This window comes from Streptomyces blattellae (genome assembly GCF_009709555.1).
In the GTDB taxonomy this organism is placed as follows: Bacteria; Actinomycetota; Actinomycetes; order Streptomycetales; family Streptomycetaceae; genus Streptomyces; species Streptomyces blattellae.
Genome location: NZ_WJBG01000161.1, coordinates 170232 through 225380, shown reverse-complemented (window position 1 = coordinate 225380; position 55149 = coordinate 170232). Strand labels below are relative to the sequence as shown.

The 55149-nt window shown below is 71.1% G+C and carries 43 protein-coding genes, 1 tRNA gene and 1 pseudogene (1 of these 45 cut by a window edge); 24 read left to right on the top strand and 21 right to left on the bottom strand.

Annotated features, from left to right (window positions below; all coding sequences use genetic code 11):
- Positions 1–71: 71 nt before the first annotated feature.
- The 7 genes from GFH49_RS20420 to GFH49_RS20390 form a co-directional block, all read right to left on the bottom strand.
- On the bottom strand, positions 72–1283 hold the full coding sequence (locus tag GFH49_RS20420) for an MDR family MFS transporter (RefSeq protein ID WP_155057525.1): 1212 nt from the start codon (positions 1281–1283) through the stop codon (positions 72–74).
- The gene (locus GFH49_RS20415; protein WP_155057524.1) at positions 1280–3031 is read right to left on the bottom strand and encodes an ABC transporter permease subunit; all 1752 of its coding nucleotides are present in this window, start codon (positions 3029–3031) and stop codon (positions 1280–1282) included. Before GFH49_RS20415 ends, GFH49_RS20420 begins: the two co-directional genes overlap by 4 nt.
- A gap of 3 nt (positions 3032–3034) precedes the next feature.
- Positions 3035–4522, bottom strand: a complete 1488-nt coding sequence (locus GFH49_RS20410; protein WP_155057523.1) for an ABC transporter substrate-binding protein — start codon at positions 4520–4522, stop codon at positions 3035–3037.
- Positions 4519–5052: a GNAT family N-acetyltransferase gene (locus GFH49_RS20405; protein ID WP_196218060.1), complete on the bottom strand. Its 534-nt coding sequence runs from the start codon at positions 5050–5052 to the stop codon at positions 4519–4521. Before GFH49_RS20405 ends, GFH49_RS20410 begins: the two co-directional genes overlap by 4 nt.
- A 33-nt stretch (positions 5053–5085) precedes the next feature.
- On the bottom strand, positions 5086–5934 hold the full coding sequence (locus GFH49_RS20400) for an alpha/beta fold hydrolase (RefSeq protein ID WP_155057521.1): 849 nt from the start codon (positions 5932–5934) through the stop codon (positions 5086–5088).
- Between the two features lie 256 nt (positions 5935–6190).
- Positions 6191–6397, bottom strand: a complete 207-nt coding sequence (locus GFH49_RS20395) for a DUF397 domain-containing protein (protein WP_155057520.1) — start codon at positions 6395–6397, stop codon at positions 6191–6193.
- Positions 6394–7062: a helix-turn-helix domain-containing protein gene (locus GFH49_RS20390; RefSeq protein WP_155057519.1), complete on the bottom strand. Its 669-nt coding sequence runs from the start codon at positions 7060–7062 to the stop codon at positions 6394–6396. The genes GFH49_RS20395 and GFH49_RS20390 overlap by 4 nt, the downstream gene beginning before the upstream one ends.
- A gap of 117 nt (positions 7063–7179) precedes the next feature.
- On the opposite strand from GFH49_RS20390, the gene GFH49_RS20385 reads away from it, so the two are divergent.
- Both GFH49_RS20385 and GFH49_RS20380 read left to right on the top strand, forming a co-directional pair.
- A complete protein-coding gene (locus tag GFH49_RS20385; RefSeq protein ID WP_155057518.1) occupies positions 7180–7695 on the top strand; it encodes an ATP-binding protein in 516 nt (171 codons plus the stop codon).
- Between the two features lie 34 nt (positions 7696–7729).
- Positions 7730–8089, top strand: coding sequence for a type II toxin-antitoxin system Phd/YefM family antitoxin (locus GFH49_RS20380; protein ID WP_328288285.1), 360 nt, complete (start codon positions 7730–7732; stop codon positions 8087–8089).
- Here GFH49_RS20380 and GFH49_RS20375 read toward each other — a convergent pair.
- The 7 genes from GFH49_RS20375 to GFH49_RS40235 all read right to left on the bottom strand — a co-directional run bounded on the left by GFH49_RS20375 (position 8006) and on the right by GFH49_RS40235 (position 17553).
- Complete coding sequence (locus tag GFH49_RS20375; protein WP_196218059.1) at positions 8006–9817, bottom strand: thiamine pyrophosphate-dependent enzyme; 1812 nt, start codon at positions 9815–9817, stop codon at positions 8006–8008. The genes GFH49_RS20380 and GFH49_RS20375 overlap by 84 nt on opposite strands.
- Positions 9808–11085, bottom strand: a complete 1278-nt coding sequence (locus GFH49_RS20370; RefSeq protein WP_155057516.1) for a cation:proton antiporter — start codon at positions 11083–11085, stop codon at positions 9808–9810. The genes GFH49_RS20375 and GFH49_RS20370 overlap by 10 nt, the downstream gene beginning before the upstream one ends.
- A 13-nt stretch (positions 11086–11098) precedes the next feature.
- The gene (locus GFH49_RS20365; protein ID WP_155057515.1) at positions 11099–12487 is read right to left on the bottom strand and encodes a cytochrome P450; all 1389 of its coding nucleotides are present in this window, start codon (positions 12485–12487) and stop codon (positions 11099–11101) included.
- Entirely contained in the window at positions 12484–13617 is a 1134-nt protein-coding gene (locus GFH49_RS20360; RefSeq protein WP_155057514.1) for an alpha-hydroxy acid oxidase, read from the bottom strand. The genes GFH49_RS20365 and GFH49_RS20360 overlap by 4 nt, the downstream gene beginning before the upstream one ends.
- Before the next feature lie 5 nt (positions 13618–13622).
- The gene (locus tag GFH49_RS20355; protein WP_155057513.1) at positions 13623–15212 is read right to left on the bottom strand and encodes an NAD(P)-binding domain-containing protein; all 1590 of its coding nucleotides are present in this window, start codon (positions 15210–15212) and stop codon (positions 13623–13625) included.
- Positions 15213–15912: 700 nt separating this feature from the next.
- Positions 15913–16110 (bottom strand): hypothetical protein, encoded by a 198-nt coding sequence (locus GFH49_RS20350; protein ID WP_155057512.1) that lies wholly within the window; start codon positions 16108–16110, stop codon positions 15913–15915.
- A gap of 927 nt (positions 16111–17037) precedes the next feature.
- A complete protein-coding gene (locus GFH49_RS40235) occupies positions 17038–17553 on the bottom strand; it encodes a hypothetical protein (RefSeq protein WP_230396391.1) in 516 nt (171 codons plus the stop codon).
- Positions 17554–17716: 163 nt separating this feature from the next.
- Between GFH49_RS40235 and GFH49_RS20335 the strand changes: the two genes are divergently transcribed.
- The 8 genes and pseudogenes from GFH49_RS20335 (at position 17717) to GFH49_RS20300 (ending at position 30227) form a co-directional block, all read left to right on the top strand.
- Positions 17717–20365, top strand: coding sequence for a hypothetical protein (locus GFH49_RS20335; RefSeq protein WP_155057510.1), 2649 nt, complete (start codon positions 17717–17719; stop codon positions 20363–20365).
- A 105-nt stretch (positions 20366–20470) separates the two neighbouring features.
- Positions 20471–20785, top strand: a pseudogene (locus GFH49_RS20330) (ATP-binding cassette domain-containing protein); the annotation flags it as partial.
- A gap of 503 nt (positions 20786–21288) precedes the next feature.
- Positions 21289–21990: a TetR/AcrR family transcriptional regulator gene (locus GFH49_RS20325; RefSeq protein WP_155057509.1), complete on the top strand. Its 702-nt coding sequence runs from the start codon at positions 21289–21291 to the stop codon at positions 21988–21990.
- A gap of 362 nt (positions 21991–22352) precedes the next feature.
- Positions 22353–23186, top strand: coding sequence for a hypothetical protein (locus GFH49_RS20320; protein WP_155057508.1), 834 nt, complete (start codon positions 22353–22355; stop codon positions 23184–23186).
- A gap of 5 nt (positions 23187–23191) precedes the next feature.
- Positions 23192–23887 (top strand): DedA family protein, encoded by a 696-nt coding sequence (locus tag GFH49_RS20315; RefSeq protein ID WP_155057507.1) that lies wholly within the window; start codon positions 23192–23194, stop codon positions 23885–23887.
- 3 nt (positions 23888–23890) lie between these two features.
- Entirely contained in the window at positions 23891–26002 is a 2112-nt protein-coding gene (locus GFH49_RS20310; protein ID WP_155057506.1) for a PEP/pyruvate-binding domain-containing protein, read from the top strand.
- The gene (locus tag GFH49_RS20305; RefSeq protein WP_230396390.1) at positions 25999–26913 is read left to right on the top strand and encodes a hypothetical protein; all 915 of its coding nucleotides are present in this window, start codon (positions 25999–26001) and stop codon (positions 26911–26913) included. Before GFH49_RS20310 ends, GFH49_RS20305 begins: the two co-directional genes overlap by 4 nt.
- A gap of 371 nt (positions 26914–27284) precedes the next feature.
- Positions 27285–30227 carry a 3-keto-alpha-glucoside-1,2-lyase-like domain-containing protein gene (locus GFH49_RS20300; RefSeq protein ID WP_230396389.1) on the top strand — a complete coding sequence of 981 codons (2943 nt, stop codon included), beginning with the start codon at positions 27285–27287 and terminating at the stop codon, positions 30225–30227.
- 243 nt (positions 30228–30470) lie between these two features.
- Here GFH49_RS20300 and GFH49_RS20295 read toward each other — a convergent pair whose 3' ends face one another.
- Together GFH49_RS20295 and GFH49_RS20290 are read right to left on the bottom strand one after the other, a co-directional pair.
- A complete protein-coding gene (locus GFH49_RS20295) occupies positions 30471–31613 on the bottom strand; it encodes a 4-hydroxy-3-methylbut-2-enyl diphosphate reductase (RefSeq protein ID WP_155057504.1) in 1143 nt (380 codons plus the stop codon).
- 131 nt (positions 31614–31744) lie between these two features.
- Positions 31745–33136, bottom strand: coding sequence for an NsdA family TPR-like regulatory protein (locus tag GFH49_RS20290; protein ID WP_230396388.1), 1392 nt, complete (start codon positions 33134–33136; stop codon positions 31745–31747).
- Positions 33137–33387: 251 nt separating this feature from the next.
- Here GFH49_RS20290 and GFH49_RS20285 point away from each other — a divergent pair, with 251 nt between their 5' ends.
- The 9 genes from GFH49_RS20285 (at position 33388) to GFH49_RS20245 (ending at position 42272) form a co-directional block, all read left to right on the top strand.
- Complete coding sequence (locus GFH49_RS20285; protein ID WP_230396387.1) at positions 33388–34380, top strand: acyltransferase domain-containing protein; 993 nt, start codon at positions 33388–33390, stop codon at positions 34378–34380.
- A gap of 30 nt (positions 34381–34410) precedes the next feature.
- Positions 34411–36264 (top strand): acyl-CoA dehydrogenase family protein, encoded by a 1854-nt coding sequence (locus GFH49_RS20280; protein WP_155057502.1) that lies wholly within the window; start codon positions 34411–34413, stop codon positions 36262–36264.
- Positions 36261–37331 (top strand): 3-oxoacyl-ACP synthase III family protein, encoded by a 1071-nt coding sequence (locus tag GFH49_RS20275; protein ID WP_155057501.1) that lies wholly within the window; start codon positions 36261–36263, stop codon positions 37329–37331. The genes GFH49_RS20280 and GFH49_RS20275 overlap by 4 nt, the downstream gene beginning before the upstream one ends.
- Positions 37328–38170 carry an SDR family NAD(P)-dependent oxidoreductase gene (locus tag GFH49_RS20270; protein ID WP_155057500.1) on the top strand — a complete coding sequence of 281 codons (843 nt, stop codon included), beginning with the start codon at positions 37328–37330 and terminating at the stop codon, positions 38168–38170. The genes GFH49_RS20275 and GFH49_RS20270 overlap by 4 nt, the downstream gene beginning before the upstream one ends.
- A gap of 32 nt (positions 38171–38202) precedes the next feature.
- Positions 38203–39312 carry a beta-ketoacyl-ACP synthase III gene (locus GFH49_RS20265; RefSeq protein ID WP_155057499.1) on the top strand — a complete coding sequence of 370 codons (1110 nt, stop codon included), beginning with the start codon at positions 38203–38205 and terminating at the stop codon, positions 39310–39312.
- Positions 39285–39551, top strand: coding sequence for an acyl carrier protein (locus GFH49_RS20260; RefSeq protein WP_155057498.1), 267 nt, complete (start codon positions 39285–39287; stop codon positions 39549–39551). The genes GFH49_RS20265 and GFH49_RS20260 overlap by 28 nt, the downstream gene beginning before the upstream one ends.
- Positions 39548–40762 carry a beta-ketoacyl-[acyl-carrier-protein] synthase family protein gene (locus GFH49_RS20255; RefSeq protein WP_155057497.1) on the top strand — a complete coding sequence of 405 codons (1215 nt, stop codon included), beginning with the start codon at positions 39548–39550 and terminating at the stop codon, positions 40760–40762. The genes GFH49_RS20260 and GFH49_RS20255 overlap by 4 nt, the downstream gene beginning before the upstream one ends.
- A gap of 22 nt (positions 40763–40784) precedes the next feature.
- Positions 40785–40976 carry a hypothetical protein gene (locus GFH49_RS20250; RefSeq protein WP_155057496.1) on the top strand — a complete coding sequence of 64 codons (192 nt, stop codon included), beginning with the start codon at positions 40785–40787 and terminating at the stop codon, positions 40974–40976.
- A 270-nt stretch (positions 40977–41246) separates the two neighbouring features.
- Entirely contained in the window at positions 41247–42272 is a 1026-nt protein-coding gene (locus GFH49_RS20245) for a 6-phosphofructokinase (protein ID WP_155057495.1), read from the top strand.
- A 92-nt stretch (positions 42273–42364) separates the two neighbouring features.
- Here the strand turns inward: GFH49_RS20245 and GFH49_RS20240 are convergent, their stop codons facing one another.
- The 5 genes from GFH49_RS20240 to sucC all read right to left on the bottom strand — a co-directional run bounded on the left by GFH49_RS20240 (position 42365) and on the right by sucC (position 47619).
- The gene (locus tag GFH49_RS20240; protein WP_155057494.1) at positions 42365–43255 is read right to left on the bottom strand and encodes a universal stress protein; all 891 of its coding nucleotides are present in this window, start codon (positions 43253–43255) and stop codon (positions 42365–42367) included.
- 275 nt (positions 43256–43530) lie between these two features.
- A tRNA-Leu gene (locus tag GFH49_RS20235) sits at positions 43531–43615 on the bottom strand.
- A 157-nt stretch (positions 43616–43772) separates the two neighbouring features.
- Positions 43773–45314: an aldehyde dehydrogenase family protein gene (locus tag GFH49_RS20230; RefSeq protein ID WP_155057493.1), complete on the bottom strand. Its 1542-nt coding sequence runs from the start codon at positions 45312–45314 to the stop codon at positions 43773–43775.
- A 236-nt stretch (positions 45315–45550) separates the two neighbouring features.
- Complete coding sequence (gene sucD / locus GFH49_RS20225; RefSeq protein WP_155057492.1) at positions 45551–46468, bottom strand: succinate--CoA ligase subunit alpha; 918 nt, start codon at positions 46466–46468, stop codon at positions 45551–45553.
- Positions 46469–46479: 11 nt separating this feature from the next.
- The gene (gene sucC, locus GFH49_RS20220; protein WP_155057491.1) at positions 46480–47619 is read right to left on the bottom strand and encodes an ADP-forming succinate--CoA ligase subunit beta; all 1140 of its coding nucleotides are present in this window, start codon (positions 47617–47619) and stop codon (positions 46480–46482) included.
- A gap of 261 nt (positions 47620–47880) precedes the next feature.
- Here sucC and GFH49_RS20215 point away from each other — a divergent pair, with 261 nt between their 5' ends.
- From GFH49_RS20215 to GFH49_RS20195, 5 genes are all read left to right on the top strand, one after another.
- The gene (locus GFH49_RS20215; protein ID WP_155057490.1) at positions 47881–49578 is read left to right on the top strand and encodes a thiamine pyrophosphate-binding protein; all 1698 of its coding nucleotides are present in this window, start codon (positions 47881–47883) and stop codon (positions 49576–49578) included.
- 12 nt (positions 49579–49590) lie between these two features.
- Complete coding sequence (gene frc / locus GFH49_RS20210) at positions 49591–50820, top strand: formyl-CoA transferase (RefSeq protein WP_155057489.1); 1230 nt, start codon at positions 49591–49593, stop codon at positions 50818–50820.
- A gap of 4 nt (positions 50821–50824) precedes the next feature.
- A complete protein-coding gene (locus GFH49_RS20205; RefSeq protein ID WP_155057488.1) occupies positions 50825–52957 on the top strand; it encodes an acetate--CoA ligase family protein in 2133 nt (710 codons plus the stop codon).
- Between the two features lie 226 nt (positions 52958–53183).
- A complete protein-coding gene (locus tag GFH49_RS20200; protein ID WP_155057487.1) occupies positions 53184–54575 on the top strand; it encodes an OFA family MFS transporter in 1392 nt (463 codons plus the stop codon).
- A 1-nt stretch (position 54576) separates the two neighbouring features.
- Positions 54577–55149 carry the 5' portion of an OFA family MFS transporter gene (locus GFH49_RS20195; protein ID WP_155057486.1) on the top strand. It continues 816 nt past the right edge of the window, so 573 of the gene's 1389 nt are visible here — the first part of the coding sequence; it begins with the start codon at positions 54577–54579; its stop codon lies off the right edge, out of view.

The window sequence follows — 55149 nt, the reverse complement described above, 5'->3', positions numbered from 1 at the left end:
AGCAGGCCGATCACCCCGCCAAGAGGCCGCTGTGGAGGCCCGGGAACCCGAGTTCGCCGCCCGGCGATTAGTCAGGTGCGGCGCGGCAGCAGGCCGATCGCGGCGACCGGTACGGCGGCCAGCGCCAGCCAGGGCACGGACGGATGCAGTCCGGTGTCGAGAAGGGAGCCGGTGGCCGAGCTGCCGGCCAGCACGATCAGGCCGGACACCGACGAGAGCGCCCCGGTGTAGAGGCCGAGCCGTCCCTCCTCCGCGAGGTCGGGGACCCAGGCCCGGGCGACGGGCGCGACGAGCATCTGGCCGAAGGTGAGCAGCACCACGAAGCCCGCCGCGGGCAGCAGTCCCGCGACGCCGGTCCAGCCGGCGGGCCGGGCGGCGGCCACGACCGCGAACCCGGCGGCGATCAGCAGCAGTCCGGCCACCATCGAGCGGCGCATCTCCAGCCGCTCCCCCACCCAGCGGGTGACCGGCAGCTGGGCGGTCACCACCAGCAGCGACGACAGCGCGAACAGCCAGGCCAGCGGCGCCTGCGAACCGGCCGCGCGCTCCACCTCCGCGGGCAGCGCCAGGTAGAGCTGGTTGTAGGCGAGCAGATAGGCGCCGTTCCCGCAAGCCAGCGCGAGAAAGCGGCGGTTGCGGAGCAGCAGCTTCATGCCGCCCCGGACTTCGACCCGGGTTCGCCCCGGAATGTGCTGCGGCAGCAGCCACGCGTGCCCGGCGAGGACGAGGACGAAGATGCCCGCTCCGGCCAGGCAGACCGTGCGGAAGTCCACCGACAGCAGCAGCCCGCCCAGCAGCGGCCCGACGAACGCGCCCGCCTGTCCGGCCACGGTGAACAGCGCCAGCACGCGGGTGCGCGAGCCGCCACCCGACGCCTCCCACACCACTGCCTGCCGGGCGACCTCGGACTCCACGGCCGGCGAGAACAGCGCGGCGGCGAACCCGATGAGCAGGACGGCGCCGATGACGGACCAGGTTTCCCGCGCGTACCCGAGCCATGCGAACCCGGCGATCCGCAGCGCACACCCCGCGAGCACCACGGGCCGGATGCCGTACCGGTCGGCCAGCGCCCCGCCCACCACGAACAGCCCCTGCTGGCTGAAGGTCCGCAGGCCCAGCACGAAGCCGACCAGCCAGCCCGCCAGGCCGATGGCCTGTCCCAGGTGGTCGGAGAGGAAGGGCAGGACGGCGAAAAAGCCGATGTTGAAGGCGAGTTGGGTGAGGATCAGCAAGTGCAGCAGTGGAGACAGCCGGGCACGCGGGCCGAGCGTCCGCGTGGTCATCGGGTCTCCGTTCCGGAGATGGCCGACTGACCTTTCCTCAAGGGCGGTTGGACCGCATTGACACGGGCCGCCGTCACCGCGAGTGCCCCGAGCAGGGCGAGTACGGCGGCGGGGGCGAGGACCGCCCAGGGGGCGCGTTCGGCGTAGGGCTGGTTCTCGGCGAGCAGCAGGCCCCACTCCGGGGACGGCGGCTGGGCACCGAGGCCGAGGAAGGCGAGCGAAGCGAGGGCCAGGGCGGTGCCGGGCAGGCGCAGCAGGGCGTGCCGGGTGACGGGTGGGAGGACGGCGGGGAGCAGGTCGTGGCGGAGCACGTACCAGCGGTCCGCGCCGAGGGCGCGGGTGGCGGTGATGTGCAGGGCGGCGCGTTCCTGCCGCAGCAGCGCGGAGGTGTGGGCCGCCAGCGGCGCCCAGGCGACGGCGGTCACGGCGAGCGCGGGCGTGGCGGCTGCGCTGCCCGTGACGGCGGTGACGAGGAGCGCGAGGAGGACCGGCGGTACGGCGTTGACGGTGTCGACGAGCGGCCCGGACAGCCGGGGCACCAGCCCGAGCAGTACGCCCGTCAACAGCGCGGCGGCACCGATCGCGAGGGCGAGCAGCAGGGTGTCGAGGGCGCCGTGACCGACCCGGGCCAGTACGTCCCGGCCGAGCGCGTCCGTGCCGAACGGGTGTGACGGGGAGGGGGGTTGGAGTCGTTCGCCGGTGTCGAGGGCGAGCGGGTCGCGGGGCAGGCCGAGCGCCACGACGCCGACGAGCAGGCCGCCGTGGACAACGGGCAGGATGCCGCGGGCGGGCGGGGCCGGCCGGTGCAGGGAGGTCAGGGCGCTGTCGCGCAGGGCGGGGCCGGTCAGCCGGCGGGTGAGGAGGCTCGCGGCGCCCGCGGCCACGGCGGCGAGCAGGACGAGAGCGAGCGTGCCGGCCTGGAGGACGGGGAGGTCCTGGGCGAGGGCGGCCTGGAGGGTGGTGCGGCCGAGGCCTGGGATGTCGAAGATCTGCTCCACCGCGACGGATCCGCCGGTCATGCCGACGACGAACAGGCCGGTGTTCGGCAGCAGTCCGGGCAGACAGCGGCGCAGCGCGTGCCGGGCGATCCCCGCCCGGGGAATTCCGCGCGCGTCGGCAGCGAGCGCCCAGGGTTCGGCGAACGCGCCGGGCAGCAGGTCGTCGAGGAGCCGCCCGAGCACCGCCCCGGCGGGCAGGCCGAGGGCGAGCGCGGGCAGCAGCGTGTACTGGGGGCCGTACCAGCCGAGTGCGGGCAGCCAGCCCAGCTGGACTCCGACGACGGTCGCGAGCACGGACGCGGTGAGGAACTCGGGCAGCGCGGCCAGGACGGCGGAGCCGCTGCCACCCGTGCGCCGCTGGCGCCGGCCGCGCCACAGGGTGCGGGCACAGATGGTCCCGGCCGTCAGGACCGCGACCGCGAGCGCCACCGCCATCAGCAGCAGGGACACGCCGAGGGCCTGGAGGACGTCGGGCATGACCTCGCTGCCGGACAGCCACGAGCGCCCGGCGTCCCCGCGCCACAGCCCGCTCAGCCACTGCCCGAGCAGGTGCGACGGGCCCGCGTCCAGGCCGAGTTGGCCGCGGATGTCGGCCAGCACCTCGGGCGTGGGGGCACGGTCGGCCGACCGGGCCTTGAGCACGGTGAGCGCCGGGTCGGTCCGCGCCAGCCACGGCAGCAGACCGATCACGCACACCAGGGCGAGGGCGAGTCCGGCCCGCCACAGGAGCGTGGCCGCGTGCTGCCGCATGGGTCAGCGCCGGGTGCCGGTGGAGACGAGGGTGCGCTCGTACGGGTCGAGGAGCGCACCGCTGACCGAGGTGGCCACGCCGGTGATGATCTGCTGGTGGACCAGGGGAACGACGGCGTCGGTGCCGAGGATCGCCGCCTCGGCCGCCATCGCCGCGTCCTGCCGCTCCTCGGTGTCGGCGGTGCCCTCGGCCTTCGCGACCGCCGCGTCGACGCCCTTGTCGCACAGCTGGGCGATGTTGTAACCGCCGTCGCAGGTGTAATCGCCGGCGAGTACGGCCACGGGGTCGCCGGTGTCGACGAGGGTGTTGCGGGCGACTACGACCGCGTCGAACTTCCCGTCCAGCGCGTCGCTCTCCATCCGCGAGTACTCGCGGACCTCAAGCCGGACCTTGAACCCCGCCTTCTCCAGCTGCTGCTTCAGCACCTGGGCGACTTCCGGGAGTTCGGGCCGGTTGTCGTACGTCGCGATGGTGATCGACGCTCCGTCCGGTGCGGCGGCCTTCGCGCGCCCGGCAGGCTGGGTCCGCTTGCCCTCGGCCCAGGTCACGGCGGGTCCGTAGATACCGGCACCGGCGTCGGCGTACCCCTCGTAGACGCCATCGGCCAGCGCGGAGGTGTCGATGGCCTCGCGGGCGGCGGCGCGCAGCCTCGCGTCCTTGAAGGCGCCGGACGCGGCGTTGAGTTGCAGGCTGGTGGTGCGGGCCGTCGCGGTCGCCTCGCGGGTGTCCTCGTCGAGGGTCGCGGCCTGGGAGACGGGAATCGCCTCGGCGAGGTCGACCTCGCCGGTGCGCAGGGCGCTGGTGCGGGCGGTGCCGTCGGCGATGAACTTCACGTCGATACCGGAGGACTGGGCGCGGCTGCCCCAGTAGTCGTCGAAGCGGTCGAGGGTGGCGGCGGTGCTGCCGGTCACCTCGGTGAGCTGGAAGGGGCCGGTGGCGGTACCGACCGGGTCGACGCGGTCCTTGCCGTCGTAGGCCTTCGGGGAGAGCACGGCCAGGCTGGGGCTGGACAGGCGCAGCGGCAGGACGGGGTCCGGGTCTTCGGTGGTGATGCGGACGCCGGTGCTGCCCGCGGCCTTCGCGGTGAGCGTGACGCCGGAGAGCGCGGCGGGCGCGGGCTTGGCCTCGGTGGCCCGGGTGAGGGCTTCGGCGACTGCGGACGGGGTGACGTCCGTGCCGTCCTGGAAGGTGGCCTCGCGCAGGGTGAACAGCCAGGTGCGGTCGTTCTCCTGCTTCCAGGACGCGGCGAGGGCGGGGGCCGCGGAGCCGTTGGCGTCCAGGGCGGTCAGGCCTTCGGTGACGCCGAGCCGGCTGAGGATCGTGGCGTCGGCGCCGTACGGCGAGAGGTTCTCGGCGGGCGGGAAGGCGAGGGCGACGCGGAGCCGGGAACCGGAGTTCGCGTCGTCTGTGGAGCCGCCGTCGGAGGCGAAGCAGCCGGTGAGGACCGGGGCGAGCAGCAGGGCGGCGAGGATGCGGCGCACGCGGGTCACCGGCCCATCGGTATCTCGAAGTGCACGATGCCCTGACCGCCGCCCGCGTCCTCGCGCTCGTCGTGCACGACCTTGCCCAGGGACCGCCAGAACCCCTCCGCACCCGGCACCGCGGGATCCGTGTGCAGATAGACGGACCGATATCCGCCGTCCGCCGCCGCGAACGCCATCAGCTCACCGACCAGCCGCCGGGCCAGCCCGCGCCGGCGGTGCTCCGCGCGGACGTACACCCGACGAACCTGCGCCGTCTCACCGGACGGAAAGCGCTCGGCGACCTGCCGCGGGTTCGGCGGGTGGGCGGGACCGCGGGAGTCGAGCGCGGCCGTGGCGACGACTTCACCCTCGGAGGCGACCGCCACGAGCAGTGCATGGCGGGCCGGCGCCAGATAGGCGGCGGCCGGGTCGATGATGTCGGCGTGCCATCGGGGCACGTATCCGCTACCGAAGTCTCGGTACACGGTGTCGAGCATCACGGCTCGCACACCGTTCAGGTCGTCGGGGCCTGCCGCCCTGATGCTGTAGTTACGCACTTGCACATCATATGCATTAAGTGTGCGGGGTGATCACCGGGCCGGTGTCAGAAACCCCGCGACGGTTTCCGTGAACCCCTCCTCATCGTCCAGCCACGGAAAGTGCCCCGCTCCCGGCTGTACGACCAGCTCCGCGTCCGGGAACAGCGCGGCGTACTCCGCCATCACGTGGGGCGGGGCTGCCAGGTCGACCGCGCCCGCGAGCAGGAAGACCGGCGCCCCGAAGTCGGCGAGGGCCTTGCGGGTGGCGTCCGGCGTGAAGGCGCCCTCGGCGGCGAAGGCTGCCATCACCTCGCCGTTGTCCTCCGCGTCCGAGGCGGCCTGGTGGGCGCGGGCCACGTCGTCCCAGCGGCCGTAGGAGAAGGGGGCGATCGCCTGCCGGCTCTCGGCGGAGGGCCTGCCCGCGACGATCTCCTCCAGCGCCGCGTACGCCTCCGGGAACCACGGTTCCTTCCTGCGCAGCAGCGCGATCTGCTGCCGGTCGGCACCGGTGAGGGGGAGGCCGACCGCACGGACGCTCGGGGTGATCAGCATGAGCCTGCTGATCCGCTCGGGGTGGCGGGCCGCGTACCGCGCCGCGAGGTTGGCGCCTCCGCAGTGGGCCAGCAGATCGACGCGTTCCAGGCCGAGGTGTGCGCGAAGTGCCTCGATGTCGTCGACCATGCGGTCACAGCGGCAGGTGGCCAGGTCCCGCGGGGTCGCCGAGTCGCCGGTGCCGCGGAGGTCGAGCCTGATCAGCTGCCGGTATGCGGACAGCCCGCCCAGTTCGCCGAGGTAGGCGGAGGCGGCGGGGCCCCCGGGTATGCAGAGCACGGGAGGACCGGTCTCTCCGGACACATGGAAGGCGAGGGTGGTTCCGTCGGGCGCGGCGAATGTCGGCATGCGCGCGAGCCTGTCAGGGGGGTTGGGGCCCGGCAAACGAATTGGATGCTGTTGGCGAATCGAGCCGACGGTCGACAATTGTTGTCTGAGTCTCGGCGACACGCCGTGCGTGCGGCGTGTCGCTGAGACTGAGCGCACAGTTGGTTCCCGTCGCGCCCCGAATTCGGCCGGGATGAGAGGGGCGATGACCTGGCGTCACAGGTGGGCCCGAAGTTCGTTCCGGAGCTGGCGACGGGCCCTCCCGTCGCGCCTCGCTTCAGCGGCCGGACGCCAACGCCACGAACCCGGCCCACGCCTCGGCCCCAACTGCCAGCACGGGCCCGGTGACCTGCTTCGAGTCCCGTACCAGTACGGCTCCGGGGGTTGCGGCGATCTCGACGCATTCGCCGCCCCCACCCGTGCTGTAGCTGCTCTTGAACCAAGCGGCCTCCGGCACTGCCGCCCCGCTGCGGTGAACGCTCACGCCTCTCCCATCAGTTGCACGACGAACGCCGACGACTCACTGGGCGTCAGCGCCTGTGATCGGAGGATGCCATACCGGGCTTCGAGCTCACGAACCCGCGACGTATCGGTGTACAGGCGGCTATCGTCCTGTACTTCGGCGTACGCGATTCGGTGCCCCTTGTCGGTGTCGATCAACGTGAAGGGGCCTCCCAGCGCGGCATTGTCTTCGCGCTCAGTCGGGATGACTTGCACCTCCACGTTCCTCATCTGCCCGATCAGCAGGATCTGTTCCAGCGTCTCACGCAGCGTCTTCGGGCCGCCGATCGGCCGACGCAGCACGGCCTCCTCAATCACGAAGCTCATCAACGGGGACGGGAGTCGGTTGAAGATCTCTTGCCGCACCATACGGGCTTCCAGTCGCTGGTCAATTACCTCCTCAGCCAGCAAGGGCCGCTGCATCTGGAAGACCGCCCGTGCGAACTTCGGCTGCGGAATCCGCCGCCCCTGCTCGATCGACGCGATCGGCTCCGCCGCGTACCCCATCAGCTTCCCGAAGGCCGCCCGGTCCAGCCCCGCCCGCACCCTCAGCAGCTTCAACTGCCGCCCGAACGCGGCAACAACGCCCGTCCCCGGCTCATCCTCCGGCCGCTGCCCGGCCTCGTCCCGTGCCCGCTCGTCCCTCACACCAGCACCGCCTCTCCCCCGCACCGCACGTACACAGGCCACCCCGCCACGTACAACGGCCCCGCGACGGCGCGTCACCCCTGGTCACGCTACGCCACCAAACGCCACCTTGGGGCCATGACCAGCAACTCCGCAACCAGGACAGCCGCCCCAGCCACCACCCAACTCACCGCGCCCACCCACCACTTCGCCATGCGTTTCAGCTCAACCCCGCGCGGCGCCCGCCTCGCCCGCCGCCTCTGCGCAGTCCGCCTCGACGCATGGGACATCCCCTACGGCACCACCGCGCACGACGCCCTCACACTCATCACCGCCGAACTGTGCGCCAACGCCGTCCAGCACGGCCACGTCCCCGGCCGCGACTTCCACCTCCGTCTCACCGCCCACGCCACGACCGTACGCATCGAAGTGACCGACACCCGCGGCGAGCGGCTCCCCACCCCCGCACCCGACGACCCCACCGGCAGCCGAACGAACGGCCGCGGCCTGCTCCTCGTCGCCGCGCTCGCGGGCCTCTGGGGCTGGTACCCGCGCCCCGACGGCCCGGGGAAGACCGTGTGGGCGCAGCTGACGATCCCGGCCGCCCCGCCCCCGGTGATCGGCGTGACCGAGGGCGGGACTGTCTCCGCGTAGCGGCAGCGACGATGCGACGAGCCCATGCCGCACCATGTACGACATGGAGACGACTGCGCGTGAGTTCAACCAGAACGCCTCACGGATCCTCGCCGCCGCTGAGCGCGGCGAGTCCATCACGGTAACCAAGAACGGGCGGCCGGTCGCCGTGCTCTCCCCTGTGGGCGATCAAGGAACACCGGTCCCGCCTATCCGACGGACCCCATGGGCGAGGACGACGAGGCGCCCGTGTTCCACAGCGGTGCCCCCGTGGACTGGTCGGAGGGCCGTGGTGAGTACCTGGAAGGGTCAGGGCCCGCCGTCGCAGCCGTCAGTCCCGGACCGAACCGGGTGCCCCGCCGAGGAGCAGTGGCCAGACGCTGGGCATCTCGGTCACCGGTACCTCGATCAGTGAGGGTCCTGGTTCGCTGAGGCAGTCCTTCAGAGCGCCGGCGAGCCGTTCCGGGGTCCCGGCCCGGACCGCGGGCACCGAGAAGGACTCCGCGAGGCGTACGAAGTCGGGGCTGGTCAGGTCGCTGCCGATGAATCTGCCCTCGAACTCGTCCGCCTGGATGCGCCGGACGTTGCCGTAGGCGTTGTCGTTGAAGACCACCGCGGTCACTGCGATGCCGTACTTGCGGGCGGTCGCCAGTTCCTGCATGTTCCAGCAGAATCCGCCGTCGCCGTTGACGGAGACGACCGCGCGGTCCGGGTTGCCCACCTTGACGCCCAGTGCCGACGGGTATCCGTAGCCCAGGGTGCCCTGGTAGCCGGGGGTGAGGAAGGTGCCCGGGTGGTGTACGGGGTAGCCGACGGCGGCCAGATAGCCCACCTGGGTCAGCTCGTTGACCAGGAAGCCGTCGTCGGGGATCGCATCCCGCAGCGCGCGGACGTACGACCACTGGGGTTCGACGCTCTCGATCCTCCGGGCGCACCAGGCGCGTATGTCGGCCAGTTCGCCGGGTGGCCATCCGGTCTCCGATGCCGAAGGAGGCGGCGCCGGTGTTGCGGACAGTGCGGTCGGCAGTTCACTGAGCGCCGTGCGGGCGTCGGCGCACAGGGTGAGGCCGGCGCGGCGGGGCGGGCCCAGATCGGCGGGGTCCGCGTTGACCAGGGCGACGGCCGCTCCGGGCGCGGTCGGGACGGCCGTGCCGCGGGGGGAGACGAAGCGGCTGCCCACGACCAGCACCGCATCCGCGGCGGCGAGCAGGCGCGGTGCCGCGAGGCTGGGAAAGGCGAGCCTGTGGTGGGCCGGCACCGCGCCGCCGGCGTTGCGGCTCATGACGACCGGGGCGGACAGCTCCTCGGCCAGGGCGGTCAGGGCGGCGCCGGCCCACGAGGCGAGCACTCCCCCGCCCGCGTAGATCAAGGGACGGCGCGCATCCCGCAACACGGCGGCGATCTCCGCGAGGACCTCCGGCTCCGGTCCCGCGGACGCGCCATCCCACCCCTCCCCGCCAGGCTGCTCACCGTCCGGTCCAGGCCAGGCGGACTCCAGGCCCGTCTCAGCCCGCCCGGCCAGCACACCCCCGCCCTGTCCGGCGGACTCCAGGCCCGTCTCAGCCCGCCCGGCCAGCACACCCGCACCCGCCCCGACCGGCTCCAGCTCCGTCTCGGCGCGCGCGGTCAGCACGTCCGCGGGGACGGTCAGGGCCACCGGTCTCGGGCGGCCGGACCGTGACCGCCGTACCGCTTCGTGTACCAGTCCGGGGATGCGGTCCGGGCTCCCGGCCCGCGCGGACCACTTGGTGACCGAGGCCAGCATCCCGTCCTGGTCCGGCAGTTCGTGCAGCATCCCCAGTCCGCGGCCGGCCAGCGCCGAGGGGATGTCGGCCGCCACGCACAGCATCGGCGACGAGCAGGCGTACCCGGTGGCCACCGCGGGCAGCGCGTTCAGCACGCCCGGCCCGGGAACCACCAGGCACACGCCGGGCCGCCCGGTGGTGCGTGCGTACGCCTCCGCCATGTGCGCCGCGCCCTGCTCGTGCCGGGCCGCGATGTACTCGATCGGTCCACCGGCGGCCTTGGCGCGGGCCAGGGCGTCCAGGACGTGGTCGAGCTGGACGCCCGGGACACCGAAGACATGGCGGACGCCCTCACGTTCCAGCTGCCCGACGAGCGCCTGCGCTCCGCTCAGCTCCACGTCGCCGCCACCTTCTCGTCCCGTGGCTTCTCCTCGGCCGTCCCCGACCTCGCGTCCCGGCGGTCCAGCCAGCTGAGCACCGGAACCGTCATCACCGTGGTGACCAGGGCGACGAGGACCAGCGCGGCGAACAGCTCCTCGCTGACGATGCCGGCCGCCAGCCCGATGTTGAGCGCGATCAGCTGCATCAGCCCACGCGCGTTCATCAGGGCACCCACCCGTACGGCCACCGGACCGGGCTCGCCGCGCAGCCGGGCAGCGGCCCAGCAGCCGCCGAACTTGCCGGTCACCGCCAGGACGACCGCGGCGGCCCCGAACGCCATCACGGCCGGGTCGGCGAACACGTCGAACTGCGTGTTCAGGCCGGAGTAGGTGAAGAACATCGGGACGAACACGACCTGGGTCACGGACTGGGTGGTCCGCACCAGCCGCTCGGACGCCTCGCCGCGCGGCATGGCCATCCCGACGCAGAACGCCCCGAACACGGCGTACAGGTCGATGATGTCGGTGAACCAGGCGGCGCAGAACAGCACGGCGACGGTGAACAGCAGCCGGGTGTCGTCGCCCAGGCCCGGCCGGTTCACGATCCACGCCAGCAGGCGGCGCCCCAGCAGGAAGAGGACCGCCACGAACAGGACGGAGCCGCCGACCGCCGTCAGGACGGGCTCCACCTCACCGGAGGCCACGCTCAGCACCCCGGCGAGCATGATCCAGGCGACGGCGTCGTCGGTCGCCCCGGACGCCAGGGCGAGGGAGCCGAACCGGGAGCCCGCCAGGCCCCGTTCGGTGATGATCCGGGCCAGCATCGGGAAGGCGGTGATGGCGAGGGCGACGCCGACGAAGGCCGCCGTCACCCAGACCGAGACGCCGTCGACGAAGATGCCGACGTGGCCCTGGACCACGAGGGTCAGCCCCACGCCCAGTGCCAGCGGGATGGCCACCCCGGCCGAGGAGACCGCCACGGCGGTGCCGGCCAGACCGCGCCCGGCGTGTGCCCGGAACTCGTACCCGGCGGCGAACATCAGGGCCACCAGACCGATCTGCCCGGCCACGTACAGCACCGGCCGCAGTTCCGGCGGGAAGACCTCGTCCGAGAGGTCCGGGGCGAGAAGTCCGAACAGCGAGGGCCCCAGCAGCACCCCGGCGATCATCTCGCCGACCACGGGCGGCTGCCCGAACCGGGCCGCCACCAGGACGACCAGACGGCACGTCAGCAGAATCACGACGACGGCCAGAAAGAAGGCAGGAGCGAGCTCCACAGGAGTCATGATCGCGTCCCTCTCAACGGCCGGCGGTGACGGAGGTGGAACCGCCGGACGAGGCGGCGAAGTAGGTGCGGCACAGTCCCTGGCGCCGGGCGTCCCACACCATGTAGCTGCCCAGGACGAGTTGGGTGAGGCTGCGGGGGACGGACGCCCAGCGATCGGCCAGGCGCATCACCGCGAGCCGGGTCCGCCGGCCGGCCGGGCTCCCGGCCGCCGAGGTGGTGTGCGGTACGAGCAGGCAGGGGCCACGGCTGGGCAGTGACCGGGTGTGCTCCGCGGAGGACTCCAGCCGGAAGCGGCGGAGCGTCTCCTCGGCCGCGACCCGCATGGTGAGGACGGCGAAGCCGCGCGCCGGACAGGGGCGGTTGGCGGTCACCCCGAACGGGATGGAGGCCGACGGCCTGGTGTCCTGACGCAGCCACCGGTCCGGGTCGAACACGTCGGCGCCGGACCCTTGGTATTCGGGGTAGTTGAACAGCAGGACCGAACCGGCCGGGATGGGGGCCCGGCCGTCCCGGGGGATCTCCCCGGAGGTGATCCGGTGGGCGACGCCGAAGAGCGGGAAGTGCTGCAGCGTCTCGTTGATGACCCCGTCCAGGAAGTCCGGGTCCTCCTCGCCCGCGAGCAGGCGGTCCTGGACCGGCCGGTGCGTGGCGAGGGCCAGCAGCAGATGCGCCATCGCCTCCGACATCTGCACCACGGCGGTGTTGAAGAAGGTTCCCTGGAGGTAGTACGCCTGCTCCCGCTCGGAGAGCGCGGACGGCAGCGGCACCGGCGGGGGGTCGTGGGCGAGCCTGTCCCGCAGGTAGGCGGTGAGCCGGGCCCGCCGGTCCATGTGCCGCAGGCCGGTGCACTTCAGGGCACTGACCACGTCGTCGGCGTTGCCGGTGATCAGGTCCCTGACGTGGCGGGGGCACGGTTCACGGAAGACGACCTCGTAGTAGACCTCGGCCCACACCGGCATCATCAGGTCGCGCAGCCTGACCTGTACGTGTGCCTGTCCGGGGAGTTCGTCGAGTACCCGGCGGGTGCAGCGGCCGACCAGCTCCGTCCACTGCTGACGGGACAGCCCGGCCAGGATCTGCCGGGTCGTCCTGGCCACGTCGTCGTAGCGGGGTCCGGGCTCCAGGTGCTCCTGGTGCACCTCCGGGCCGGGCGAGAGCCAGTACCAGAACAGGTCGGACAGGGCGGCGCCCCGGCTGCGGCCGTTCGCCGCCGGATGCCCGTACACCTTCTTGAACTCCTCGGCGGGCACCTCCCGGCCGGGTGCCTGGATGCCCTCCTCGCCGCCGACCCAGGCGAAGATGCGCACCCGCAGCGCGACCACGGTCCTGGGCAGCCAGTACGGCAGCGCGGCCAGCAGAGCCAGGACCGCGCCGGTGACCAGCCATCCGGTGGCGCTCACGCGATCACCCCGCCGAACCGGGTGTCCGCGCCCGGCACCACGGCCGGGCCCGGCGCCGGTCCCCAGGTGGGCACGCGGACCAGATCGGGCGTCAGGTCGGCGAGCCCCGTCGCCCCGCACAGGGCCATGGTGTCGTCGAGTTCCTCGCGCAGCAGCTCCAGCAGCCGCCGGACGCCCTTCTCGCCGCCCTCGGCCAGCGCCCACATCACGGGTCGGCCGATGCCCACGGCACACGCGCCGAGCGCCAGGGCCTTGACCACGTCGGTGCCGCGGCGGACTCCGCCGTCCAGCACGACCGGGATGCGGCCCGCGACCGCGGCGAGGATCTCCGGCAGCAGCTCCAACGTGGCCGGTACGGTGTCGAGTTGACGCCCGCCGTGGTTGGACAGCAGCAGCCCGTCCACGCCGTGCCGGACCGCGAGCCGGGCGTCCTCGGGGTGCAGTACGCCCTTGAGCAGGACCGGCAGGTCCGTGACGCCACGCAGCCAGGTGATGTGGTCCCAGTTCAGCTCCGGGGACATGGCGATCTGCCGTACGTGGCCGTGCTCGCCGTCGCGCAGGTCCACCAGGTTCTCGCAGCGCAGTCCGGGCGGCAGGTCGTCGAAGCCGTTGCGCCGGTTGCGTTCGCCCGCGCCCAGCACCGGGGAGTCGACGGTGACCACCAGGGCGGTGCACCCGGCGTCGGTGGCCCGCCGTACCAGCGCCTCGGTGAGGTCCAGGTCGGGCTGGATGTAGAGCTGGAACCACAGCGGTACGTCGTCGCCGGCCGCACGGACCGCGTGGGCGATCCCGCCCACGGCCACCGTGGACGCCATGGAGACGATCATGATGGCCCCGGCCGCGGCGGCGGCACGGGCGGTGGCCACCTCCCCTTCCGGATCGACCAGTTTGTGAAAGGCCGTCGGGGAGAGCAGGATCGGCAGACTCGCCCTGCTGCCGAGCAGGGTGACGTGCAGGTCCCGGGCAGCACTGCCACGCAGCACCCGGGGCAGCAGCTGAAGACGCCCGAACGCCGCCTCGTTGGCCCGTACGGTGATCTCGTCCCGCGCTCCGCCGGCGATGAAGTCGGCGTACACCGGGTCCAGTTCGGCGCGGGCCGCCCGCTCGAAGTCGTGAACCGTGTACTGCACGCCGCTCACCGCCCGGCGTGGCTCGGCCGGCGGGCCTGCTCGCGGGCGAAGAACTCGGCGAGCGGGGCGCGGTGGACCTCCGGGTGGTCCCACTCGTTCTCCAGGTTCTCGGCCAGGTGATGCGTACCCAGCAGCTCACCGGCCCGGAAGTGCCGGATCACCGGGTGCAGATAGGCCGCGTCGAAGGCGTCGTCGACCGAGTTCTGGGCGGTGCGGCGCACCGTGATGTCGAAGGGGTCGACCTTGTCGTGGTCGGGCCCGTACTCCAGAGTGACGGTGAAGTAGTCGCAGTCCTCGGTGAGTCGGCTCTCGTGGGCGTACGCGACCGGGACCTCCTCGTGGTAGCGGGCCGGTTGGCCGGGTGCCGTGACGATCAGGTCCCCGATCACGGCGAACTGCTGCCACAGCGCCGAACTGCGGTTGACCCGGGCCACCACGGCGTCCGCCAGCGCGGCCGGGGAGGCGTCCAGCGGCTGGTGCGGCCAGGGCCGGTCGTGGTGGCGCTCGTCGAGGATGCGGCTCAAGGCGCGTACGGCGTAGCGGAATCCGTGGATGAAGCCGCCGGTGGACTTCTTGAAGTCACGCTGCTGCATCAGGGTGCCGGCGAAGTACAGGCCGGGCACGTTCACCGACTCGTATGCCGGGGAGAGGGCGGCGAAACGGTCATTGATGACGAGTTCGGGCCGGCACTCCGGGGCGAAGGCCGACGCGTCGAAGCGGAAGCCGGTGCACACGACGACCCGGTCGTAACGCAGCTCCTTCACCACCTCGTCGGCCCGGGAGAAGCTGAACCTGACCCGGTACCCGTCCTGGTCCTTCTCGATCGACAGCACATGACCGTCCAGCAGCGCGTTCAGCGACTTGAGCTGGTAGGTGTCGAGGAAGTTGTTGTTGACCGCGCGCAGATGCCCGACGTAGTGGCTGTTCCAGGCCATCCGTACGGAGTGCGGCCCGGCGACGTGGATCACCGCCGCGGTCTCGACGAGGTTGTCCGCGGTCTCCAGGGCGGAGTTGCCCTTGCCGAGGATCAGCACGCGCTGGTCGGTGAAGTCCTCGGGATCGACGGATACGACCGAGTAGTCCTCGGCGGTCTCGATACCGGGGATGTCCGGGGTGTTGGGCCGGGACAGCCCGGTGGCCATGACCAGGCGCCGGGCCAGGTGCTCCTGGCCGTGCCGGTCGGTGACGGTGAACATGCCGTCCGTGCCGCGCCGGATCCGCTCCGCCCGGGTGTCGTACGCGATGTCCAGCTTGAACGCCTCGGCGTAGTCGGCCAGATAACGCAGCAGGTCGTCGGCGTGCGGGAAATAGCGCTTGCTGTACCGCGTGAACAACAGCTCAGGATCCGGGGACAGGAGCGAGTTCCAGTCCATCCGGAGATTCAGCTCGGGATCGTCGGTGCCGTTGTACACCTTGTTGATGGAGATCAGCTTGCGGTGGCGGGGAAAGGTACGGAAGAAGGTGCCCGGGGCTTGGCCGCCCTCCAGGATCCGGTATCCGTGACCGGCCGCCTGGAGTAACTGCCCGAGCTGTAGCCCGGCGGGGCCGCCGCCGACCACGAGATAATCGAGAGGCTCATTGCGCATCGAGTTCATGGATCTCTCCTTCTGCTCCGGGCAGAAAGCTGCCCGGAGACCGGCGGGGGTGAGGGCACGGGAGGGCGCATCGGCGTGGTGCGACTCGCAGGCAGGCGCCGTAGTGTCCGGCGCGGTGGAGAGAAACAGGCGCCGGGGGGAACGGAATCCGGGGGCGCGACGCCCGTCGGCGGGCATCAGGGAAGCTGGTTCGGTCAATCGCCCGGAACGAGCATGTGCGCGCGGGGAAAGCAGTTCGCGGGGCGAGCGCCGGGGCGGCCTGTGACGGGTACATCCGTGCGAGCTGTCAGGAGCATGACAGGCCCTTCCATCGGATTTCTCCTTGAAATCTCAATGAGCACCGTAGTTACCCACGCCCGGCATGAGCAACAGCGCATCTGAGATGACAGCGATTCGACAGGTGCCTCACATGAAGGCGGGACCGCTGCGACGCTCTCAAGACGGGCCGAAACGCCACTCCTCGACGCCGCGGCCATCACGCTCTCCATCGGCGATGCGGACTCGACCAGGCCGGCCCGAGTCCGCTCGCCTTCACCGGCCCCGACCTCACCCGTCGGATCCTGGCCTACGCCGGCTTCCTCAGGGCGCGGCGGCCGTTTTCCGCACGAGCCAAAGGGGACGGCGGCGTGCGGCTGTCAGCCGATACCGGCGATGGGCCCCGGAGCAGGTGCTCCGGGGCCCATCGTGCGCACACGCGCCGTCACACAGAGGTGGCGTGGACGCCGGCTCCCGCCACGAGACCCTCGGTCGAAACGACAGCCGTGAGGCCGGCGAAGACGTCCGCAATCGGCGTCTCAAGGAAGAGACCGCCGGAGCCACCGGCCGCGAGGCCGCCGGAGACGTGGTCCAGGTCGGCGTCGGAGATCTCGGCGGTGGCAATCCTGGGGGCCAGGTTCATAACGTGCGGTTCCCTTCACATCGGAACTTCGGAATGGCAGAGTTCGCCCGATTCCCGAAATGGGAACCCATCCCGGCGACTTGTGCCGCGCAGGATCAAAGCACGCCGATAAAGACGCGGCCAGCCGTCCGGGGACCACAGGGGACCCACAGGGAAAGGCGACTTCACCCATGTGAGAGCACGGTGACCGAAAAAGCCGACTCCTTCACGCAGCCTGCCGCCGCACTGCACGCATGACGGTTGCCATCGATTCCCATGACGGATAAGCCCGTGCCGAGACCGCCGTAATCCGGCGCGGTCGTGATCACTGCTCAGGTTTCTGGACGACCTGTCGGTGAAAGGTGTGCAGGTTTACCGGATCTTCGGCACCGGCCCCCAGGTGGGGCGTCATTTGGGGCGGGCGCGGGCGGCTGAGTTCATCCGGTCGGCTGCCGGGCGGTGTGCTCCTCCCCCGGCCCCGGTGCGGGTGCGGCGCTGACAGTTGCCCGGTACGGCACACCAGCGCGTGGCCCGTCGTCGAGGAGGACCGCCACAACACGGTCGAGGGCCACGCCAAGGTGGCGACGACGATGTGCGCGCTCGTGAAGGACCACCACTGCGCGGGTGAGAGTTGCCTGATCGCGCATCAGGACGCTGCTGCGGGCGATACGCCAGCCGGCCCCAGCGCGCCGTCGAGCACGCCGTCCGGCATCCCGTCGAAGACCAGCGGCAGAGCGAGCGGCACGACCCCCGTGATGCCCGGTCCGAGAAACCAGGCCCTGCGTGCCGTCCCCCTCTCACCCCGCCGCTGACCTCCGGCTTGACGGAATCCTCGCACGGGACGGCGAGCCGTTTCACTGCCGAATCCCGGCACAATGTTCAGGCGCCTTTGATGCCGGGTCGCAGTGCCTGCCAAGTGCCCGACCACGCCAAGGTCGACCCGGCGCGTCAGCCGGTGGGTTCGATACGGAGGACGGCGGCCTTGGCGCGGATCTCGACGACCTTCAGGCTCATGGCGTCGTTGATGGTCGCGGCGGGCCCCTCGCCGCAGCCGAGCCTGACGCCGCCTCCGCCGTTCGAGGACACGCTGCCGCCACCGTTGCAGCCCGAGACGCTGTAGCCCGACCCCGTCAGCGGCGCGACCATCTCGACCTCGTCGCCGGTGATCGCCGTCACCTCGATCGGCCCGAGACCGTACGTGTCCGGCACGGTGACGACGTCCCCCACGGCGACCTCGATCTCGCACGTACCGTCAGCGCACGGCCCGGTCGGCGACGGCGACGGCGTGGCCGTGGCCGTCTCCGTGGGAGTCGGCGTGGAGCCGGACCCGCTGGGCCGGCCCTCGGCGGAGGACCCGTCCGAGGAATCCGAGGAACCTGAGGAATCCGAGGAACACGACGTGAGCGCGGCGAACACGACAGCGGCGAACACGGCGACGGCGGTGGATGACCTTCTACGCATCATGGTCGGCATTGAACTCCGCCACGTCCGGGACCCCTCCCCATGCCCTAGCACGGACGGCTGTAATCATCAAGTCCTTCGTTCCCAAGGCAACTTGGCCCCCTATAGTGCTCCACCGTATCGACGTCATGGCGTGCAATGGGGCACGCCGGGGGCGGGAGTGCACGTGGAACAGGCGTTGGACGACGCGGTGGCGCAGCTGACGAGCAGGAACCGGCTCCGCCGGCCGGGACTGCGGTTCGGCCGCCCCCAGGGGGCCCTGGTTCTTCAACTGGAGGGTGCGGAAGACGCCGTACGGCCGTGGCCCCTGGCGTTCCACGGGAGATACCGCGGCGTGCTGCCGGTCAACTGCCCGGACCCGGTACCTGACGAGGAGACGGAGGAGCAGCAGGTCGTCACCGAACTGCTGGCCATCGCCCAGGGCTGCGGCTACGACGGCCGCCCGGCCTACCGGCTGCCCATCAGCTTCCCCCGTTTCGCGGCGGCCTTCGCGGCGCTGTACGTCTGGCAGCGCGACGAGCGGTCCATGCCCGCCACGCAGAATGCCAGGATCGCGCTCGTGGTCAAGCAGGCGATCGCCGAGGAACGCCGCTACACCCTGAAGGAGTGGAAGGAACGGGTGGAGGCGATCGCCCGGAACGAGCAGGTGGTCGGACAACTGGCCGGTCTCGTCGGGGTCGGGGTGGCGGTCGCCGACTTCTTCCGTGTCCCGCACCGGAGGGCGGTGCGCTGGTACCGCAACAAGTGGTTTCGGAACCGGCACCTTCCGAAGCACGAGGTCTTCAAGGAACTGCGCACGTGGCAGCGGAAACCCGTCGCGGACAAGCAACGGCTGCTGGTCGAGGCGCTGCTGGCGGACATCGACGCGCACTACGGCTTCTTCCGCCGCCTGAACCGGGCACGGCGACCGGTCATCCTGCTCCCCGACGTCGACGCCTCCCCCGCCCGGCGCCGTATCAGGGACCGGTTGCTGGAGGCGTACGACGCCGGTTCGAGCGGGCTGCGCGTCCACCCGATCGTCGTCGCCACCTCCGCCACGGGTGCCGCCCCGCCGCCGCACGGGGAACAGGATCCCGTGTCGGCGGACGCTCTCACGGCCGCGGTGCCCGAGCGGTTCCGCGGGCGGCAGGAAGCGGTCCGGGAGTGGCCGGGCAACCAGAGCGTTTCCATGCCGAGCCGCCTGCTGCAGGTGACCTTGGATGCCCGGCCCCCGGCCCCGCTCGGCCCGTTCGTCGGCGGTCGGTGCGGTCCGTTGACGCTGTCCGCGAGCGCCCTGTGCATGGTCGGCGCGCTGATCGGGGGAGGCCTGACGGTGCTGCCCCTGCAGGAGAGCTGCGGCGAGCACCTGTGGAAACGCGGCGCGGACTGCGTCGGCGTCTCCGACGGCACCGGTGTGTTCATGCCCGAGTTCCCCGGCATGACCGATGTCTTCGCCCGGATCGAGGCCGAGAACGAGCGGATCGCGGACCAGCCGCATGCGACCGTCGCGCTGATGATCCCGATGGAGTCCGGCGACGACGCCGTACGCAGGCAGATCCTCAGCGAGGTGCAGGGCGCCTACCTGGGACAGCTGCGGGCCAACGGCTCGGGCGCGGCCCCGGCCGTCCGTCTGGTGCTCGCCAACCCCGGCCGGGACTACCGCCAATGGTCCTCCGCGGTGCGACAACTCGTCGAGCAGGAGCCACGGTTGCGGGTGGTCGCGGGGCTCAACCTGAGTCTGGACAGCACCCAGGCCGCCATGCACCACCTCACGAACGACTTGCAGATCCCCGTGGTGGCCGGTCTGCTGACCTCGCAGGACCTCGCCAACTCCGAAGGTCAGCGGCCGTACCGGTACCCGGGCCTGGCCCGCGTCGTCTCCGCCAGCAGGGACCAGGCCGCCGCGCTGCTCCACTACGATCCGGGGCTGGCCGACACGGAGACGGCGCTGGTCGCCGACACCAGGCCGGGCGACAACTACAACAAGTCGCTCCGGGACGCGTACGCCGAGGCGCGGGGAGCCGGTGCCGGGACTCAGGAGATGACGTTCGAGTCGGAGGGGGCCGAGATCGCGGGGTTCACGCCGAACGAGTTCGAGACCTTCGCGACGAACCTGTGCGAGTCGAGGGCGCGCGTCGTGTACTTCGCGGGCCGGGCGTACCACCTGGAACTGTTCGTCAAGAAGCTGGCCGCGACCTACTGCTCCCGCAAAGAGGCGTACACCGTGATCACCGGCTCTGCGGCGACGACGCTCACCGAGCGCCTGGACGGGACGGAACGCGCGCTGCTGCGGGGCGATCCCGGGGCCGGCACCCCCGGCGTGAGCGTGCTCTACGCGGCACCGGCGCATCCGGACGCCTGGACCGTGGAGCTGGAGCGGTGGCAGAAGCAGGCCGGCGAGAAGGCGGCCGATCCCGCGAGCCGGCCGCGCTACCTGGTCGAGCCCCAGCGGGCCATGGAGCAATTGTCGGCGGAGGCAGCGGCCGAGGAGGGACGGCTGGGGAAGGTGCGGTTCGACGACGGGCGGGCGATCGAGACGTACGACGTGATTCTGACCGCCGCGAAAGCCCTGACCAAGGCCGCGGCGACCACCCGGACTCACGTCCCGACGAAGGAGCGGGTCGCCGAGGAGTACGAGAACCTCAATTCGGCGTTCCGCGTCCAGGGAGCGTCCGGCTGGATCTGCCTGACCAACGCCGGCAACCCCTACAACAAGGCCCTGGCCGTCGTCCGCCTCGACCCCGGCCTCCCGAGCCTGAAGTTCGAAGGCCTGGCCTGGCCGAAGGGAACCCCGGCGGCCGACGACCGCTGCGTGGTGCCGCAGAACCCGCAGTAACGGCCGACGCGGCGGGACGGGCGACGGCACACCCCCGCACATCCCGCGGAGCGCTCAGCCGATGGTCGCGGTCGCGGGCAGCAGTACGACGCCGTCCTCGTCGGCGTGCAGGATGTCACCGGGCGTGAAGGTGAACACCGCCGAAGGTCCTCCGGCGGGAACGCCGTCCTTCAGGACATCAACTTCACCGTCGACGACGGTGAGTTCTTCACCCCGCTGGGCCCGTCGGGCTGCGGCAAGTCGACCACGCTCTCCTGCGTGGCCGGCCTGGAGAACCCCGAGTCCGGCACCATCCGCGTCGGCGACCAGGTCTTCTTCGACGGAAACCCGCGCAACGCGGTGCCGCCGGAGGGCCGCAACCTGGGCCTCGTCTTCCAGTCGTACGCGCTGTGGCCGCACATGACCATCGCCGACAACCTCTTCGAAACACCAAAAGGAAGCGATGACGCACGCCCACGAGGCGTGAGTTCGGCGCGCTGGTCGGTCGTGTCCCCCGTCGTGGTGGAGCCGATCACGGTCCGTCGCCTCCGCTTCGGAGCCGTCCGGTACGTGCCGCTGCGGTCCGTCGTGCGATCACGGCTGGTCCCGGCTCGGCGAGCCCCAACAGGGCCGTCGGCGAGGGCGATTCGGGCCGCGACCTGCGGATTCCGCCAGCTTGATCGGCTACACCACTCGGCGGGACGCCATCCGCTGGTCATGGCCGGCGGGCACGACGGCGATCCCGTCCGCCCTCCTCGCGAGCCCGGCCTCGGCGGCACAAGCAGCCGGGGGAGGTGCCCTGGGGCGGGCCGCCGGCACCGGACAAGCCGCCGGCCATGGCCTCTGCCGCCGCTGCGCCGCGCAGGACACCGCCCTGCCCGGACACTCTGGATCGCTTCAGGCATGAAATCCGGAGAATTATGTCCGGTTGGTACAGTGGCCGTATGGCAGCGACAGAGAGTGCAGGGACAGCCCGGCGGGGACTGCGGGCGGATGCACTGCGAAACAGGCAGCGGATCGTGGAAGCCGCTCGCCAGATCTTCGAGGAACAAGGGCTTGACGCACCGCTGGACGAGGTCGCGGAGCGCGCCGGCGTGGGTGCCGGCACGTTGTACCGGCGATTTCCCACACGCGAGGACCTGGTCGAGGCGGCCTTCGAGGACGAACTGCTGCGCGTGGCGGCCATCACCGAAGAGGCGCTGCGCCGCGAGGACCCGTGGGCCGGGTTCTGCATGCTCGTCGAGCGGCTCTGCGCCGCGATGGCGACCGATCGCGGCTTGAGCGACCTGCTCACCGTCAGACTGCCCACCTCGCAGGTGGCGGCCACCATGGGCGAGCGACACGCCCAGGCCCTGACGCAACTCGTGCGCCGGGCTCAGGAAGCCGGTGTCCTCAGGGAGGATTTCGTTCCGGAGGATATCTTCCTTTTCCTCATGGCCAATGCGGGCGTGACGCAGGTGACCCGCCACGCGGCGCCGCATGCGTGGCGGCGCCTGATCGCCTACCTGCTGGCGGCGTGCAGGGCCGGGCACTCGGAACCGCTGCCGGCCGCGCCGACTCCCCTGCAGACAGAGCGGGCACTGCTCGGGCACGCGGAGACTAAGGGGTTGCGGCCGACCGGCCGTGACGGCCAGAACAAGAGCTGACGGCCGCTTCCCGGAGCGCCGCCGCCGTCGCCACGCGCAGACGCCTCGACCTGTGCCGCCGCTTTTCAATGTCTCGTGCGTCACAGAGGGAATAAACGGAGAGTGCAGTCCAGTTAAGCTGGTCGAAGAACCGGGGCACCACGCGTCCGCCGAGATGACGTGTCCTCGTCCGGTCAGGAGGCTGCCGTGAATCCACCCGCGTCCATAAAGGACAGCGCGTTCCTCTCGCAGAGCACATCAGTGTCGCTCCCCTGGGGCGTCATGCCGTTGTGGGAGTCACCCGAGGCGCATCGGGCGACTCCCCCCACTGCCCCGGCCGCATCCCAGGAACGCGGCCCGGTTCTCGTTTCGGGGAACGTGCGATGAGTTCCGTCGCCACCTGCGCGCATCGCCTTCGCCGTACGCGAGGCGACGTGCTCCCGGGAGGGCCCGCGCCACGACAGGCGACCGCGCGCAAGAGCCTGCGGCGGGGTGCGGCGGGCGTGGCCGCGGCAGGGCTCGTATACGTCTGCCTCCTCCTCGTGACCGCGGGAGACGATCCCCTCCTCGATGTGAGCTGGGTGGCATCCACCGCCGAGACCACTCGTCCGTACGAGGCCACCGCGGCGGACAGCTTGGGTGCGTTCGGTCACAGCACGGCGCATGTCCTGTCATGGATCGGCGCCTCCGCTCCCTGGCCGTTGATGGCACTGACCTTGTTCTGGCTGGCCGGCCGGGACCAGACGGTCTATGTGCGCGGTGCCCTCGCGTTGTTCGTGTCGAACGCGGCTGGTCTCGCCGTCTTCACCTCGCTCCGGGGCTTTCCGGCGGACGAGGCGTCCCTCGTCCGCGACTACTTCGCGCTGACCGGCGTGCAGGCGGGCTGGTATCTGCTGATGGCACTGGCCGTCACAGCCACCACCACGAGGCGCTGGGCACGGGCCACCGTGACGGTGATCGCGCTGTCCGCACAGACAGCGGCGGCGATCACAACGGACCACCGGCTGCTCGGCGCGCTGGTGGCGGCGGGCGTGCCGCTGGTGGCGTGGTACGCCGCGGGATCCGTTCAGCGAGGACGGGGAGCCGAGCGCCGCAGCGCCGTCGCCGCCTCACGCGCCACACCGCGCGGGCATGACGTGGTTCCCCTCCGGCCCCGGACCGAGGCGCCGGAGGCATGGGCCGGTGCGGAGCCCGTGCGGCTGCGGCAGGCGGGCTGACGGCCATGGACGTCGATGCTCTGATCGAGGCGGCCGGGTGGTGGTCGTACGTCGTGGTGTTCTTGATGACGGCCGGGGAGACGAGCGCTTTCATCGGGCTGCTGCTGCCCGGTGAGACGGTCATCCTGGTCGCGTCCGCCGTTGCGGGCCGCGGTGATCTGGACCCTGTGCTGCTCGCCGTCCTCGTGGTCGCCGGGGGGATGACCGGTGACAACCTCGGCTTCGCGCTGGGTCGTTGGTGCGAGCGGCGGCCGAGCCGGGGGCGGCTGCACCGGTTCCGGTCCGACCAGCGGATCGAAAGGGCCCGCGCCTTCCTGATGCGCCATGGCGGGGCGGCGGTGTTCACCGGCCGGTTCATCGGGTTCGTACGGACCTTCCTGCCCTTCGCCGCCGGGGCGTCCGGGATGCCGTACCGCCGTTTCTTCCTCTACAGCAGCGCCGCGTCGCTGGTCTGGGGCATCGGCAACGTGCTCATCGGCTACTTCGCCGGCGCGGCCGTCATCGATCTCCTGCACTCGATCGGCCTGATCACCGCCGCCGTGCTCGCCGCGGTGGCCGTGGCTGCCTTCATCGTCGTACGGCTCCTCACGCGCCGCCGTCGCCCGGCGTGGGGCACATCGCTGACGAAGGCACCCGGCGAGCCGCGCGCGGCCTCCGAGCAGGAACCGATGCACATGTTCTCGTATTCACAGGAGGGTTGAGTCATGGGATTCGAGGGTGCGGAGCTGGCGGTGGTACCGCTGGACACGGAACGGGCCAAGGATCCGTCCGTGACCGGCGCCAAGGCCGCCAACCTGGCCCGGGCCGCCGTGGCGGGCCTGCCGGTGCTGCCCGGGTTCGTGCTGGTGCCCGCGGGGCGGGCGCCCGGGGCACCCGCCGGACAGGACGCGGTGCGCTCCGCCTGGCAGGCGCTGGCCGGCCCTGAAAGGCAGGACCGGCCGCTGGTGGTGCGCTCCTCGTCCGCGCACGAGGACACCGAGGACTCCTCCATGGCCGGGCGCTTCGAGTCGGTGCTGGACGTGTGCGGGTGGGAAGAGTTCACCACCGCGGTGCAGACCGTGCTCGACTCCGCGGGACGGGTACGGCCCCTGCGCCCACCGGAGGGCCAGGAGCCCGGCGACGCGATGGCGGTGCTGGTGCAGCCGATGCTCCGGTCGGCCGTCGGCGGAGTGATGTTCGGCGCCGACCCCGTCGAGGGCCGCACCGACCGGATCCTGGTCAGCGCGGTAAAGGGCGGCCCGGACCAGTTGGTCGACGGCAGTACTCAAGGGGTGCGCTACCAGCTGACCCGGTTTGCCCGACTGGTCAGCACGGACCCGCCCGAGCGACGCAGCGAACGGGTGCTGTCGCACCGGCAGACCACCCGGCTGGTGTCGCTGGCCAAGAAGACCGAGCGTGTGTTCGACGGTCCGCAGGACATGGAGTTCGGCTTCGACGCCGAAGGACAGCTGTGGCTGTTCCAGTCCCGCCCGATCACCGCGATGGCGGTACGGCCGCCTCGTGACGCGCGGCTGCTGGGCCCCGGCCCGGTCGCCGAGACCCTGCCCGGAGTCCTCCAGCCACTGGAGGAGGACCTCTGGGTGGCACCGATGCGCCACGGTCTCACGGTCGCGCTCGACATCGCCGGAGCGGCATCCCGGCGCCAGTTGCGCAAACTGCCGGTGGTGACCACCGTCGACGGACGGGCCGCCGCCGATCTGCGGATCCTGGGCGCCGTACCGTCCGCGCATCCGGTCCTGGACTTCATCAACCCCGCGCCGGGGGCACGGCGTGCGTCGGCGGCCTGGCGGGTGGGGCGGCTGCGCTCGGCGTTCCCACTGCTGGCCGTCGACCTGCTGGCGGACGTGGATCGTGGCCTGGCCGACTTCCCGCCACCCGGGGAGATGCTCAGCGGTCAGCTGCTGGACGCAGTCACCTGGGGCCGGCAGGTGCTGTCCCCTCTCCACGCCCAGGAGTCCCTGGCGGGCGCGCTGCTCGGCGCGGGCACCGGCGCCACGGCAGCCGGGGAGGCGCTCGCCGAACTCCGCGAGGGCCGCGCCCGCGGCCTGAGCGATGACGAACTCATCGAACGTCACCCTGTTCTGCTGGCCCTGCTGCCGCCCACGCTGGGAGACCGTGCACCGCTGCCGGAACAGACCGGGTGGACCACGATGCCGCGCGGTGTGGGGGCGCTGCCGGTGCGTGAAGGGCTGCGGCTGCGCATCCGGTGGGTGCAGGAGATGCAGGCGCAGATGGTGCGGGAGCTGGCGCGCAGGCTCGGACCCGGTGGGCGCGCACTCGGGCTGCCTCGTCTGATGTCGCTGCGCTGGGAGGAACTGGCACGGGCGGCGCAGGGCGACGGACTGCCGGCCGATCTCGACCAGCGGCTGCCGCGGCCGGACACCGGTCCGCTGCCCGCCGCGTTCCGGCTGGCGGACGGCCGCCCCGTGGCCGAACTCCCCCGCGGGCAGCGGACGTCGGGCGACGGCTACGGGGCAGGCGGCGGCTTCGGCACCGGCACGGTGTGGGACGGACACGGCCAGCGCCCTGACCATCCCGTGCTGGTGGTCCGCTCCCTGGACCCGGCCCTGGCGCCGCTCCTGCCCGGCCTCGCCGGACTCGTCGCGGAGACCGGCAGCGCCCTGTCCCACCTCGCCGTGCTCGCCCGCGAGCACCGCGTCCCCACGGCGGTCGGCGTACCGGACGCGGTCGACCGCTTCCCCGGCGGGACCTCAGTGGCCGTCGACGGCGGCACCGGAGCGGTGACCGTACACGAAACCCCGCCAGACCCCGCGGCACACGAAACCGCGGCGACCCGAGAGGAGCCGGCGGCATGAAGGCCATGAGACTGATCGGCTACACCTTCGGCGGCTTGTCCGCTGCCTATGCCGGGTACTACACCGTGCTCTACCTGACCCGTTGGGAATGGCAGCGGGCTGTGATCTCCGGGGTCCTGCTCCTCGTCGTCGAGGTGTTCCTGGCCACCATCATGCTGCTCACCCGGTTCGCGCGGCTGGAGGAGCGGCTGGAGCAGTCCGACGCCCGTGTGGAGGAGGTACGCAAGAGGCTGGAGCAGACCCGTTCATCCGCACCGGGCCGCTTCAACTGGCTTGCCTCCGTCGACGCGAGGGACATCAACGGCACCCGCACCTTCGTCTTCGTCCCCGTGCTCATGGCGGCGGGAGCCGCGCTCTCCGGGGTTGCGATGGTCATCCAGAAGCTCGCCGGCGCCACCTTCCGGCCGGGCGCGGAACGCCGTCTGGCCGGAAGGCTGGCGGCCCTGACCGCCCCACCGGCCACCGGCACAGCTCCGTTGGAGGCCATCCCGGCCGTACCACCCGCCCGCACCGGCCGCCGGACGCTCGCCGTGGCGACGGCCGTAGTCGGCATACTCATGGTCCCGCTGCTGTGGAACGCCCTGGCGGACGCGACCCAGACCCGTGCCGAGCAGAGTCCTGACGCGGCCGCCACGACCATGGTCTTCCAGCTGGACACCCACGGCGACCAGAGCCCCGAGGCGGTCCGACTCGCCGCGAACGACCTGTGGGAGACCTGCCGTCGCTCCACCGCAGCCCAGAACGACAACGCCACCCTGCACCGCATGCGCGACGGCGTCTACGCCGGCGTCGTCCGGCCCGCCCTCCCCGAGCACGACGTGATGCGCCTGCGCGGCTGCATCGAGGACGCCGGCACCAACCGCACCAGCGCGGTGGTCCTGGGAGAAGGACAGGCCGATCACCGCAAGTGAGGCCTCCGTGGGGCCGCCACGATCTTGACGCCTGCCTCCGGTTCCGCGACCCGGTCGGAGAGCTGTGAGGCAGGCCGGGGCCTCGTGCGTGGACTCCCGGGACCACCCACTCCTCGACCCGGTTCGCGGACGTACGTCCAGCGGCCCCTCGCGCGGCCGGCGGGACACGCTCGGCGCGATGCCCACAGCAGGGTCCGCCGATGTTGCGGCCGTGCTCGATGTGGGCCTCGAAGCCGCCGGTGTTGCAAGGGGATTGACGCAGAAAGCGCTTGCCGCCTACGGTCCGCTCCGGATTCGCGAACAGCTTTCGGCATACCGAACAGCGAAGGAGTCGAGGCCGGATGGGGAAACAGAGAAGAAGACCCGGGTGGGTGTCGCTTGCCACGGCGACCACCCTCGCGCTGACGGCGGGTGCGATCGCCGCCCCGGCCGCCCACACCGCGGAGGATCCCGTGGAGGTCGTGGTCGACGGAAACGACGTCCGCGCCGACAACGTGAACGGCTTGACCTACAAAGGCCTCGGAGTACTCAGCTGCAACAGCACGACCAACCTGCTGATGGACTACAAGGCGGAGCAGCCCGCCCGGTACTGGCAGCTCATCAGGGTCCTGTTCGGCGGAGAGAACCCGCTGATCAACCACGTCAAGATCGAGATGGGTTCGGACACGAACACGTCGACCGGTTCCGATCCGGCGACCATGCGCACGGCGGACGAACTCGCCGACGCCTCCCGTTCCGCGGGTTTCCAGCTGGCCGCCGACGCCAAGACGGTCAACCCGGGGCTCAAGGTCTCGATTCTCCGCTGGGAGATGCCCCAGTGGGTCCAGACCGAGTGGAACAAGGGCACCGGCACCGACGAGATGTACAGGTGGTACAAGGAGACCATCCTCGACGCCTACGAGAAGTACGGCTACATGGTCGACTACGTCAACCCGGACACCAACGAGACGCGTAACCCCGACATCTCCTTCGTCAAGTGGTACAAGAACGCGCTGGTGAACGACACGGACTTCGCCGACCCACGCTACGGCCTGACGCCTCGTCAGCAGAAGGCGGCCGCGAAGGCGTACCGCGACATCAAGATCACCGCCTCGGACGAGAACACCACGAAGAACATGGGCCCCGCCCTGCTCACGGACGCCGAACTCTTCGGCATGGTGGACGCGGTGGGCTACCACTACACCACCGAGGATCGGCTGGACGGCGCTCCCGACAGCGCCACGTACCGCCCGTACACGAAGCTGGCGACCGGTGACAACGCGTACGGCCAGGACAAGGAGGTCTGGTACAGCGAGGGCGTCGGCTCCTTCGGCTGGACGGACTACCGGGTCAACAACACCGAGGGGCCGGGCGGCGCGAGCACCGGGATCGGCGGCGTGCAGAGCGCCCTCGACCTCGCCAACCGCTCCGTGAAGAGCTACGCCAACTCCAAGCGGACGCACTACATCTTCCAGCCGGCGATCGGGTCCTTCTACGAGGGTGCCCAGTACAGCCACAAGGAGCTGGTCAGCGCCCGCGACCCGTGGTCGGGGTACCTCCACTACGACGCCTCGGTGTATGTGATGCAGCACTTCACCCAGTTCGCGAAGACCGGCTGGGAGAACGACACCAACACGGCCGGCATCTGGCGCACCGTGCCCGAGGCGAGCTACAGCGGCGTGAGCGGCACCGAGAACGTCGACGGCTCCAACGGCGCACCCAGCTACATGACCCTCGCCGACCCGGCCAAGAAGGACTTCTCCACCATCGCCGTCAATGACAGCGACCAGTCCAAGACCTACCGGATCAAGGCCGAGAACATGGACCTGCGCGGCGATCCCACCATGGAGGTCTGGGAGACCCGGGCGGCGGACCCCGGACAGGCCTACGACGCCAACTTCAAGCACGTGGCCGCCGAGATCCGCCCCGACGGCGACGGCTACTACGTCTACACGGTCAAGCCGCGCTCGATCGTCACCTTCACCACACTCGACAAGAGCCGCGACAGGGAGACGCTGCAGCGTCTGCCCGGGTCCGGGAACCGCACGGTGCTCGACGCCGACGCGACCGGCAAGAAGCACAACAACCGCGACAAGGTCCTGTACGCCGACGACTTCGAGTACGACGAGGAGGGCAGGGTCCAGGTCGGGACGGACGACGGCGCGCGCAAGGTGTCCCAGCCCTACCTCACGTCGCGCGGCAACCAGCCCCGCTACATGGTCGACCAGACCGGCGCCTGGGAGGTCGGCGAGAACGCGAGCGGCGACAACGTGCTGTACCAGTACATGGACCAGTCCATGAAGGACACCGGCGCCTGGAACCGCAACACCCCGAACACGACGGTCGGCGACTTCCGCTGGGAGAACTACAAGGCCACGGTCGACGTCTCGTTCCCGGACCCGGACGGCGGGGTCGCCGCCCTCGGCGTCCGCCAGCAGAAGGGCATGGCGATCAGCGACGCCGCCTACAACGTACGCATCGGCCCGAACGGCGCATGGACCTTGTACGAGTACGGCACGGCCGTCAGGACGGGAACGGTCGCGGCGTCCGACACCTACCGCCTCGCCATCGAGGCGAAGGGCGCGACGATCACGACGTACATCGACGGGAAGCCTGTCGCGACGTACCAGGACCCGACTCCGCAGACCGAAGGCCGGGTCAAGCTCGGCACCGACTTCCACAAGATCGCGTTCGACAACCTGAAGGTCGAGAAGGTCGACGGGTACGCGCCCTACGCGAGTGCGCAGCTCGACGGCATGGACAGCTCGATCGCCTACGAGTCCACCTGGAGCAGGAAAGCCTCACTCGGCGACGCGATGGACTGGTACCGCTCGACGTCGACGAGCACGACCGCCGGCGCCTCCGTCACCGTCCCCTTCACCGGTACCGGCATCGACGTCATCGGCGGCAACGACGGCAGTGCCGTTCTCGACGTCTACGTCGACGGCAAGCTGACCGCGAAGGACGTGAAGACGGCCGCCACCGACAAGCGTCTCGCGACGTACGCCCTGCGCGGCCTGCCCGAGGGCAAGCACACGGCGAGGTTCGTGCTCAAGTCGGGAAAGATCGTTCTCGACGCGTTCAACGCCGTCTCCGGTGATGTGGACGGCACCGTGGACACCACACCGATCCGCACCGCCCTCGACGAGATCGGAAGTCCGGCACAGGACGACTACACAGCCGGCTCCTGGGCTCTGTTCGCCTCCGCCTCCTCGGCCGCGAAGGCCGCGGCGGATGGGCAGAAGGGTCTCGACATCATCGGCGTCGAGCAGATCACGGACAGGCTCGACAAGGCGTACGACGGGCTGGTGCGCAAGGAGGACAGCGCGCGGTAGCCGGCCGGGGCGTCAGACGGAAGCCGACGTCAGACGGAAGCCGACGTCAGGCGCGGCCGACGTCAGACGGGGCCGCGCCGCCCCCGCCTGGTCCGCCGGAGCAAGTGCCGGCACCGAAAAGGCGCTGGCGCCGCACGCGTTCGGCGTGCGGCGTCGTCACCCTTGGCACCGTGGAGCTTGGCCGGCGGCCACGCCCTCGGGCTCATTCACCGCCGCGCCGGCGTCGGCGCCGGCGCGGCCCGGTCACGGCGTCGTGAGGGTGCGGGTGGAGTGCGACGCCGCCGTGGAGGTACCGACGTGCCTCCAGACATGGCTGGTCGGCCCCAGACCGTCCAGCGCCCGGGTCACCGCTCGGTACAGCCGTCCGTCGTCCTCGGCGTCGAGCACGGTGATCGTCGCCGCGTCGATGTCGTCGGGCCCGAGCCGATCCAGTGCCGTGATGTCACGGACGCACACCCCGGTCCGGGCCGCGTGCGTGACCGCGGCCCGCACCGCGGGGCTGACTCCCCGGCCGGCGACGAGGAGCAGGTCGGACTGGGACAGCAGCGAGCCGACGGCCGTGTGCAGGTCGTCCATGGTGTAGCACCATTCCCGGGGATGCTGGCCCCTCAGCCGCGGAAAACGCCTGCGCAGCACCTTGAGGACTGCTGCCGCTTCCGAGACGACGGCTCCCGGGGCGACGACGAACGCGAGGCGGTCCGGGTCCGCGACGGCCAGGGTCTCGGCCTGCTGCGGCGTCGCCACCCGTCCTCCGTATGGACAGAGCGCCCCCGCGGGCCATGTCGTCCCCATTCCGGCACCGTCGGCCGGTACACCTACGACGACGATTTCGTCCCCTCTCGCCAGGAACCGGCGCAGCGCCCGTTGCGCGTTCTCTTCCGACAGGCACCTCACGCGAGCGGGGCATCCGCAGGCCCGCCACGGAGAACCGGAGTCGCCGGACGCCTGCGGCGGGACCGGGGTGCCCGGTGGCGGAGAGCCGTCGCCGGTCCTCTCCACCGTCCGCGGCGCCACGTGCAGCACCCTGCGGGTACGCAGGACCGCCTTCCAGGACTCGATCTGCCGGTGTGCCAGCCGCAGTGCGGCGGTGTCTTCGCTGCGGGCCGCGAGGGCGATACCGCGGTGTCCGCCTCCGGGGTTCTCGTAGGAGACGGCGACGACCGTCGTCGGTGACGCCGCGAGGCCGTCGCGTACGTCCTCGTCGTACAAGGGACGGTATTCGGTGGTCACTCCGGCCTGCCGGAGATGTGCGCCGACCAGGCGGTGGGCGGGGCAGACCACGGACCCGCGCCTCGGGTGCCGCCACGATGCGGCGACCGTGAGGGTGCCCGGGGCGACCTGCAGGGTGGTGGAGTGGAACACCTCTAAGAGCACGCTTCGGTTCATCGTTCCTGACATGGGTCGAGCGGAGGAAGGTGACGATTCCATCCAACAGCCGCATTCGGACCCGCTCCGCACGAAAGCCGCGGTTGTCACCCCGATAGGCCAATGGGTGCCGGGGCGCGGGCGCCGCACGCTCAGGAGGCACGAGTTCCCGGGCCGTCCCGCTTCACGGCGGCGGCAGACGGTCCGCCCGGCAGTGCGCCCGCCCGTCTGAGGAGGGCCGCGGCGGCCGGATTCGTGGCATACGGGCGGAGCCTTGCCGTCAGGATGCGCAGGCGGTCGTCGGCACGGGCACTGTGGATGACCGGATGGACGTCGAGGAATTCATGCCATGTCCGGCAAGCCTGCTCCATGTGGCCGATGGCCAGTTGGGTTTCGGCGAGTTCCGCGAGGCTGAGGCCGCGGGACCGGCGTTCGTCGGCGGGGCGGTGCCGCAGTGACGCGTCGAGCGCTCGGGCGGCCGCCCGATGGTCGCCGTGGCTCCTGGCCACCGCCGCGTGCTGGAGTGCCAGCGAGCCGGGGTGGAAGGCGCCGACCGGAGAGGAGCGGCTCGACGACCTCTCCAGACAGCGCTCGGCCAACGTGAGCTGGCGGATGGGATGCGGGTCACCGCGACCGGCCTGAGCGACGGCCAGTTGGCCGTGCAAAAAGGCGCGTTGGTGCGGTGGAGCGTGGCGTGCGCCCGTTCGTACGGCGTGCTCCGCGAGGTCCAGGGCTTCGGTGAAGTGCCCGAGCGCGTGGGCCTGTACGCTCAGCCCGCGCAGGGCGAGCGCGTGTCCGATCATGTCGCCGGCCTCACGGGCCAGTTCCACGCTGGTGAGGTAGAGGCGCTGCGCCGCGGCATGGTGGTTCATGTCGAAGTGGGTGAACGCGCAGAGGTAGGTGAGCTGGGCGGCGACGGTGAACAGCTCGCGCCGGACGGCCGGCCTCATGTCGCTCCGCAGCCAGGGGAGCAGCGTGGCGGAGAGGTACCGGCGCAGCGGCTCCCGCACCGCTCCGGCCCCGAAGGCGGCGTCACCGCGGGAGAAGAGCGCGAGCAGTTGCCGGGCGGACGCCACCTGCTCCATGCCGGGCGGCATCGACGCGTCGAAGGCGGAGAGCGGAGCCCGGCCGGCGGCAGGCGGTCCGTGCGGAACGGCCAGCGCCGCCAGGGAGTAGGCACCCATGAGTGCGACACCTCGCCGGTCGATGTCCCGCAGCACGTCGTCGAGGCGTTCCACGGCGCTCCCTTCGACGGGCGGCCCGCCCGCCCCCGAGTCCCACTGCCCGGGGCGGATCAGCCCGGTGTCGTGCACCTGGACGGGTCTGCCGAGACGCCGGGAGAGGACTTCCGCGACAAGGGAGGGAACGGGGTGGTGGGGGCGGCTGCCGGCCAGCCAGTGGGCCACGCTGGAGCGGTCGTAGCGCAGCACGGTGCCCTGCACGGCTCCGAGCGCGTTGACCGCGCGAGCCAGCTGAGCCCCGCTCCATCCGGTCTCGGCCAGGAGGGCGCGCAGGGCCTGGTTCGGTGTACGAGGCGATCGCACGGTTCATCCCTGTCCCCTTCGTTCTCGCGGCAGTACGAACGTTCAACGTCCGTATGTGTTCAACGCGTTCGCCCCTCACCACGGCAGCGAAAGCGCTTGCCCCCGTGCAGGATCAGAGTGCGACGCCGTCACGCCCGTGCCCAGTGCGCAGCGGAGGCGCATCGCAGCCGCCTTGCGCCCCCTGTGCTGCGGCACCGTGCGAACGAAGGGATGACATGCGCGTCAGCCCGGTACGCGGACCTGATCATCCGGTGGTCCCTCGGCGTACCGTCCATCTGTTCCCCGGTCAGGGAGACTTCTCCGTCAGCACTCTCGTCCGTGCTGTCCGCGCCGGCGGCGGTGTGCGATCGGCCGTCGAGGAGGTCTTCGAGCGGATCGACGACGTGGCGGCGGAGCGGGGGTTGACCGCGCTCCGTCCCCGGCTGCTCGGGGCGCAGCCGCCCAGTGGCCGGGAGCTGGCGCACGAGCCCACGGGTACCGCGCAGCTGGCTCTGTTCGGCGCGTCCCTCGCCGTGCACCGGGCTCTGTGCCGGTCGTACGGACCACCGACGGCGGTGGTGGGGGTCAGTTTCGGTGAGATCGCGGCGCTGACAGCCGCCGGGGTGCTCAGCGTCGGCGACGGCGCACGCGCGGCGCATGACCTGGCGCTCGTCCTGGCCTGCTGCCCCGGCGGCCTGACCCTGCTGTCCTGTTCCGAGCAGGAGGCACACCGTCTGCTTCAGGGGTCGGGAGCGGGCGGCGCGGTGGTGGCCGTCGTCAATGACGACCGGTCCGTGGTGGTCTCCGGCCCCGTGACTGAACTGGCCCGCGTGGAGAAGTCGGCAGTGGACACCGGTGTGACAGCGGTACGCCTGCGCCTGCCGTTCTCCTCGCACCACCCCCAACTCGGCTCCGCGGCAAAGGCGTTCGCCGAGTCCCTGCGGACGTATGCCCGTTCGGCCGCACGCTGCCCGGTCTATTCGGCCGTCGCGGGGCGCTGTTACCGCCCCGAGGACGATGTGGCCGCACGCCTGGCCGACTGCCTCATCCGGCCGGCCGTGGTGCCCGCGGTGCTGCGTCAGGTCGCTGAACTGCGGCCGGACGCCCTGTTCGAGGCGGGCACGGGCGACGCCCTGGCACGCAGCGCCCGCCAGGTGCTCGCCGGTACCGCCGCACCACCCGTGCACGCACCGCCCGTGCACCCACCACCCGTGCACCCACCACCCGTGCACGCTCCGCTCGCGGTACCCGACTTCCCCTGGTGACGACCCCACTTACGCCCTGGAGAATCCCTGATGCTCCCCGCGTCCCTGTCCTCAGCCGCCCGCGACGAGTTACACCAGCTCCTCTACGGCCCCTGCGAACCCTCCTTCCCGTCCGCGCTGCACAAGGCGCTCGCCGACGGCGCCCGGCCGGACGTCCCGGAGGCCGGCACCAGCCGGGGCGGGCACTTGCTGCGCCGTCTGGGCGCGTTGGGTGAGGTGCTGCCCCCGGGCCACGACCCGTTCGCCGACCCCGCCCGACTGGCCGCCGCGCACGCCTGGGCCGCGGTCGCCGACCCTCCGCTGTGCCTGGCGGCCCTGGTCCACTACGTGCTCTGCCTGGGTTCCCTGGCCCGTCTCTCCGATGAACCCGGCCGACTGGCCCCCGAGATGGCGGCGCTGAGGTCCGGGCGGGCCAAGGGCGTCTACCTGATCACCGAGGTGGGCCAGGCCAACAGCCATCTCGCCACGCGTACCCGGGCCGACTTCGATCCGGCCGGCGGCGGGTTCGTCCTGCACACGCCCGATCCGCTCGCCGCCAAGTTCGCCGGCGCGGGAACACTGGACGTCCCGCAGACGGGGGTCGTTCTCGCCCGCCTGTTCACCTCGGGAGCCGACCGCGGGGTCTTCGCCTTCGTGGTCGCACTCACCGGTGACGAGGGTCTGCGGCCCGGCATCGAGGTGTCTTCGCCGCTCCGTCTGGGCGCCCTGCCCCTCGACTACGTCCAGGTACGGTTTCACCGCGTCCGGGTCCCCTACGTCCACTGGCTCTCCGACGGCGCCCGCATCGGCGGCGACGGCACGTTCCACGATCCCGCCGGATCACACGAAGTACGTCTGCAGCGCACCCTGCGCGTGGGTCAGGGCCTGTGGGCGAGCATGCCGGCGATCGCCGCGGCCACCTCCCGGCAGTCCGCCGCGCAGGCCGTCAACTACGCGCGACAGCGGCGGACCCAGGGGCGGCTGGCCCCCGGCGTGCCCCTGCTCGCGTACCGGGCCCAGCAGCGCGTGGTGCTGGGTGGGCTGGCCGACGCGTTCGCCCTCACCTGCGCGGCGCGTGGTGCTCGGGAGGTGTGGACCGAGTCGCTCTCAGCCCCTGCGGAGTCCGAGGGCGGTGCGGCGATGGGCTTCACGCCCTGGGCTGCCGTCAGCCGGCCGCTGGCCGCGTACAAGGCCGTCGCCGTGCGCATGGCGGCCCGGGTCACCGCCGACTGCCAGCGCCGCTGCGGCTTCTCCGGCCACCTGGACGTGAACCGGCTCGCCGCCTATCTCGGCTTCCACCACGCTTTCGAGGCGGCCGGCGGCGACAGCCAGCTCATCCTCTACGACATCGGACGCGCCCTGGTCGAACAGGGACCCGTCGCCGCGGTGCCTCCCCCGGCCGCCGATCCGCCCGTCACCTCACCCCGGTGGTGGCCCGCCGTCCTGCGCCGGCACCAGGAGGTGCTGACCCGTCGCCTGGCCCGTCGGCGCGACGCGGGCGCCGCGTCGCCGTTCGACGTGTGGAACCCGCTGCTGGAGGAGGCCGGTCTGCTCGGCGAGACCTATGCGACCCGGCTCGTGGCCGGAGACCTGGCACGCACCCTCGACGGGACGCGCGATGCCGCCCTCGCCGAAATCCTCGAACCGCTGGCCGCCCTGCACGGCGTCACGGCCGCCCACCGCTGGTCCGGACCTCTGCTCACCGTGGGAACGCTCCGGCCCGAGGATGTCGAAGCCCTGCCCGCCGTCGCCGACCGGCTGTGCGACGCGGTCCTGCCGCACCTGCCGCTGCTGACGGAAGTCTTCGCCCACCCCGGCGACATCGCGGCGGCGCCCCTGGCCGCGACGGACTACAACACCGCCCTGGATGCCACGCTGACCTGGACCCGAAGGGAAACGGCATGACCGGCCGCCGCATCGGAGTCCTGGGCATGGGGACCCACCTGCCGCCCACCGTCCGCACCAACGCCGAGGTCGCACGCGAGGCCGGAGTGACCGCCGAGTGGATCAGTGAACGCACCGGTGTTCTCAAACGCCACGTGGCGGGTCCCGACGAGGCGGCCTCGGACCTGGCCGCGCACGCGGTCCGGTCGGCCGCCGAGGCCGCGGACATCGACGTCACCGACATCGGCCTGCTGGTCTGCGCCACCTCCACTCCCGACGAACTCGGGCCCTCGACCGCATGCCGGATCCAGGCGCTGACCGGCGCTACGGGCGCCGTCGCCCTCGACGTCAGCGCGGCCTGCTCGGGCTGGCTGTTCGCGGCCAAGGTCGCGCACGACTGGCTGCGCGGCAGCCCGGAAATCCGGTACGCGGTGGTGGTGGGCGTCGAGGCGTACTCCAAGTTCACCGATCCGGCGGACCGGGGCACGGCGGTGCTGTTCGCCGACGGAGCGGCCGCGACCGTGCTGGGGCCGGTGGACGACTCCGAGGGATTCACGCACTTCGCTCTCGGCTCCGACGGGGCACTCGCCGACCGCGTACTGATCCCGGCCGGCGGCAGCCGCCTCCCGGCGAGCGCGGAGACGCTCACCGACCGAAGCCACTGCATCCATATGGACGGCCGGGTCATCGGCCGTTTCATCACCGACGTCTTCCCGGAGCTGATCACCGACAGCCTCGACCGCGGCGGACTGGACGTCCGGGATGTCGCGTGCGTCGTCGCCCACCAGCCCAACCCCGTACTGCTGAGGCGCCTCGGCGCCGAACTCGGCATCCCCGCCGGCCGACTGGTCGTCGTCGGTGACGAGGTCGGCAACATCGGCGCCGCCAGCACTCCGTACGCCCTCGCAGCCGCAGCCGAGCGGAACGGCCTGCGGCCCCGCGACCGCGTCCTGATCGCCGTGTTCGGCGCCGGCATGACCTGGGGCAGCGCACTGCTCACCTGGAGCGGAGCCCGCGCGATCACCTCTGTGTCCGCCGCCTCTCCGTTTCCCGTCTCCGAGTCGCCGTCCGAAAGGGCCCTTCGATGAACGCTGTTGACCTGTTCCGCCTGGACGGCGCCCGCGCGCTGGTGACCGGTGCCTCCCGGGGCATCGGCAAGGCCGTCGCCGAGGGCCTCGCCGACGCGGGCTGCGACCTGGCCGTCACCGCACGCACCCTGCCCGCGCTCGACAGCACCGTACGGGCGGTGGACGACCGGGGCCGCAAGGCCGTGGCCCTCGACGGAGACCTCGCCGCGCCGGGTACCGCCGCCGGCCTGGTCGGCCGGGCCGCCTCCGCGCTGGGCGGCCTCGACGTCATCGTGCACAACGCGGGCACCCTGCCCACGGCGGCGGACGGCACCCCACTGCTGGCACCGCTGCAACACGCCGACCAGCGGCACTGGGACGCGGTCATCGCCGTCAACCTCAACGCCACGGCCGCACTGTGCCGGGCCGCCCACCCGCACCTGGCCGAGTCGGAGCGCGCCAGCCTGGTCCTGATGTCCTCCGTCGCCGGACTCGTCGGCACCCCCATGATGGAGGCATACGCCGCCACCAAGGCCGCCCAGCTCTCCCTCACCCGCAGCCTCGCCGTCGGCTGGGCCCGCCAGGGAATCCGGGTCAACGCCCTGTGCCCCGGCTGGACCCGTACGGACATGACGGCCTTCGCCAGCGAGACCGGGCCTCTTTCGGACTGGCTCACCAGCCATGTCCCGCTGGGCCGTTGGGCCACCGCCGACGAGGTGGTCGGCGCCGCGCTCTTCCTCGCCTCCCCGGCCTCGTCGTTCGTGACCGGGCACGCCCTGGTCGTCGACGGCGGGCTCGCGGTACCGGACGGTGGCCTGGCCGGTCACCCCAAGCCCCCCTCACCCTTCGCCGCCGTGTGACCCACCGGCCCGCTCCTACGAAAGGGAACGTCATGAGCCCCGGTGAGCCCACCGCGGTCATCACGGGTATCGGCGCCTGCCTTCCGCCCCGCGTCGTCGACAACGACGCGGTCATCGCACGCGGTGCCCTGCGCACGGACGACGCCTGGATCCGCGACCGCACCGGCATCGCGCGGCGCCGCCACGCCGATCCCGGCACCAGCACCGGTGACCTGGCGGTCGGCGCCGGCCGGGCGGCTCTGGAATCCGCGGGCGGTCCACAGCCCGACATGGTGCTGCTGGCCACCGGCACGCCCGACCATCCCTGCCCGGCCACCGCCCCCGCCGTCGCCCACCGCCTCGGCCTCGGAACCGTCCCCGCCTTCGACGTCTCCGCCGTGTGCTCGGGGTTCCTCTACGCGCTGGCCACCGCCACCGCCCTGGTGCGCGGCGGCGCCTGCACAACACCCCTGGTGATCGGGGCCGACACCTACACCACCATCGTCAACCCCTCGGACCGGACGGCTGCCCCCATCTTCGGCGACGGAGCCGGAGCCGTCCTGCTGCGCCCAGGCACCCGTGACCAGCCGGGAGCCGTCGTCTCCAGCGACCTCGGTGCCGACGGCAGCGGCAGCGACCTCATCACGATCCCCGGCGGCGGTTCCCGCCACCCCCGCCACCGGCCCTCGCCGACTGCGGACGCGCACTACTTCCACATGCAGGGCCGCGCCGTCTACGCCCATGCCGTCCGCCGCATGACCCGGTCCGCCACCATCGCACTGGATCAGGCTGGCTGGGCACCGCGGACGGTACGGGCCTTCATCGGCCACCAGGCCAACCAGCGCATTCTGGACTCCGTCGGCGACCGTCTCGGTATCGCGCCGGCGCAGCAGTACGGCAACATCCACGACGTCGGAAACACCGCCGCCGCTTCCATCCCCCTCGTCCTGGCCGACCCCACCGTGCACCAGGCGGTCACACCGGGCGAACGCTCCTTGCTCACCGCCTTCGGCGGCGGACTCACCTGGGCGTCCATCGCGCTCACCTGGCCATCCTGCGCACCCAGGACCACGGCACCGCCCACCGCCCCGGACACCACCGCCCTGCACACCTCCGACCTCTCAAGGAGCCACTCGTGGACCACGTCTACGACCACCTCGTGACCCTCCTCGGCGACAAGTTCGAGGTCGCCCCCGACCGCATCGGCCCCGACACCACCCTCGGCGACCTGGACCTGGACTCCCTCGCCGTGGTGGAACTCTTCGTCACCCTCCAGGAGGAGTGGAAGATCCCGCTCGACGACTCCACCGCCACCGCCGGCCTCACCGTCGGCGAAGTGGCCCGCTCGGTGGCCGGGCTCCTCGACGAAGCCGGCCGGAGCCGCGAGACGACGACACCGTGAACGACGAGATCGCCGTCACCGGCATCGGCCTGGTGACGGCGGGCGGTATCGGCACCGCGGCCACCTGGGAAGCAGTCCGCGCGGGACGGCCGACCGCGCGCACCGACCCTGCCCTGACCGGCGCACCCGTGAACCTGGCCTGCCGGGTACCGCCTTCGGAACCCGGGCGGGGCCGCCTGTGGCGCTTCGACCGCAGCACACGCTTCCTGCTGACCGCCGCCAGAGAAGCTCTCGCCTCCGCCCGGCTGGATCCGGCCGACTGGGACCCCGCCCGAGTGGCGGTGGTGGTCGGCACCGCGGCCGGCGGCATCGACACCCTCGAAACCCAGCACCACAAGCTGCTCACCACCGGTCCCGGGGCGCTCTCCCCCATGACGCTGCCCGCCTTCCTGCCCAACATGGCCGCCGGCCACCTCGCCCTCGAACTCGGCGTCACCGGCCCCTCCTTGCAGACCTCCACCGCCTGCGCCTCAGGAGCCACGGCCCTCATCACGGCCTGCCTGCTGCTGCGGGCAGGGGCCTGCGACATCGCCGTCACGGGTGGCACCGACGCCATGGTCACACCCCTGTGCGCCACCGCGTTCGCCAAGATGGGCGCCCTGTCCCGGCGCGGACACGACCCCGGCCGGGCCTCACGCCCGTTCGACAAGGACCGCGACGGCTTCGTCCTCGGCGAGGGGTCCGGCATGCTCGTACTGGAACGCAGACGGCACGCCGACGCCCGCGCCGCCCGGCCGCTCGCCCTCCTGGCAGGGCACGGCAGCACGAGCGACGCACACCACCCCACGGCGCCGCACCCCGAGGGGGCCGGGCTGCGGGCCGCGACCCGGACCGCTCTGGCCATGGCGGGAGCCGCCGCCGGCGATGTCGACCACATCAACGCCCACGGCACCAGCACCCCGCTCAACGACACCGTGGAAGCCACCGTGATCCGCGACCTCTACCCGCACCGGCACCCCACGGTCACCTCGGCCAAAGGGGTCCTCGGACACACCATGGGCGCCGCCGGGGCCATCGAGGCGGCCCTCACGGTCACCGGCATCACCCATGGAACGGCTCCGCCCACCGCCAATTTCACGACACCGGACGACACCACCTCCGGCATCGACATCGTCAGCGGGACAAGCCGCCGTCACCCCGTCCACCTCGCCCTCAGCCACTCCCTCGGCTTCGGCGGACACAACACCGTGCTCGCCTTCACGGCCGCCTGATCCGGGGGCGAACATGTGCCGCGTGCGGCACAGACCGATGCCCCGCGCGCCGCGTGCGCGGGCGCGGGCGCGCTGCGTCCTCGGACGTACGGGCGTCGGTGCGCACTTCGCGGCGGCATACGGAGTCGGCGTACCGCTACTGCCCTGCGACGTCGTCGCCCGCCGCCTCGGCGCCGCCCGCGCCACGCTCACGGCGGCCGACGAGAAGCGCTGATGCCACCTCAAGTGATCGAAGGCATCCGGTACCCCCGTGCCGGCCACTGCCCCAGGCGGGTCGCCGACGCGGCCTGTGTCGCTCATGCTGGAAAGAGAGCCACCCGGCTCCCCGATGTCACACCCGTGAAGAAGGCTCGGGGAACGCGACCGCGAAGGAGTTCCGCGGCGCACCAGGCGCCGCACCGTCACCATCCTCAAGACACTCCAAGGCTGACTGCCGCCGGACGAGACGTCCGCTGACGTCACACCGTGCAGGAGAGGAGGAGCCATGAAGGTCGGAGTGCTGACCGGCGGCGGCGACTGTCCCGGGCTCAACGCCGTGATCCGCAGCGTCGTCCGCAAGGGCGTCCAGACGTACGGCTTCGATTTCGTCGGCCTGCGGGACGGCTGGCGCGGTGCGCTCCAGGGCGATGTCGCGCCCCTGGACATCTCCAGCGTGCGGGGGATCCTCCCGCGCGGAGGAACCATCCTCGGTTCCTCCCGGACCAATCCGTTCAAGCACGAGGACGGCCTGCGGCGCATTCAGGACACCCTTGCCACGCACCAGGTCGACGCACTCGTCGTGATCGGCGGCGAGGACACCCTCGGGGCAGCGACCGAGCTGAGCCGTCAGGGGGTCCATCTGGTCGGCGTACCGAAGACCATCGACAACGACGTGCCCGGCACCGACTACACCTTCGGCTTCGACACGGCCGTCGGCATCGCGACGGAGGCCATCGACCGTCTCCACACCACCGCCGAGTCACATATGCGCACCCTGGTGGTGGAGGTGATGGGGCGGCACTCCGGGTGGATCGCCCTGCACGCCGGCGTGGCGGGCGGCGCCAACGTGATCCTCGTCCCTGAACGGCCGTTCGACATCGACCAGGTCTGCACATGGGTGAAGAACCGCTTCAAGATCAACTATGCGCCGATCGTCGTGGCGGCCGAGGGAGCCACCCCCAAGGAGGGGCAGATGGTCCTCAAGGACCAGTCGCTGGACGAGTACGGCCACGTGCGACTGTCCGGCATCGGCGAGTGGCTCGCCCAGGAGATCGAGGAACGCACCGGCACGGATGCCCGCACCACGGTCCTCGGTCACATCCAGCGCGGGGGCACGCCGAGCGCCTTCGACCGGTGGCTGGCCACACGCTTCGGGCTGCACGCCGTCGACGCGGTCAAGGACGGCGACTTCGGCACGATGATGGCTCTGCACGGCACCCAGATCGTCCGTGTTCCCCTTGCCGGTACCAGGGGGAGGACCAAGTTGGTGGATCCATCGCTGTACGACGAGTTCGAGGTGTTCTTCGGCTGATCCTCGTGTTCTTCGGCTGATTGTCGTGTTCTTCGGCTGATCCTCGTGTTCTTCGGCTGATTGTCGTGTTCTTCGGCTGATCCTCGCCACCGTCAGCCGTCGTGCGGCACGACCGCCACCGGACAGCGCGCGTGGTGCAGTACAGCGTGGGTCACCGGCCCCAGTCGGCCCTCGGCCGCCTGCGGGTCGGTGCGGCGGCCCACGACCAGCAGGTCCGCGTCCCGGGACGCGTTCAGAAGCGCCCGCGCGGGGTGGAGCAGGACGACCTCGGCGCGGATCGTCACCGCCGGATGCTTCTCCTGCCACGGGCGCAGGCCGTCGGACAGACCCAGGACCTCCTGATCCTCCCAGGTGGCACGGTCCTCCTCCGTCACGAACAGCGTCTGCGGAGAGACGGCCTCGGCGGGAAACGCCCATGCCTGTACCACCCGCAGAAGCGCCCCGCGCGCCTCGGCGGCGGTGAACGCGAAGTCCGCGACCTCGCCGGCCGGACGGTGTGCGTCGAAACCCACCACGACCTGGGCAGGAGCGTGTGCTCCCCACGTCCCGTCCCCGAGGACCCCGGCCGGCTTTTCGGGTACGAGCACGACGGGGCAAACGGCTGCCGCCGCCGTCCGAAGGGCCACCGAGCCGACAGCCAGTCCGTCGAAACCGCCAGAACCCCGTGCACCGGTCACGAGGACGCCGGCGCTGCGTGCCGCGGCAAGGAGTGCCATGTCCGGGGCGTCGGCGACCTGCTCACTCCGCACTTCGAGCTCCGGGTGGCGAGAGCTGAGCTCGATGATCGCCCGCTGGAGCATTCGCTCGCCCACGTGGTGCAGCGTTTGCGCGGCCGAGTCCGGGACGACATCGCCCGGAAGCGGTGGCGAGGCCTGCACGAGTCGCAGCGGAACACCGCGGATCTCCGCCTCCCGTGCTGCCCAGTCCGCTGCGGCCAGGCTGCGTTCGGATCCGTCGATACCCGCCAGCACAGGGTGACTCATCACGTCCTCCTTCGCCCGCCGCGCGCCGGAACAGGAACGCACGCGCCCGTTCCGACCCCTCTTCCACTGTTCCACGGTGAGCACCAGGAAGCTCCGGCGCAACGCGCTGATCAAGCCCGGGACGCCCCCGGCGCGACGGTCCGCGTCCCACTGACAGGGGCCGGCGAGGTCCTTCGGCTACCGGACCCTCGGCCTCGAACTCACCTACGACCCCGCAAAACAGCTCGTGCGGGCCGAGGCTCAGCTCGACCCGCACAAGTCGGGGATACGGTCAGTGTCCGAGGGGGGACTTGAACCCCCACGCCCGATAAAGGGCACTAGCACCTCAAGCTAGCGCGTCTGCCATTCCGCCACCCGGACTAGGTGTCTGCCGCCTTGACGGGGGTGTTCCCCGGGCGACACGGACAACAATACCAAGGTTTCGCAGTGCCCTTCACCTGCATATCCGCGGTGTGAGACCTGGCCGGAGGGCGGGGGCGCACCCCTGCCGGGCATCTCACCTTGGGTGGCTGTTCGGTTACGGTATGAGCTGGTACTCCGGGAAGTTCCCGGGCAGCCGCTCCCCCGTCGACCCTTGCGTCACCGCACGCACCAGCAGCTCACCGCCGACGAACGCGCCCCGCCAGGACGCGCCGAAGCCGCCGAAGAGTTCATCTCGGTCGCCGCGGGAGCGGGGTTTGCCGTGGCCGACCTTGAAGGCGCGGATCTGGGGGGCGAGACGGTCGAAGGTCGCCCGGTCGTCCGTGGACAGCGTGGCCACCAGCGCGCCGTTCGAGGCGTTCATCGCGGCCAGCAGCTCCGCCTCCGTGTCGACGAGGACGATGGTGTCGACCGGGCCGAACGGTTCCGCATGGTGCAGCGGCGAGGACGGGGGCGGGTTGAGGAGCGTGACCGGATGGACGTACGCCGCCGTGTCCTGGCCGGGCAGGAAGCGTGCGTCGGACAGCTTGCCGCGGTGCAGCGGTACGGCGCCGCGGTCGACGGCCTCGGCGACCTGGTCCTGCAGTTCCTTGGACTTGGCGGCGTTGATCAGCGGGCCGAAGTCCAGCCGCGGGTACGGGTCGTCCCGCTGTTCGACCGCGAGCGGGTGGCCGATCCGCAGGGTGCGGACCGCCGGGAGGTAGGCCGCCAGGAAGTCGTCGAACAGCTCACGCTGGACGACGAAGCGCGGGTACGCCGTGCAGCGCTGCTTGCCGTAGTCGAAGAGCTTGGGGACGACGGCCGTGAGTGCGTCCCAGTCCGAGTAGTTCCAGATGCCCCAGGTGTTGAGTCCTTCCTGTTCGAGTACGTGCCGCTTGCCGAGGTCGGCGACGGCGGTGGCCACGGCGGCGCCGGTGTCGCGGCCTCCGACGAAGGAGACGCAGCCGACCTCGGGCGCCCGCACCAGCGCCTCGGACAGCTCGCCCCCGCTGCCGCTGACGAGGGTGACGGGAATCCCTTCGCGGGCGGCGAGCGCACAGGCCAGGGTCAGACAGGCGACACCGCCGTCGGTCGGGGTCTTGGCGATGACCGCGTTGCCCGCCAGGGCCTGTACCAGTACTGCGTGAACGAGCACGCTCATCGGGTAGTTCCAGCTCGCGATGTTGGATACCGGGCCGTCCAGCGGGGCGCGGCCCTCGACCATCGGCTCGATGCCGTCGACGTACCAGCGCACCCCGTCGATCGCCCGGTCGACGTCCGCCTGCGCGAGCCGCCACGGCTTGCCGATCTCCCAGACGAGCAGGAGCGCGAGCAGTTCGCGGTGTGCGGTGAGCGCGTCGAGGGTGGCGGCGACGCGGGCGCACCGTTCGCCCAGGGGGATGTGGCGCCAGGCGCGATGCTGGTCGAGTGAGGCGCGTACGGCCTGGTGGGCGGTGGTGCGGTCGAGGCGTGGCGGGCCGGCGATCGGGCTGCCGTCGACGGGGCTGGTGGCGGGCAGGGCCCGGCCGTCCGCCTGCCAGGTGGAGTGCCAGAGGTTGAGGACGCGGTCGTCCCGGAAGGCCTCGGGGGCGGCGGTCAGGCAGCGCTGCCAGGCGTCGGTCCAGGAGGTGCCTGATTTGAGGGTGAGGGTGGTTGCCATCGGTTGCTCCGCTCTCGGTGCACAGTCGGGGGCGGTAGGACATGGCTGCGGAGGACGCTAAGCGCTCCGCTGGAAGTGCCGCGATGTGCCATCGGTCGTCTGCGGCGCCATCGTGGCTGATCGCGCAGTTCCCCGCGCCCCTTCGGGGCGCTTCGCAACCGCAGTGAACTTCGGCAGACCTGCTTAGCGAGGTACGGAAACTGCCGTAAGTGACTGCGCGGCGACCATGAGTGACGTCACTTCGCGCTTTCCAGCAGGGCCAGCACCAGCTGTGCCGTCTCGGTCGGTGTACTCCCGACCGAGACCCCGACCGCCTCCAGCGCTTCCTTCTTCGCCTGTGCGGTGCCCGACGAGCCGGACACGATCGCGCCCGCGTGCCCCATCGTCTTGCCCTCCGGTGCCGTGAAGCCCGCGATGTAGCCGACCACCGGCTTGGTGACCTGCTCGCGGATGTACGCGGCCGCGCGTTCCTCCGCGTCGCCGCCGATCTCCCCGATGAGGACGATCACTGCGGTGTCCGGGTCGTCCTCGAAGGCGGCGAGGCAGTCGATGTGCGTCGTCCCGATCACCGGGTCACCGCCGATGCCCACGCAGGTCGAGAAGCCGATGTCGCGGAGTTCGTACATGAGTTGGTAGGTGAGCGTGCCGGACTTGGACACCAGGCCGATGCGGCCCGGTTTGGTGATGTCGGCCGGGATGATGCCCGCGTTGGCCTGTCCGGGAGTGATCAGACCGGGGCAGTTGGGGCCCACGATGCGTGTACCGCGCGCCTTCGCGTACGCGGTGAAGGCGACGGAGTCGTGGACGGGGATGCCCTCGGTGATGACGACCGCGAGGCCGATCCCGGCGTCGGCGGCTTCGACGACGGCTGCCTTGGCGAAGGCGGGAGGCACGAAGACGACGGTGACGTCGGCGCCGGTCGCGTCCATGCCCTCGCGCACCGAGCCGAAGACGGGGACGGTCATGGGGGCACCTCCCAGGCCGTTCAGGCACTGGGGGACGTCGAAGTCGACGGTGCGGCCTGCCTTGCGCGGGTTGACGCCGCCGACGACATCGGTGCCGGCCGCGAGCATGCGCCGGGTGTGCTTCATGCCCTCGGCGCCCGTCATGCCCTGGACGAGGACCTTGCTCTTATTGGTGAGGTAGATCGCCATGTCCCGTCTCCTCAGGCTGCGTGGGCGAGTTCGGCGGCCTTGGCTGCGGCGCCGTCCATGGTGGTGGCCTGCTGGACCAGGGGGTGGGCGCGCTCGTCGAGGATCGCGCGCCCGCGTACGGCGTTGTTGCCGTCGAGCCGGACGACCAGCGGTTTGGTCAGCCGCACGGTGTCCAGGGCCTGCACGATGCCGTCGGCGACCGCGTCGCAGGCGGTGATCCCGCCGAAGACGTTGACGAAGACCGACGTCACGGCCGGGTCGGAGAGGATCACGGACAGTCCGTCGGCCATGATCTGGGCGGAGGCGCCACCGCCGATGTCGAGGAAGTTGGCGGGGCGGGCCCCGCAGCCGGCGACCACGTCGAGCGTCGACATGACCAGGCCGGCGCCGTTGCCGATGATGCCGACCTCGCCGTCCAGCTTGACGTAGTTGAGGCCCTTGGCGGCGGCCGTGGCCTCCAGGGGGTCGTCGTGCGCCGAGTGCTCATCGCCCCAGCGCGCCTGCCGGAAACGGGCGTTGTCGTCGAGGGTGACCTTGCCGTCCAGCGCCAGGATCCGGCCCTGTTCCGTCCGCACCAGCGGGTTGACCTCGACGAGGACCGCGTCCTCCCGGACCAGCACCTGCCACAGCCGTACGAGAACGTCGACGGTCTGCGGCGGCAGCCCCGCCGCCTCGGCGATCTGCGCGGCCTTCGCCGAGGTGACGCCCTCGGCCGGGTCGACGGGGACACGCGCCACGGCCTCGGGCCGGGTGGCGGCGACCTCCTCGATCTCCATGCCGCCCTCGGCGGAGGCGATCGCGAGGAAGCGGCCCGCCGCGCGGTCGAGGACGTAGGAGACGTAGAACTCGGTGTCGATGGCACCGGGTTCGATGGGCTGGGCCAGCATCACCGTGCCGACCGTGTGGCCCTTGATGTCCATGCCGAGGATCTGTCGTGCCGTGATCTCGGCGGCGGCCGGGTCCGCGGCGAGCTTGACGCCCCCGGCCTTGCCGCGCCCGCCCGTCTTCACCTGCGCCTTGACGACGACACGGCCGCCGAGCCTGCGGGCGATCTCGCGCGCCTCCTTGGACGAGGCGGTGACCTCGGCCCGCGGCACCAAGATGCCGTGCTCCTCGAAGAGTTCCCTTGCCTGGTGCTCGTACAGGTCCATTCCGGCTCCTGACGCTGGATTAGTCGGTCGCCCACGGGGCGCTCGATGCCGGTGCCGACAGCCCGACCGTGCTCGGACTGTCGGCTCCGCGCGCTCGGACTGTCGGCTCCGGCACGCCCCTCCGGCTTCCTCAAAAGTGCCGCACGCCCCCTGGACACCACCCACCGGATGCGGGATAACAAGCTTCATACAGTATTCGTCGACTGTATGCAATGTACCGCGAGAGCGCTCCAACCCCCTATGAAGGGACAGGACTTCGCCATGCCCGACGACACTCAGGACGTCATCTCCGGCGGTCACCTCGTCGCCAAAGCCCTGAAGGCCGAGGGGGTCGACCGCATCTACACCCTGTGCGGCGGCCACATCATCGACATCTACGACGGCTGCGTCGACGAGGGCATCGAGGTCGTCGACGTCCGTCACGAGCAGGTCGCCGCCCACGCCGCCGACGGCTACGCGCGCATCACCGGCAAGCCCGGCTGCGCGGTGGTCACCGCCGGACCCGGCACGACCGACGCCGTGACCGGTGTCGCCAACGCCTTCCGCGCGGAGTCCCCGATGCTGCTGATCGGCGGCCAAGGTGCCCTCACCCAGCACAAGATGGGGTCCCTCCAAGACCTGCCGCACGTCGACATGATGACGCCGATCACCAAGTTCGCCGCGGCCGTACCGGACACGGCGCGTGCCGCCGACATGGTGTCGATGGCGTTCCGCGAGTGCTACCACGGCGCACCCGGACCCTCCTTCCTGGAGATCCCGCGCGACGTGCTCGACGCCAAAGTGCCGGTGGAGAAGGCGCGTGTCCCGGAGCCCGGGGCCTACCGCGCCTCCACCCGCTCGGCCGGCGACCCCGACGCGATCGAGAGGCTCGCCGACCTGCTCGTGCACGCCGAGAAGCCGGCCATCCTGCTGGGCAGCCAGGTGTGGACGACCCGTGGCACCGAAGCGGCCATCGAGCTGGTCCGCACGCTGAACATCCCGGCGTACATGAACGGCGCAGGCCGCGGCACCCTGCCGCCCGGCGACCCGCACCACTTCCAGCTCTCCCGCCGGTACGCCTTCTCGGGCGCCGACGTCATCGTCATCGTCGGTACGCCGTTCGACTTCCGCATGGGCTACGGCAAGCGGCTGTCACCGGACGCGACCGTCGTGCAGATCGACCTCGACTACCGGACCGTCGGCAAGAACCGGGACATCGACCTCGGGATCGTCGGCGACGCCGGGCTGGTGCTGAAGTCGGTGACCGAGGCGGCCTCCGGGCACGCTTTCAATGGATACGGCAACGGGGGCGCGTCGAAGCGCAAGGAGTGGCTCGACGAGCTGCGCGCCGCCGAGCAGACCGCTCTTGAGAAGCGGCTGCCGAACCTGAAGTCGGACGCCTCGCCGATCCACCCCTACCGTCTGGTCAGCGAGATCAACGACTTCCTCACCGAGGACTCGATCTATATCGGCGACGGCGGCGACATCGTCACCTTCTCCGGACAGGTCGTGCAGCCCAAGTCCCCCGGGCACTGGATGGACCCGGGCCCGCTGGGCACGCTCGGCGTCGGTGTCCCCTTCGTGCTCGCGGCCAAGCAGGCGCGGCCCGACAAGGAGGTGGTGGCCCTCTTCGGCGACGGCGCCTTCTCCCTCACCGGCTGGGACTTCGAAACCCTCGTCCGGTACGACCTCCCCTTCGTCGGCATCGTCGGCAACAACTCCTCCATGAACCAGATCCGTTACGGCCAGGCCCAGAAGTACGGACTGGAGCGCGAGCGGGTCGGCAACACCCTCGGCGACGTCCACTACGACAAGTTCGCGCAGATGCTGGGCGGTTACGGCGAGGAGGTCCGCGACCCCGCCGACATCGGCCCGGCGCTCCGGCGGGCCCGTGAGTCGGGCAAGCCGTCGCTGATCAACGTCTGGGTCGACCCGGACGCGTACGCCCCCGGAACCATGAACCAGACGATGTACAAGTGAGGTGACCTCGGCATGACCAAGGCTCTCGAAGGCATCCGCGTCCTCGACATGACGCACGTCCAGTCCGGGCCCTCCGCCACCCAGCTGCTCGCCTGGCTGGGCGCGGACGTGGTCAAGCTGGAGGCGCCGACCGGTGACATCACGCGCAAGCAACTGCGCGACCTCCCGGACGTCGACTCCCTCTACTTCACGATGCTCAACTGCAACAAGCGGAGCATCACCCTCAACACCAAGACCGAGCGCGGCAAGGAGATCCTCACCGAGCTGATCCGGCGCTCGGACGTCATGGTCGAGAACTTCGGGCCGGGCGCGGTCGACCGAATGGGCTTCACCTGGGACCGCATCCAGGAGATCAATCCGCGGATCGTCTATGCCTCCATCAAGGGGTTCGGGGACGGGCCGTACACCAACTTCAAGGCCTACGAGGTCGTCGCGCAGGCCATGGGCGGGTCGATGTCGACCACCGGTTTCGAGGACGGGCCGCCGCTGGCGACGGGGGCCCAGATCGGGGACTCGGGGACGGGCGTGCACGCCGTGGCGGGGATTCTCGCGGCGCTTTTCCAGCGGGAGAACACCGGGCGTGGGCAGCGGGTCAACGTGGCCATGCAGCACGCTGTACTCAACCTGTGCCGGGTGAAGCTGAGGGACCAGCAACGCCTGGCACACGGGCCGCTTGCTGAATATCCGAACGACGACTTCGGCACGGAAGTTCCCCGATCGGGAAACGCATCCGGCGGCGGTCAGCCCGGCTGGGCGGTCAGGTGCGCGCCGGGCGGCCCGAACGACTACGTGTACGTGATCGTGCAGCCCGTCGGCTGGCAGCCGATCACCGAGCTCATCGGCCGGCCCGAACTGGCCGACGACCCCGAGTGGTCGAGCCCCGAGGCCCGGCTGCCCAAGCTCAACAAGATGTTCCAGCTGATCGAGGAGTGGTCCTCGACGCTGCCCAAGTGGGAGGTGCTGGAGAAGCTCAACGCGCACAACATCCCGTGCGGGCCGATCCTGTCCACCAGGGAGATCATCGAGGACCGGTCGCTGGTCGCCAACGACATGGTCGTGACGGTGCCGCACCCCGAGCGGGGCGAGTTCGTCACCGTCGGCAGCCCGCTCAAGCTCTCCGACTCGCCCGTCGAGGTGAGCAGTTCACCGCTGCTCGGCCAGCACAACGAAGAGGTCTACATCGGCGAGCTCGGCCTCGGCGACGAGGAGCTGCGCCTGCTCAAGTCGAACGGAGTGATCTGACGTGATGGCCGAAGACCGCCTCCTGAGGGTGCGCACGCTCCTCGACGCCGTGCGGGCCGAGGGACGCACCGCGCTGACCGCGCCCGAGGGGAAGGTGATCGCCGACGCGTACGGGATCGCCGTACCGGGCGAGGAACTGGCGACGGACGTCGAGGAGGCGGTGTCGTACGCGGCGCGCTTCGGCGGGCCCGTCGTGCTGAAGATCGTCTCTCCGGACATCCTGCACAAGACCGACGCCGGCGGTGTGATCGTCGGCGTCGAGGGGGCCACGGACGTAAGGGCCGCGTTCCACAAGATCATTGAGAACGCCCGCGTCTACGACGCCGATGCGCGCATCGAGGGCGTCCAGGTCCAGGAACTCCTCCCGCGGGGGCAGGAGGTCATCGTCGGAGCGGTGACCGACCCGACCTTCGGGAAGGTCGTCGCCTTCGGGCTCGGCGGTGTCCTGGTCGAGGTCCTCAAGGACGTCACCTTCCGCCTGGCGCCCGTCGACGCGGACGAGGCTCTGTCCATGCTCGACTCGATCCGGTCGGCCGAGATCCTGCACGGCGTGCGCGGGGCGCCGGCCGTGGACCGGTGGGCGATCGCGGAGCAGATCCGCCGGGTGTCCCAACTGGTCTCGGATTTCCCGGAGATCGCCGAGGTGGACCTCAACCCGGTGATCGCCACCCCGGACGGCGCGGTCGCCGCGGACATCCGGGTCATCCTCGCCGCGTCGCAGCCGCCGCCCCGGCGGACGTACACGCGCGACGAGATCCTCACCTCCATGCGCCGCCTGATGCAGCCCTCCTCGGTCGCCGTGATCGGCGCCTCCAACGAGCAGGGCAAGATCGGCAACTCGGTGATGCGCAACCTCATCGACGGCGGCTTCTCCGGGGAGATCCATCCGGTGAACCCCAAAGCCGATGACATTCTGGGCCGCAAGGCGCACAAGAGTGTCACGGACGTTCCCGGTGAGGTGGATGTGGCGGTCTTCGCGATCCCCGCCAAGTTCGTGGCCTCGGCGCTTGAGGAGGTGGGGCGCAAGAACATCCCCAACGCCGTCCTCATCCCCTCCGGCTTCGCGGAGACCGGTGAGCACGAACTCCAGGCCGAGATCGTGGCGATCGCCGAGCGGCACGGCGTCCGGCTGCTCGGGCCGAACATCTACGGCTACTACTCGACCTGGCAGGACCTGTGCGCCACGTTCTGCACGCCGTACGACGTCAAGGGCGGGGTAGCGCTGACCTCGCAGTCCGGCGGCATCGGGATGGCCATCCTGGGGTTCGCGCGCACCACGAAGACGGGTGTGTCGGCGATCGTCGGCCTCGGCAACAAGTCGGACCTGGACGAGGACGACCTGCTGACGTGGTTCGGCGAGGACCCGCACACCGAGTGCATCGCGATGCACCTGGAGGACCTCAAGGACGGGCGTGCCTTCGTCGAGGCCGCGCGGGCGACCGTACCGAAGAAGCCGGTCGTGGTCCTCAAGGCGGGGCGTACGGCGGCGGGCGCCAAGGCCGCCGGCTCGCACACCGGGGCGCTCGCGGGCGACGACGCCGTGTACGACGACATCCTGAGGCAGGCCGGTGTCATCCGGGCGCCCGGGCTCAACGAAATGCTGGAGTACGCGCGCGCGTTGCCGGTGCTTCCCGCTCCCCGGGGCGACAACGTCGTGATCATCACCGGGGCGGGCGGCAGCGGTGTGCTGCTGTCGGACGCGGTGACCGACAACGGGCTGACCCTGATGGAGATCCCGCCGGACCTGGACGAGGCCTTCCGGAAGTTCATCCCCCCCTTCGGGGCCGCGGGCAACCCGGTGGACATCACCGGGGGCGAGCCGCCGTCGACGTACGAGGCGACGATCCGGCTCGGCCTGGAGGATCCACGCATCCACGCGCTGGTCCTGGGCTACTGGCACACGATCGTCACCCCCCCGACGGTCTTCGCGGAGCTCACCGCGCGCGTGGTGGCCGAGTTCCGGGAGCGCGGCATCGAAAAGCCCGTCGTCGCCTCGCTCGCGGGTGACGTCGAGGTCGAGGAGGCCTGCCAGTACCTGTACGAGCGGGGGGTCGTGGCCTACCCGTACACCACCGAGAAGCCGGTGGCCGTGCTCGGCGCGAAGTATCGGTGGGCGCGTGCGGCAGGGGTCTTGTGATGGGGGGCCGGCGACGGCATCGGCCGGGGGGCCGGGGTGGCCCCCCGGCGAAACACCGCCCGGGGGCGCGTGCGGCGGGACGGTTGGGGGGCGGCGGCTGATGAGGTGAGGGAGCAGGGGCCGGCCGACGGTGCGCGTCGGCCGGCCCCGGGACCCGTGCGCACACGAAAGGCATTGGACAGGGGGCGCTGGCCAGAACTTTCGACGCAAGGGGTGCTTGAGGGACATGACAACCACCGACTACTCGACGTCCGTCCCTTACAGGGAGGTGGCGGACCGCAACGGCCGCGTGTACCGGATCGGCGAGACCGACCGGGACATCATGGGGCGGCCACGCTGGACCATGGTGCTCTTCCCCTGGATGGGCATGCTGGGCATCAGTTCCTCGGAGTACGCGTTCACGTCGGCCGAGGACACACTGCACGAGGCCCACCTGTGGAGCAGTGGGCACATCTTCTGGCTGATGGGCGTCTGGATCTTCTTCCAGGCCGCCGTCGCCTTCCCGGCCGGGCAACTGCGGGAGAGCGGAAAGCTGCCCGCGCGGTACGCGATGATGCTCGGCGCACTGGGCACGATCCTCGGATACATCTCGCTCGCGTACGCACCGCACGTCATCATCGCCTACCTCGGGTTCGGCGTGTGCAGCGGCATCGGCGCCGGCCTCGTCTACGCGACCTGCGTGAACATGGTCGGCAAGTGGTATCCGGAGCGCAAGGGCGGCAAGACCGGACTGGTCAACGGCGGTTTCGCCTACGGTTCGGTGCCCTTCGTGTTCCTGTTCACCTCGTACATGGATCTCGGCAACTACGAGGGCGTCCTGGTGATGGTGGGCCTCATCTGCTGCACCGTCGTGGCGTTCGCGGGGTGGTTCTTCAAGGACCCGCCGAAGAACTGGTGGCCGCCGCACGTCGACCCGCTGAAGCAGACCGACGACCCGAAGATCAAGCGGGCGCTGGAGAAGAACCCGCCGGCGGTGAAGCAGTACGCCCCCAGGGAAGCCGCACGTACCCCCCTGCTGTGGATGATGTGGTTCTGTCTGCTGTGCACGGCCGGGATCAACATCTTCGGCATCGCCTTCCAGGTGCCGTTCGGCGAGGACATGGGCTTCGAGGGCGGCATCGTGGCCACGGCGATGTCGCTGAAGGCGATCGTCAACGGCACCGGGCGCGGGGTCATCGGCTGGATCTCCGACCGCTACGGCCGCCGCAACACCCTGATCATCGTCTGCGTCGTGCTCGGCACGGCCCAGTTCGGCGTGCTGACGTCCGGCCAGATGGGCAACATGCCGTTTTTCCTGTTCTGCTCCATGGTCTCCGGCTTCGGCGGCGGCGCGATCTTCCCGCTGTTCGCGGCCATGACGGCGGACTACTTCGGCGAGAACAACAACGCCACCAACTACGGGATGGTCTACAGCTCGAAGCTCATCTCGGGTCTCGTGGGCTCCGGCGTCGGCTCCATCGTGGTCAGCGCGTGGGACTACGAGGGCGCGTTCGTCCTGGCCGGCTGCATCGGCCTGGGATCCGCAGTGCTGGCGCTCTTCCTCAAGGCCCCCGACAGGCCGCAGCCCCGTCGGCGCATCGTCCCCAACCCGCAGCCGCTCGGCGAGGAAATGGCGTGATATGACGGCAGAGCCCCACGCAGCACACAGCAAGTCAGCACACCCCGACGCCGCACACCGTCCCTACCGCGAAGTGACCGACGCCCACGGCCGCGTCTACCGCATCGGCGAGACCGACCGGGACATCCTCGGCCACTCCCGCAAGCTCATGGTGTATCTCCCGTGGATCGCCATGATGGCCATCAGCGTCTTCGAGTACGCGTACGGCTCCGCGGAGGACACTCTGTCCCACGCGCACGGCTGGACGCAGAGCAACACCTTCTGGATCCTCAGCGTGTGGGTCTTCTTCCAGGCCGGCATCGCCTTCCCGGCGGGCTGGCTGCGGGAGAAGGGCATCCTCACGGCCCGCGGGGCGATGTACATCGGCTCCTTCATGTGCCTCGCCGGTTTCCTCGCGCTGTCCCATCTGAGCAACGTCTGGCTCGCGATACCGGGCTTCGGTGTCGTCGGCGGCATCGGCGCGGGCCTGGTCTACGCGACCTGCATCAACATGGTCGGCAAGTGGTTCCCCGAACGGCGCGGCGCCCGCACCGGGTTCGTCAACGGGGGATTCGCGTACGGGTCGCTGCCGTTC

What these genes read in the sequence shown, in the direction of transcription:
- GFH49_RS20420 (WP_155057525.1), bottom strand. Translation starts at nt 1,283, where the DNA reads ATGACCACGCGGACGCTCGGCCCGCGTGCCCGGCTGTCTCCACTGCTG.
- GFH49_RS20415 (WP_155057524.1), bottom strand. Translation starts at nt 3,031, where the DNA reads ATGCGGCAGCACGCGGCCACGCTCCTGTGGCGGGCCGGACTCGCCCTC.
- GFH49_RS20400 (WP_155057521.1), bottom strand. Translation starts at nt 5,934, where the DNA reads ATGCCGACATTCGCCGCGCCCGACGGAACCACCCTCGCCTTCCATGTG.
- GFH49_RS20385 (WP_155057518.1), top strand. Translation starts at nt 7,180, where the DNA reads ATGACCAGCAACTCCGCAACCAGGACAGCCGCCCCAGCCACCACCCAA.
- GFH49_RS20380 (WP_328288285.1), top strand. Translation starts at nt 7,730, where the DNA reads ATGTACGACATGGAGACGACTGCGCGTGAGTTCAACCAGAACGCCTCA.
- GFH49_RS20370 (WP_155057516.1), bottom strand. Translation starts at nt 11,085, where the DNA reads ATGACTCCTGTGGAGCTCGCTCCTGCCTTCTTTCTGGCCGTCGTCGTG.
- GFH49_RS20355 (WP_155057513.1), bottom strand. Translation starts at nt 15,212, where the DNA reads ATGAACTCGATGCGCAATGAGCCTCTCGATTATCTCGTGGTCGGCGGC.
- GFH49_RS20350 (WP_155057512.1), bottom strand. Translation starts at nt 16,110, where the DNA reads ATGAACCTGGCCCCCAGGATTGCCACCGCCGAGATCTCCGACGCCGAC.
- GFH49_RS40235 (WP_230396391.1), bottom strand. Translation starts at nt 17,553, where the DNA reads ATGATGCGTAGAAGGTCATCCACCGCCGTCGCCGTGTTCGCCGCTGTC.
- GFH49_RS20325 (WP_155057509.1), top strand. Translation starts at nt 21,289, where the DNA reads ATGGCAGCGACAGAGAGTGCAGGGACAGCCCGGCGGGGACTGCGGGCG.
- GFH49_RS20320 (WP_155057508.1), top strand. Translation starts at nt 22,353, where the DNA reads ATGAGTTCCGTCGCCACCTGCGCGCATCGCCTTCGCCGTACGCGAGGC.
- GFH49_RS20315 (WP_155057507.1), top strand. Translation starts at nt 23,192, where the DNA reads ATGGACGTCGATGCTCTGATCGAGGCGGCCGGGTGGTGGTCGTACGTC.
- GFH49_RS20310 (WP_155057506.1), top strand. Translation starts at nt 23,891, where the DNA reads ATGGGATTCGAGGGTGCGGAGCTGGCGGTGGTACCGCTGGACACGGAA.
- GFH49_RS20305 (WP_230396390.1), top strand. Translation starts at nt 25,999, where the DNA reads ATGAAGGCCATGAGACTGATCGGCTACACCTTCGGCGGCTTGTCCGCT.
- GFH49_RS20295 (WP_155057504.1), bottom strand. Translation starts at nt 31,613, where the DNA reads ATGAACCGAAGCGTGCTCTTAGAGGTGTTCCACTCCACCACCCTGCAG.
- GFH49_RS20280 (WP_155057502.1), top strand. Translation starts at nt 34,411, where the DNA reads ATGCTCCCCGCGTCCCTGTCCTCAGCCGCCCGCGACGAGTTACACCAG.
- GFH49_RS20275 (WP_155057501.1), top strand. Translation starts at nt 36,261, where the DNA reads ATGACCGGCCGCCGCATCGGAGTCCTGGGCATGGGGACCCACCTGCCG.
- GFH49_RS20270 (WP_155057500.1), top strand. Translation starts at nt 37,328, where the DNA reads ATGAACGCTGTTGACCTGTTCCGCCTGGACGGCGCCCGCGCGCTGGTG.
- GFH49_RS20265 (WP_155057499.1), top strand. Translation starts at nt 38,203, where the DNA reads ATGAGCCCCGGTGAGCCCACCGCGGTCATCACGGGTATCGGCGCCTGC.
- GFH49_RS20245 (WP_155057495.1), top strand. Translation starts at nt 41,247, where the DNA reads ATGAAGGTCGGAGTGCTGACCGGCGGCGGCGACTGTCCCGGGCTCAAC.
- GFH49_RS20240 (WP_155057494.1), bottom strand. Translation starts at nt 43,255, where the DNA reads ATGAGTCACCCTGTGCTGGCGGGTATCGACGGATCCGAACGCAGCCTG.
- GFH49_RS20230 (WP_155057493.1), bottom strand. Translation starts at nt 45,314, where the DNA reads ATGGCAACCACCCTCACCCTCAAATCAGGCACCTCCTGGACCGACGCC.
- sucD (WP_155057492.1), bottom strand. Translation starts at nt 46,468, where the DNA reads ATGGCGATCTACCTCACCAATAAGAGCAAGGTCCTCGTCCAGGGCATG.
- sucC (WP_155057491.1), bottom strand. Translation starts at nt 47,619, where the DNA reads ATGGACCTGTACGAGCACCAGGCAAGGGAACTCTTCGAGGAGCACGGC.
- GFH49_RS20215 (WP_155057490.1), top strand. Translation starts at nt 47,881, where the DNA reads ATGCCCGACGACACTCAGGACGTCATCTCCGGCGGTCACCTCGTCGCC.
- frc (WP_155057489.1), top strand. Translation starts at nt 49,591, where the DNA reads ATGACCAAGGCTCTCGAAGGCATCCGCGTCCTCGACATGACGCACGTC.
- GFH49_RS20205 (WP_155057488.1), top strand. Translation starts at nt 50,825, where the DNA reads ATGGCCGAAGACCGCCTCCTGAGGGTGCGCACGCTCCTCGACGCCGTG.
- GFH49_RS20200 (WP_155057487.1), top strand. Translation starts at nt 53,184, where the DNA reads ATGACAACCACCGACTACTCGACGTCCGTCCCTTACAGGGAGGTGGCG.